This is a genomic window from Nostoc sp. (genome assembly GCF_036919895.1).
In the GTDB taxonomy this organism is placed as follows: Bacteria; Cyanobacteriota; Cyanobacteriia; order Cyanobacteriales; family Nostocaceae; genus Nostoc.
Genome location: NZ_JBALBW010000123.1, coordinates 1 through 57671, shown reverse-complemented (window position 1 = coordinate 57671; position 57671 = coordinate 1). Strand labels below are relative to the sequence as shown.

50 protein-coding genes (1 of these 50 running past the window's edge) are annotated in these 57671 nt (G+C 42.6%); 23 read left to right on the top strand and 27 right to left on the bottom strand.

Going from position 1 to position 57671, the window contains the following annotated elements:
• On the top strand, positions 1-262 hold the end of the coding sequence (locus V7K55_RS24200) for a carbonic anhydrase (RefSeq protein ID WP_334835424.1). The gene continues 440 nt to the left of window position 1, outside the view; 262 of the gene's 702 nt are visible here — the last part of the coding sequence; its start codon lies beyond the left edge, outside the window; it ends in the stop codon at positions 260-262.
• A gap of 87 nt (positions 263-349) precedes the next feature.
• Here V7K55_RS24200 and V7K55_RS24195 read toward each other — a convergent pair whose 3' ends face one another.
• Positions 350-2074: a sensor histidine kinase gene (locus V7K55_RS24195; protein ID WP_334835302.1), complete on the bottom strand. Its 1725-nt coding sequence runs from the start codon at positions 2072-2074 to the stop codon at positions 350-352.
• A gap of 1147 nt (positions 2075-3221) precedes the next feature.
• Between V7K55_RS24195 and V7K55_RS24190 the strand changes: the two genes are divergently transcribed.
• A complete protein-coding gene (locus V7K55_RS24190; protein WP_334835301.1) occupies positions 3222-3659 on the top strand; it encodes a CAAD domain-containing protein in 438 nt (145 codons plus the stop codon).
• A 139-nt stretch (positions 3660-3798) separates the two neighbouring features.
• Here the strand turns inward: V7K55_RS24190 and V7K55_RS24185 are convergent, their stop codons facing one another.
• Both V7K55_RS24185 and V7K55_RS24180 read right to left on the bottom strand, forming a co-directional pair.
• Positions 3799-4938 (bottom strand): S-layer homology domain-containing protein, encoded by a 1140-nt coding sequence (locus V7K55_RS24185; RefSeq protein WP_334835300.1) that lies wholly within the window; start codon positions 4936-4938, stop codon positions 3799-3801.
• Between the two features lie 99 nt (positions 4939-5037).
• Positions 5038-5802 carry a Uma2 family endonuclease gene (locus V7K55_RS24180; protein ID WP_334835299.1) on the bottom strand — a complete coding sequence of 255 codons (765 nt, stop codon included), beginning with the start codon at positions 5800-5802 and terminating at the stop codon, positions 5038-5040.
• 209 nt (positions 5803-6011) lie between these two features.
• On the opposite strand from V7K55_RS24180, the gene V7K55_RS24175 reads away from it, so the two are divergent.
• A complete protein-coding gene (locus V7K55_RS24175; RefSeq protein WP_334835298.1) occupies positions 6012-7370 on the top strand; it encodes a sensor histidine kinase in 1359 nt (452 codons plus the stop codon).
• A gap of 10 nt (positions 7371-7380) precedes the next feature.
• On the opposite strand, the gene V7K55_RS24170 is transcribed toward V7K55_RS24175, so the two are convergent.
• The 6 genes from V7K55_RS24170 to V7K55_RS24145 all read right to left on the bottom strand — a co-directional run bounded on the left by V7K55_RS24170 (position 7381) and on the right by V7K55_RS24145 (position 15902).
• Complete coding sequence (locus V7K55_RS24170; protein WP_334835296.1) at positions 7381-8460, bottom strand: sensor histidine kinase; 1080 nt, start codon at positions 8458-8460, stop codon at positions 7381-7383.
• 7 nt (positions 8461-8467) lie between these two features.
• Positions 8468-9628 carry an FIST signal transduction protein gene (locus V7K55_RS24165; protein WP_334835294.1) on the bottom strand — a complete coding sequence of 387 codons (1161 nt, stop codon included), beginning with the start codon at positions 9626-9628 and terminating at the stop codon, positions 8468-8470.
• A 248-nt stretch (positions 9629-9876) separates the two neighbouring features.
• On the bottom strand, positions 9877-10461 hold the full coding sequence (locus tag V7K55_RS24160; RefSeq protein ID WP_334835292.1) for a hypothetical protein: 585 nt from the start codon (positions 10459-10461) through the stop codon (positions 9877-9879).
• 279 nt (positions 10462-10740) lie between these two features.
• Entirely contained in the window at positions 10741-12237 is a 1497-nt protein-coding gene (locus tag V7K55_RS24155) for a glycosyl hydrolase family 57 (protein WP_334835290.1), read from the bottom strand.
• Positions 12238-12348: 111 nt separating this feature from the next.
• Complete coding sequence (locus V7K55_RS24150) at positions 12349-13170, bottom strand: SDR family NAD(P)-dependent oxidoreductase (RefSeq protein ID WP_334835288.1); 822 nt, start codon at positions 13168-13170, stop codon at positions 12349-12351.
• Between the two features lie 1022 nt (positions 13171-14192).
• Positions 14193-15902, bottom strand: coding sequence for an alpha/beta hydrolase (locus V7K55_RS24145; protein WP_334835286.1), 1710 nt, complete (start codon positions 15900-15902; stop codon positions 14193-14195).
• 178 nt (positions 15903-16080) lie between these two features.
• Between V7K55_RS24145 and V7K55_RS24140 the strand changes: the two genes are divergently transcribed.
• A complete protein-coding gene (locus tag V7K55_RS24140; RefSeq protein WP_094330199.1) occupies positions 16081-16281 on the top strand; it encodes a hypothetical protein in 201 nt (66 codons plus the stop codon).
• Positions 16282-16293: 12 nt separating this feature from the next.
• On the opposite strand, the gene V7K55_RS24135 is transcribed toward V7K55_RS24140, so the two are convergent.
• From V7K55_RS24135 to sat, 5 genes are all read right to left on the bottom strand, one after another.
• Positions 16294-17217 carry an ion channel gene (locus tag V7K55_RS24135; protein WP_334835283.1) on the bottom strand — a complete coding sequence of 308 codons (924 nt, stop codon included), beginning with the start codon at positions 17215-17217 and terminating at the stop codon, positions 16294-16296.
• 167 nt (positions 17218-17384) lie between these two features.
• The gene (locus V7K55_RS24130) at positions 17385-18299 is read right to left on the bottom strand and encodes a YsnF/AvaK domain-containing protein (RefSeq protein ID WP_334835280.1); all 915 of its coding nucleotides are present in this window, start codon (positions 18297-18299) and stop codon (positions 17385-17387) included.
• A gap of 259 nt (positions 18300-18558) precedes the next feature.
• On the bottom strand, positions 18559-19449 hold the full coding sequence (locus V7K55_RS24125) for a DUF2382 domain-containing protein (protein WP_334835279.1): 891 nt from the start codon (positions 19447-19449) through the stop codon (positions 18559-18561).
• A 279-nt stretch (positions 19450-19728) separates the two neighbouring features.
• Positions 19729-21846 (bottom strand): caspase family protein, encoded by a 2118-nt coding sequence (locus V7K55_RS24120; protein WP_334835277.1) that lies wholly within the window; start codon positions 21844-21846, stop codon positions 19729-19731.
• 166 nt (positions 21847-22012) lie between these two features.
• The gene (sat, locus tag V7K55_RS24115; protein WP_334835275.1) at positions 22013-23191 is read right to left on the bottom strand and encodes a sulfate adenylyltransferase; all 1179 of its coding nucleotides are present in this window, start codon (positions 23189-23191) and stop codon (positions 22013-22015) included.
• 195 nt (positions 23192-23386) lie between these two features.
• Here sat and V7K55_RS24110 point away from each other — a divergent pair, with 195 nt between their 5' ends.
• Positions 23387-24040, top strand: a complete 654-nt coding sequence (locus tag V7K55_RS24110; RefSeq protein WP_334835273.1) for a Uma2 family endonuclease — start codon at positions 23387-23389, stop codon at positions 24038-24040.
• A gap of 124 nt (positions 24041-24164) precedes the next feature.
• Positions 24165-24434, top strand: a complete 270-nt coding sequence (locus tag V7K55_RS24105) for a type II toxin-antitoxin system ParD family antitoxin (protein ID WP_334835271.1) — start codon at positions 24165-24167, stop codon at positions 24432-24434.
• A gap of 12 nt (positions 24435-24446) precedes the next feature.
• On the opposite strand, the gene V7K55_RS24100 is transcribed toward V7K55_RS24105, so the two are convergent.
• The 3 genes from V7K55_RS24100 to mnmA all read right to left on the bottom strand — a co-directional run bounded on the left by V7K55_RS24100 (position 24447) and on the right by mnmA (position 26351).
• The gene (locus V7K55_RS24100; protein WP_334835269.1) at positions 24447-24848 is read right to left on the bottom strand and encodes a hypothetical protein; all 402 of its coding nucleotides are present in this window, start codon (positions 24846-24848) and stop codon (positions 24447-24449) included.
• Positions 24838-25185 (bottom strand): hypothetical protein, encoded by a 348-nt coding sequence (locus tag V7K55_RS24095; RefSeq protein ID WP_334835267.1) that lies wholly within the window; start codon positions 25183-25185, stop codon positions 24838-24840. The genes V7K55_RS24100 and V7K55_RS24095 overlap by 11 nt, the downstream gene beginning before the upstream one ends.
• Positions 25186-25295: 110 nt before the next feature.
• Positions 25296-26351 carry a tRNA 2-thiouridine(34) synthase MnmA gene (gene mnmA, locus V7K55_RS24090; RefSeq protein ID WP_334835265.1) on the bottom strand — a complete coding sequence of 352 codons (1056 nt, stop codon included), beginning with the start codon at positions 26349-26351 and terminating at the stop codon, positions 25296-25298.
• Between the two features lie 322 nt (positions 26352-26673).
• On the opposite strand from mnmA, the gene V7K55_RS24085 reads away from it, so the two are divergent.
• The 4 genes from V7K55_RS24085 (at position 26674) to V7K55_RS24070 (ending at position 29330) form a co-directional block, all read left to right on the top strand.
• Positions 26674-27564, top strand: a complete 891-nt coding sequence (locus V7K55_RS24085; RefSeq protein WP_334835263.1) for a hypothetical protein — start codon at positions 26674-26676, stop codon at positions 27562-27564.
• 115 nt (positions 27565-27679) lie between these two features.
• Positions 27680-27859, top strand: coding sequence for a hypothetical protein (locus tag V7K55_RS24080; protein WP_334835261.1), 180 nt, complete (start codon positions 27680-27682; stop codon positions 27857-27859).
• A gap of 15 nt (positions 27860-27874) precedes the next feature.
• Positions 27875-28417: a Uma2 family endonuclease gene (locus tag V7K55_RS24075; RefSeq protein ID WP_334835259.1), complete on the top strand. Its 543-nt coding sequence runs from the start codon at positions 27875-27877 to the stop codon at positions 28415-28417.
• Positions 28418-28586: 169 nt separating this feature from the next.
• The gene (locus V7K55_RS24070) at positions 28587-29330 is read left to right on the top strand and encodes a DUF561 domain-containing protein (protein WP_334835257.1); all 744 of its coding nucleotides are present in this window, start codon (positions 28587-28589) and stop codon (positions 29328-29330) included.
• A gap of 92 nt (positions 29331-29422) precedes the next feature.
• Here V7K55_RS24070 and V7K55_RS24065 read toward each other — a convergent pair whose 3' ends face one another.
• Positions 29423-30571 (bottom strand): DegT/DnrJ/EryC1/StrS family aminotransferase, encoded by a 1149-nt coding sequence (locus V7K55_RS24065; RefSeq protein WP_334835255.1) that lies wholly within the window; start codon positions 30569-30571, stop codon positions 29423-29425.
• Positions 30572-30899: 328 nt separating this feature from the next.
• Between V7K55_RS24065 and V7K55_RS24060 the strand changes: the two genes are divergently transcribed.
• Entirely contained in the window at positions 30900-31676 is a 777-nt protein-coding gene (locus V7K55_RS24060; RefSeq protein ID WP_334835253.1) for an ABC transporter permease, read from the top strand.
• 186 nt (positions 31677-31862) lie between these two features.
• Here V7K55_RS24060 and V7K55_RS24055 read toward each other — a convergent pair whose 3' ends face one another.
• A complete protein-coding gene (locus V7K55_RS24055) occupies positions 31863-32333 on the bottom strand; it encodes an ABA4-like family protein (protein WP_334835251.1) in 471 nt (156 codons plus the stop codon).
• 117 nt (positions 32334-32450) lie between these two features.
• Positions 32451-33491, bottom strand: a complete 1041-nt coding sequence (gene cobW, locus V7K55_RS24050) for a cobalamin biosynthesis protein CobW (protein ID WP_334835249.1) — start codon at positions 33489-33491, stop codon at positions 32451-32453.
• 107 nt (positions 33492-33598) lie between these two features.
• Between cobW and V7K55_RS24045 the strand changes: the two genes are divergently transcribed.
• Positions 33599-34840, top strand: coding sequence for a tetratricopeptide repeat protein (locus V7K55_RS24045; protein WP_334835247.1), 1242 nt, complete (start codon positions 33599-33601; stop codon positions 34838-34840).
• Positions 34841-34930: 90 nt separating this feature from the next.
• On the opposite strand, the gene V7K55_RS24040 is transcribed toward V7K55_RS24045, so the two are convergent.
• Positions 34931-36115 carry an acyl-CoA dehydrogenase family protein gene (locus V7K55_RS24040; RefSeq protein WP_334835244.1) on the bottom strand — a complete coding sequence of 395 codons (1185 nt, stop codon included), beginning with the start codon at positions 36113-36115 and terminating at the stop codon, positions 34931-34933.
• Between the two features lie 561 nt (positions 36116-36676).
• Positions 36677-38002, bottom strand: a complete 1326-nt coding sequence (locus tag V7K55_RS24035) for a DEAD/DEAH box helicase (protein ID WP_334835241.1) — start codon at positions 38000-38002, stop codon at positions 36677-36679.
• A gap of 239 nt (positions 38003-38241) precedes the next feature.
• Between V7K55_RS24035 and infC the strand changes: the two genes are divergently transcribed.
• Positions 38242-38730 carry a translation initiation factor IF-3 gene (gene infC, locus V7K55_RS24030; protein WP_334835421.1) on the top strand — a complete coding sequence of 163 codons (489 nt, stop codon included), beginning with the start codon at positions 38242-38244 and terminating at the stop codon, positions 38728-38730.
• A 180-nt stretch (positions 38731-38910) separates the two neighbouring features.
• Here the strand turns inward: infC and V7K55_RS24025 are convergent, their stop codons facing one another.
• Positions 38911-39528 carry a TetR/AcrR family transcriptional regulator gene (locus V7K55_RS24025; RefSeq protein WP_334835239.1) on the bottom strand — a complete coding sequence of 206 codons (618 nt, stop codon included), beginning with the start codon at positions 39526-39528 and terminating at the stop codon, positions 38911-38913.
• 304 nt (positions 39529-39832) lie between these two features.
• Between V7K55_RS24025 and V7K55_RS24020 the strand changes: the two genes are divergently transcribed.
• From V7K55_RS24020 to V7K55_RS24005, 4 genes are all read left to right on the top strand, one after another.
• The gene (locus V7K55_RS24020; protein WP_334835237.1) at positions 39833-41140 is read left to right on the top strand and encodes an HlyD family efflux transporter periplasmic adaptor subunit; all 1308 of its coding nucleotides are present in this window, start codon (positions 39833-39835) and stop codon (positions 41138-41140) included.
• Complete coding sequence (gene devC / locus V7K55_RS24015; protein ID WP_334835235.1) at positions 41137-42312, top strand: ABC transporter permease DevC; 1176 nt, start codon at positions 41137-41139, stop codon at positions 42310-42312. Before V7K55_RS24020 ends, devC begins: the two co-directional genes overlap by 4 nt.
• Positions 42313-42392: 80 nt before the next feature.
• The gene (locus V7K55_RS24010) at positions 42393-43091 is read left to right on the top strand and encodes a DevA family ABC transporter ATP-binding protein (protein ID WP_334835233.1); all 699 of its coding nucleotides are present in this window, start codon (positions 42393-42395) and stop codon (positions 43089-43091) included.
• 121 nt (positions 43092-43212) lie between these two features.
• On the top strand, positions 43213-44742 hold the full coding sequence (locus V7K55_RS24005; protein ID WP_334835231.1) for a YifB family Mg chelatase-like AAA ATPase: 1530 nt from the start codon (positions 43213-43215) through the stop codon (positions 44740-44742).
• Positions 44743-44826: 84 nt separating this feature from the next.
• Here V7K55_RS24005 and V7K55_RS24000 read toward each other — a convergent pair whose 3' ends face one another.
• Positions 44827-45468, bottom strand: a complete 642-nt coding sequence (locus V7K55_RS24000; protein WP_334835229.1) for a type I restriction endonuclease — start codon at positions 45466-45468, stop codon at positions 44827-44829.
• Between the two features lie 210 nt (positions 45469-45678).
• On the opposite strand from V7K55_RS24000, the gene V7K55_RS23995 reads away from it, so the two are divergent.
• The 4 genes from V7K55_RS23995 (at position 45679) to V7K55_RS23980 (ending at position 49460) form a co-directional block, all read left to right on the top strand.
• The gene (locus tag V7K55_RS23995; RefSeq protein ID WP_334835228.1) at positions 45679-46695 is read left to right on the top strand and encodes a YihY/virulence factor BrkB family protein; all 1017 of its coding nucleotides are present in this window, start codon (positions 45679-45681) and stop codon (positions 46693-46695) included.
• 149 nt (positions 46696-46844) lie between these two features.
• Positions 46845-47402 carry a DUF421 domain-containing protein gene (locus tag V7K55_RS23990; protein ID WP_334835226.1) on the top strand — a complete coding sequence of 186 codons (558 nt, stop codon included), beginning with the start codon at positions 46845-46847 and terminating at the stop codon, positions 47400-47402.
• A gap of 40 nt (positions 47403-47442) precedes the next feature.
• The gene (purB, locus tag V7K55_RS23985; RefSeq protein WP_334835224.1) at positions 47443-48738 is read left to right on the top strand and encodes an adenylosuccinate lyase; all 1296 of its coding nucleotides are present in this window, start codon (positions 47443-47445) and stop codon (positions 48736-48738) included.
• A gap of 191 nt (positions 48739-48929) precedes the next feature.
• Positions 48930-49460, top strand: a complete 531-nt coding sequence (locus V7K55_RS23980) for a DUF4126 domain-containing protein (protein WP_334835419.1) — start codon at positions 48930-48932, stop codon at positions 49458-49460.
• A 168-nt stretch (positions 49461-49628) separates the two neighbouring features.
• Here V7K55_RS23980 and hemH read toward each other — a convergent pair whose 3' ends face one another.
• Complete coding sequence (gene hemH / locus V7K55_RS23975) at positions 49629-50795, bottom strand: ferrochelatase (protein ID WP_334835222.1); 1167 nt, start codon at positions 50793-50795, stop codon at positions 49629-49631.
• Between the two features lie 94 nt (positions 50796-50889).
• Between hemH and V7K55_RS23970 the strand changes: the two genes are divergently transcribed.
• Both V7K55_RS23970 and V7K55_RS23965 read left to right on the top strand, forming a co-directional pair.
• Positions 50890-51531 carry a class I SAM-dependent methyltransferase gene (locus tag V7K55_RS23970; protein WP_334835220.1) on the top strand — a complete coding sequence of 214 codons (642 nt, stop codon included), beginning with the start codon at positions 50890-50892 and terminating at the stop codon, positions 51529-51531.
• A 385-nt stretch (positions 51532-51916) separates the two neighbouring features.
• A complete protein-coding gene (locus V7K55_RS23965) occupies positions 51917-52750 on the top strand; it encodes a dienelactone hydrolase family protein (protein ID WP_334835417.1) in 834 nt (277 codons plus the stop codon).
• Between the two features lie 92 nt (positions 52751-52842).
• Here V7K55_RS23965 and V7K55_RS23960 read toward each other — a convergent pair whose 3' ends face one another.
• Positions 52843-55959: an MFS transporter gene (locus tag V7K55_RS23960; RefSeq protein ID WP_334835218.1), complete on the bottom strand. Its 3117-nt coding sequence runs from the start codon at positions 55957-55959 to the stop codon at positions 52843-52845.
• A 649-nt stretch (positions 55960-56608) separates the two neighbouring features.
• Positions 56609-57586, bottom strand: coding sequence for an NADP-dependent oxidoreductase (locus V7K55_RS23955; RefSeq protein WP_334835415.1), 978 nt, complete (start codon positions 57584-57586; stop codon positions 56609-56611).
• Positions 57587-57671: the final 85 nt, after the last annotated feature.

The window sequence follows — 57671 nt, the reverse complement described above, 5'->3', positions numbered from 1 at the left end:
TGGGGCTGTAACCGCAGCTGTAAAAAGAGAATCATTACCCGGTGATATTAGTACTTTTGTTCAGGCAATTAACCCAGCCCTGAAAAAGGTCAAGAATCAGCCCGGTGATGCGGTTGAAAATGCTGTGGTGGCAAATGTGAAATATCAAATTGAACGGTTGCAAAAATCAAAGCTTTTAACTGAGCAGGTGCAGTCTGGCAAATTGAAAATTGTAGGAGGTCGTTACGACTTGGATACAGGCAAAGTAAGTATAATTACTTGATGCAGGATTTGAGTCCTGAGTGCGAAATCTCACTTTTTTACTCAGAACTCAGAACTCAGAACTCTTTTATCCCAATTCCCAATCCCTTCAATCCTGTACAGTCATTGGCAGACGAATAGTGAAAGTAGAGCCAACTCCTGGCTGACTTTTGACAAGAATTTCACCACCCATCATCTGGCAAAAGTCGCGACTAATTGCTAACCCCAGTCCCGTACCTCCATACTTTTTCGTAGTGGAAGTATCCCCTTGTGTAAAAGGTTGAAATAACTGCTGCTGTTGATGATTAGACATACCTATACCTGTGTCGGTAACGGTAAAAGTAATCATCCCCAAAGGAGCATCCAGTTGCACGTCATCCTTTTCTCTGTTGACTGTCAGCGTTACCTTACCGTTTGTAGTGAACTTACTGGCGTTGCTCAACAAGTTTAACAACACCTGGCGCATCCTAGTTTGATCGGCATACATGGTGCCAAGTTGCTCATCAAAATGCACTTCTAAAACATTGGCATTTTTTTCTATAGCTGGTTTGATTGTGAGGACAACGTTATGAATTAGCATCGCAATCTCGAATGTCTCTGGATAGAGAGTCATTTTCCCCGCTTCAATTTTTGACCAGTCGAGGATTTCGTTAATCAAGCGTAGTAGATGCTTACCAGCAGCGTTAATTGTTTCTAAGTCTGTGATAAAGTCTGCCGATAAACCAAGATCGGTAGCGTCGTCTTCTAGAAGTTGGCTTAAGCCAATGACAGCATTTAACGGTGTGCGTAATTCGTGGCTGACATTGGCCAAAAATACGCTTTTTGCCTTGCTAGCAGCTTCGGCTAATTCTTTAGCTTGTTGTAGTTCTTTGGTTCGCTGAGATACTCGCTCAATTAGATGATTTAGAGATTTGGCGAGTAGGCCAATTTCATCTTCAGTGGTAACAGGCGCTCGCAAATCAAAATTATGTTTCCGCGCCACTTGTTCAGCTACTTGGGTGACGATGATCACTGGTTCTGCGATCGCACGACTGGTACGCCAAGCTACAATGGCTGCGATCGCCACCGAAACCAGCATACTCAAAATCACGATGAAGCGCTCAACTACTTTTGCCTCCTCAACTGCTTTTTGCCTTTCTTGCTCTTGAATTTCGGCAGTTTGCAGGATGTTAGTCAAGTTTTGCGAAAGCTGATCTAGCCGCATGGCTGTTTCACCACGCATAATTGTCAATAACTGCGATCGGGCAGAAGAAATCTGCTGAGACTGCACTTTTTGAGAGTCAATTTTCTTTAAAACGACATCAATTTGGTAAACGTAGGCTTTTAAATTATTCTTGTAATCCAGTAATAGCGTCTGTAAAGTCGAACTTGTTGCTGCTAGTCTTTTAGGTTTACTGTCGATAAATCCAGAAATTTTTGACTCTAATTGTTGGGCTTTTTCGACATTCTTCAGAAAATCGGCTTTTTTGCTTTGTAGTTGTTGTGAATTTTCTAGTACAGCAACTAAATTAGAGCTATGTAATTGTGCCCCGACTACTGCATCTTTATAATTACTCAGTAGTTGTCCTTGTTCGTAAGCTTGATTAAATTGCCTCACTTCCCTTCCCCGGTAGTAGTTGGCAATCACTAATCCAGTTAGTGAACCAAAAAAGCCAATTCCAATAGCTACAAAGTACCCATAACCAATTTTTTGATGGATACGCCAAGAACTGGCTTTTAGCTTCCCTCGTGAGGGAAATTCTATAGTAGGTAGTTCGTCTGTCGATGGCTCTTCGGCTGACACTTTTTTGCTTTCTGAACTGCTGTCGATAGGGGTTGGCTTTTGAGTTGGCATTTCCCAAACCTCCTTGCCTTCCCGCAAAAATTACCAAATCAGTTTAGCTTACACAAACAGTTTAATTGGTGATTAACATTTACATTATCTTCCATTTGAGCAATAGAAAATTATTGCTTATTAGATAACTAGCATAACCTCATATACTATGAGTTATTTTGATAGCATTGCCTGCTAAGTACAATTACTGTCTGTAAGCAGAATTCACTTGTTTCAGAAGCAACGAATAAGTTCCTACATTAAAGACCTGCCTCAGACTGTCTTCTATTTACCACAATACTTTCCTTGATATACAGTTGATAACAATGAGTTTTTGCCATCAGCTACGCCACTAGTCTACCTTACTGCTTCCTAATAAAATTAATACAATCAGGAAAAAAACAAAAGGTTTGATAATGGGGCATGGGGCATTGGTTATTTCTCCCTCATCTCCAATCCCCAGGTACAATTATCACAAAATAGGTTGAAAGTCTAGTCTATGTGAACACACAAAAATTTTTATTACGGATTAATATCAATACGAATGCGTTAATTGACGAACGCGGCTTAAGATAGCTTTAATATTGGCTAAAATCGGCTTTTAGGCTTATATAAATGAGAGGTGGGCTGATTTTTGCCTGATTTGTACTTAGATTTAGTACGATTATGAGTAAATAACACGGAATGGGATAATCACAACCAGAGGATTCCACGTTGATTCAGAAAAGAACTCAGAAGTCCGATTATAATACATCCTGCTGCCTTCTGAATTCTATTCTCGTACTGACTGACTGTCTACCTTGTAGTTGATGCAGTAGATATTAGGCGGCAATTATAGTTATAGGACACTAAAACCCTTTTGTGCCCTTTACCCAATTGTACTGATGCACTTGTGCATTACCTAATCAACAGCCTTTTGGTTGTAATTATCCAAATTATAGGAATCATATTTGATTTTTGAACAAAATTAGGTATTGTAGGGTGTGTTAGAACGAAGTTCGTAACGCACCATTATCAAGGGTTTAGTGCCGTACTCTCCGTGCTAACGCAACGCCAGGTAGCCCAAGTCGGGAAACCCGCCCACGTGACTGGCTCCCCTACGGATCTTTTCATAAATCAAATCGGAATCCTATAGAAAAACTAAACTGTCAAATTAATGGGAGTGAAAATGCCAGAACCAGAATTTACCGAAACCGCATCCAAAGAGACTACAGTGGCAGAGATAAACACCCAAACGGGAACCATTACTAAACTTCAGCCTCCCGCACAGTCTCAAGATGAATGGCTAAAATACGGGGAGCAAGTTTCTACCTTTTTAGCAACATTGCCAGACTATCTGGGAAGCTTCTTTAATCAATATAAGCAACCCCTGGTAACAGTTGGTTTAATTGTGGGATCAATTGTTGGAGTTAAAGTCCTCTTGGCAATATTAGATGCTTTGAATGATATTCCCTTAGTAGCGCCTACTTTTGAGTTGATTGGTATTGGTTACTCTGCCTGGTTTGTTTACCGCTATTTACTCAAAGCCTCAACCAGGAAAGAGTTAACTAGTGAAATCACCACTCTTAAATCACAAGTGGTTGGTAAACAAATTCCAGAAGCTTAATATCTAATTATCGCTTCTCTATGAGACATTCTTCTGTGTAAGAGTACGCTCTAATTCCAAATCACTGAAGTCTGAACGCCGGAAATCGGCGTTTAGACTTCTTTCAAAATTGCAACCTGCTGTAATTACGAATTACGAATTATTGTTGAGATGATGCTTTTGGGGATACTTTAGCCTTGGGAGTGCGCGAAATTTCTGGAGATGCGCTGGGCAATCGCACTATGTTTGTAGATGAAATTGCCTCTAGTTTGCCCCGTTTTACTAAAGCTTGATGAATCATCGCGGCTACTTCAGCCCGATTAGCTACTTTGTTGGGAGCAAGAAATTGTGGATTTGGATAGTTAACTACTAGTCCATTGATTGTAGCAGCAGCTATTTTGCTAACAGCATAAGGTGGAATATCTTTAGCATCTTTATAGACACTTAAAATCTGATTTGGGGAAGTGGGTGCTTTCAAATTTAATCCACTAACAAGGGCAACTAAAACTTGCACTCGTGAAATATTTTCTTGTGGTTTGAAAGTTTTTTTCGGGTAGCCTGTAAGAAATCCGCCACTGATGGCTCCATCAATTGCTGGAGTTGCCCAGAATTTTGTTGGTACATCTTGAAATGCGATCGCAGTCTTAGACGGTTCTTGGTCAAAAGCTTTCTGCACTATAGCAGCAAATTCAGCACGGTTTACGGGCTGATTTGGTCTAAAAGAATAATCAGGAAATCCCTTGAGAATACTACGAGAAGAAAGAACATCTATAAAACGCTTACCCCAAAAGTTAGTCGGCACATCGTTAAATGCAATTGGCGGCGGAATAATAGATTTTTGTTTTGCCGGAGTTACTAAAGGTAATGCTGATGATGGAATAGATGAGTCAAGTACTGCTGAAGGGGATATAGGTGTCTGTATTTGTGGGGGTTGAATTGGGATTACCAGAGTAGATGGTAACACTGCGCGGTCAGGAGTGGCGCTGTTAGTTGGCAATGAAGATGTAGTGGGTTCAACAACAGCTTCCGGTGGAGAATAGGGCAAAATGTTGTTGGGGACTACATTTGTTTCTACCTTGGTAGCAGGAGAAGGCAATAGTTGATTTGGTTGAACGCTAGGCGACGGAGTGGAAGAAGCCGACAGCAGCCCGTTGAAGTTCCAGCTAGAATCTCTACGGGACAATGACCAAAAAAGAATCGCTCCGATGGTGGTGAAGGCAACCAGAATGGCTATAAACTCATCAAAGCCAAGAGCAGTTCTTTGGGATGACTCCGGTTCGGAAGGAGGTCTATTTGTCATTGCGATTACCCTGATAGCTGTAAAATGTATCTAAACAAATTAAGCCATAGATGAATCTTTTACACCAGCCCTTTTTAATTCGTAATTCGTAGTCAGATATCAGATTTCTGGTTCAATGCCGAGCGATCGCAATTGGGCAGTTAAGCGATCGGCTCTTTGGCGTTCCTGATCGGCTCTTTGGCGTTCCTGTTCGGCCCTTTGGGATTCCTGTTCGGCTCTTTCATCGCCACTCAACAACAAATTACCTTGTAAATCCCACCAACGCAGCCAGGGTAATTCCACATTCTGATAAACTCCCTGCCATAAGCCTAATTCGACACCCAAAGGAACGATGGGATAATGTCCTCGTTCATTTGCTGGTAAAATCTGATACTGTCCTTCAATCAGATGATAAACTTCTATACTGGCTTTGCTCACTTCATAAATGCCGTAGAAGGGAGGACGAATTACCTGCTCATAAACCCAAAATTTACCCTTCCAAGGAGTTTTATCTCGCTCTTCACTACCGTCTCCAGAGACAAATTCTAAGACAATCAACGGGGCAATAGACTCTTGCCACAATACATAAGAACGTCGCGTTTGCCCATTCAGCAAAAACGGTACATTCGGTGCATAAAACCAATCTGGTGCTTCTGCACCTTTTTCAGGGGGATCGGTTAACCGCCAGTAAATGCCTAAGTCCTGGCCAATACAATATTGGTCTTCAGGATTTAATTGCTTGAGGATGGGTGTAATCGAGTCAGTTAGTAGGAGGCTTTGGGGATGCTCTTGCCAGTTTTTCACAAATGTGCCGTCAGAGTCAGGAAGCTGGGTATGGTCTGGGAAAGGGGTGAGAGCGGTGGGTGGATTGGTTACAGAGGTCATAACACTACCTTTGCACTCTTTGTAAAGGTTATTTTAAGTTTAGCTTGCGCCAGTTTATAAATCGCACGCAAATTACTTGCAAACGATTTTCACCCTGACAGACCACTAGTTTGATTAGATACTTAAACCGAAACCAGATTTCTATGGTGGCAGAATGTAAAATATTAACTTATTGTTTACCCAATTCTTTGTAAAAATCAGGGTGTCTAGTGTCAGAAGAATTCAGTAGCCAAATCTCACCACCATTTTTGTCTCTTGGTAGCGATCGCGAACTCGATTTAGATTCAACCCTCCAAGAACTACCAATGTATAACTTCCCTGTGGAAATTAATCACACTGGGATGGAAGTGGCTATTTTTTTAGAAAAATACCCCCTACTACCAGGAGTAATTTTGGTGGAACAGGGAAAGTTCATTGGGATGATTTCGCGGCGGCGACTGCTGGAGTTTTTGATTCGCCCATTCGGACAAGAGTTATTTGTCCAGCAACCATTAAGCGTTCTCTACAGCTATGCGCGAATACCGATGTTGCTGCTTGCTGATACAACAGCGATTTCAACTGCGATGCAACTTAGTTTAAAGCGATCGCCTGAATTATTAGCCGAACCAATTGTAGTAGAAACAGAATCTGGTGCTTATAGATTGTTAGATGTCCAAGAATTGAATATTATTTCTTGGCAAATTCGAGGAATGGACAATTTGGTGCGGTATGAACGCAGCCAAGCCCAAATGATCCAAAATGATAAAATGGCAAATTTGGGACGTTTGGTAGACGGCGTAGCGCACGAAATTTTAGACCCAGTCGGTTTTATTTGGGGTAACATAACTTATGTTTCAAACTACAGCCAAGATTTACTCAAGCTGATAGCAGCTTACGAGGAAGAGTTACCATCAACTTCTCAGGCAATTAATCAGGTTAAAGAAGAGATTGAATTTGATTTTTTAGAACAAGATTTGTCGCGCTCGCTCGCTAGTATCCGCACGGGAGCAGAAAGATTAAAAAAGCTTGTCACTAGTTTACAAAACTTCTGTCATATCGATGAGCTTTATCCTAAACCAGTAGATTTACACGCTTGTATAGATAATATTATTTTATTAATTAATAGTCGTCTTCAAGGAGAAATTGAAATCGTCAAATACTATGGTCAATTGCCTCCAGTGTATTGCTTTATGGGGCAGTTAAACCAGGTCTTGATGAATATTTTCAGTGAAGTTGTAGATACTTTACTCAATGAAGCCGTGCGACAGCAGTTACATATAGAAGATACAAAAACTGTTCAAAAACCTCGAATTGAGATTACTACAGAAGTTATTTCACAAGAAGCAAACAACCCAAATGCACCAGATTCTCGCTGGGTCTTAATTCGCATTGCTGACAATGGCCCTGGAATGTCTCAAGAATTGCAACAGCAAATTATGGAGTCTTTTTCTCTGGAAACAAAGAATAGTAAAAATACTAGTTTAGCAGTAAGTTATCGAATTATCACTGTGAAACATGGTGGTAAATTAAATTTCCATTCCCAGATTGGTATAGGGACAAAATTTGAAATTTTATTACCTTTAGTTTGATAATATTACATTAGATTATTTGCTGAAGTTGGTGCTGAATAGGAATTTGAACTACAAACTCCGTTCCTTTTTCCGGTGTCGAAAAAAATTCTAACTTGCCACCATGTTTTTCAGTGATAATTTGATAGCTGATAGCCATTCCCATCCCTGTACCTTTACCGACAGGTTTTGTTGTAAAGAAGGGATTGAAAATCTGTTTTTGAATCGATTCAGTAATTCCAGAGCCATTGTCTGCGATCGCAATTTTTACCCACTGCGAATTAACTACAGAGGTGCGAATCGTGATGCAACTGGGATTATCCCGGATTTCTTGATAAGTTCGTTTGGTATTGAATTCTTCTAGAGCATCGAGCGCATTTACGAGAATATTCATAAACACCTGGTTGATTTGTCCGGCGCAGCATTCTACATGAGATAAATTACCGTAGTCTCTGATTATCTGAATTGCTGGGCTTTTGTCAGTAGCTTTGAGGCGGTGCTGCAAAATCATCAAAGTATTGTCGATGCCTTCATGAATATCCACCGCTTTAAACTCACTTTCATCCAGGCGCGAGAAGTTACGTAGTGACAGCACAATCTCTCGAATCCGCTCCGTCCCGATATTCATTGAGTTCAATACCATAATTGCGTCTTTTTCTAGAAATTCTAAATCGATGGTTTTGCGTTCGGTTTGAATTTCAGCAGGTGGGTGAGGGAAATGACGGTGATAAAGCTCGACGAGTCGTAGTAAGTCATTGGTATATTGGCTAATATGGCTGAGATTTCCGTAAATAAAGCTAACAGGATTGTTGATTTCATGAGCAATACCTGCCACCATTTGACCCAGAGCAGACATCTTTTCACTTTGGATCATTTGAGTTTGCATTTTATGCAAACTATCTAAGGTATTTTCTAATTCTTGACCTCTGTGCTGCAAATCTGTCTGAGAATCTTCTAACTCACAAATGACTTTCTTGAGTAAAAATTCCTTTGTGCAAATGTCAGTTTCTAGCTGGCGGCGTTCAGATTGGCAGCGTTCCAGCTTTTTCTGCAAAATACGGTTTGTCTTTTCCAATTCTTGGATTTCTATGGAATTGTCTTGGTTATCCATGCACTACTTATTTTGTCCCCATTAGTAATGTGACAAAGGTTTTGTTATGAAATTGCGTTTGGCCTCCCTTCACCAAAGGAGTAATTTCACCGTAAGCGTAGAAACCACAACAAGGCAATCCCTCAGGTAAATGAGTTTTGACAAACTGATACTCCTCTGTTGTCAGAGTTCCCAGAATTCGCCGACGGGCTGCACAGGAAATAAGTAATGCTGCTGTTGGCTCCACACCAGGATAATCAGCTAGAGCATTCTTCAAGGATGTCTCTGAAGCTAACAGAATATTGTCACGAGTTGCATCGGTGATTTGGACAACTGCATTTTCAGGAATATCAGAGAAGAATGTAACGCTACCAGACTGTTGATCGTATCCATTGGGTGCCCGCAAATAGAAATAATCTCGATCCTCAAAAACTGCTAGGGCGTGGATGGCATAGTTGGACGCAAATCTTTCTTCACCAAGATAGTACTTATAGAAATCCAAGGCACGCTGTCCATCAATTTCATAGACTACGTTGCCATCCACTTTAGTTACAACACGCCGACGTTGACTCATGGGAGTCCAACCACTAGCAACTCCGTGAGAAAATAATAGTTGTCCAGAGAACAGTAGCACTGGCACTGAATCACTTAACACTTCACCTTGGAAGAATTGGTAGGTTTTGTCAAAGGTATAGTCATCAGCAGTCATTCCCCCAATGATGGGAATATGCTCACCCAGGCTTTGTTTTAAACCCTCTAAAATTAAGACCCCGTTGCTCGTCAGGCTATCAGGAAAGGTGAGACACAATTGTGGTAGTGATGCACTCTTGGCCTTTGCTTGAGCGATCGCTTCTTGGGCTGCAAGGGCTGGATTTTTGGATGCTCCTCGTCCAATACCCGCACAAATTTCCACTTCATCGCTAGCAAACAGCATTAAGGTCACAGAATCTTGCTGAAACTCCAGAATTGAAGAGATTTCTCCATTTGTAGTTCCACCAATCAACTCAAGTTCGGGGAAAGCATCCTGGATGCGTTGCAAAATTAATGCATGGTCAAAGCCTATAGCAGTAAATAAAATTCCAGCTTGAGGAATTGACCCGCTAAGTGAACGGCTACATTCTTGAAGAACTTCTGCGATCGCATTTTGAGAATCAGGATCGTCGCTATGACCAACAACAACTCGAAACACAACCACCTCATTGTAAGTTTTAATACCAGATAGCTAATCCAATTCGGATATTAGCTCCTAGCAACCTACACTTAGACTTCCCACTTACTTGAACTAAATCTCAATTCATCTGACTTTTTATCGAAACAGAATTCACATTCACCAAGAGGCGGTAGCCCCAACGACGGGCATTCCCACTCGGAGACTGGTAACGAGGTAAAATCAGCATGAAATTGTGTTGAAGTTATTCTTTTATAAGTTTAAGATACTTAGATAGTATTTAAGTTTTCCCACTCATCTAAAGAAACTTCAAACTCTCTCTTAACTTCTTCCATCACTAAATTTTCTGTTTCAAAATAGCCAATTTCTGTAATTTCTCCAGCTTGGGATACATCGAAACGGTAAAAGCCTGAATCTGTTGTATATTGCACAATTCTAATTTCTTTAGGTGGATCTAAGTCTTTGTATATCCCATCTATACATATACGTCGATATATAGCTCCAGTAGATTTATGGTTTGGATTTAAGAAAACACGATACTTAAGTACAAGAAACCTTTGCTTAAATAATTCAAGTAGTTCAAAGAATACATCACATGCTTTTGCTTCGTCTCCAACTTCTCGGAGAATAATATTTTTCCATCCTGCTGTTGATTCGTACCATTTATAATATCGAGCTACCCAGTCGTGGAACTGACTAAAGGGAGGATTCTCTTCTTCAATTAAGATCCCATTTTCCTCCATAGCAAAAAAATAGCCACTAATAAAGCCACGTAATGCAGTTAAGGAACGCTGTCCTAAAAACATTTGTGGTCTTGGTCTCATCATTTCTAAAATCTCATAAATATTTTTCATTTATATTGCCTATTTATAAACTATAGGATTACTATTTGATTTTTGAACGAAATTAGGTATTGTAGAGTGTGTTAGAACGGAGTTCGTAACGCACTATTATCATGGGTTTGATGCCGTACTCTCCGCACTCACATCCTACGTATATTTTCAGAAATCAAACCGGATTCCTATAGTATTCAATGTATTAATGACACAAACCCCCTTAAAAAAGGGGGTTGAATTTTCTAATTTTTAAGGACGATTAAGCTTTAAGAATCGATATGCGTTCCAGCCTCCAATTCAATTCATCTGCAATAAACTTTCGCCACGTTGGTAAATTTCCCGTGCGTAATCAGTCCAAGAACCTTGTCCCCAATAACGAAAACAACTGGTTTGCAGCAAAAGATTATTTAGAAGAACGTTGCGGTAGTGAGATTGTCTGGTAATAGGTTCTGCTGAATCAGTTTGCTGTAATGGATCGAATTTTTGATGGAATAAACTACTTAATTGATACATGGGAGACAAGACATTTTCATATCCTTTTACCCAACTGATATGATTTGTCCACGAAGCTCCATCCAGATGAAAATTAGAGTTGATTTGCTTCAATTCTTGAATTGCATTTTCTACAGCTTCCGGTTGGGTATTATGTGGTAAAACTCTTTCCCAAATCTGATGTTGTCCCACTGGTTGACAAGTTGGATAATCTTCGGGTTTGCATCCAGCAGCTTCGATTAATTCTAAATATTCTGTACCGCACATCCCAACAACACCTGATTTTCCTCCGCCGTTATTGAGCATATCCCACCAAGCTTGTTTAAAAGCGCTAGGAAATTCATTCATCATCACACCGCCATTTTCACCATCTCCAATTTGGCTAACTATTGGGGGTACAAATACACTGCCAATTTGTTGTTTGGATAATGTTTTGGCTTCATAATAAGGCTGCATTTGTGCAACTAATTTAGTATCCGAACCTTGGGTTTTAATTAAGGCTGTGATACTAATAGTTTCGCCTTGAGAATTACGGGCAATCAGACGATGTGGTAAATGTTTGTGGGTAAGAGATTGACCACTAATTGTTTCTACAGAATGTTCTTGAACGAGTAACCAGCGATATCCACATTCTTTCAGCGCTTTCACAAATTCAAAGAGAGCGTCGGGGTGATTTGGGAGGTGCATTTCTGGGGGCGAAAATCCTTTGACTCGCGCTAGTGCTTCCCAACCAAAAATTGCCGCAAAGTGATGTTGCCATGCAATGATATGCAATTTAATATCTGCTATGGGTGTGGAAGGAATAACTGCATGACCCCACATTGTACCCAGCCATTCTACATAAGGTTGGTAGGTGCGATCGCAAGTAATCCGTTTCAGACTATCGAGAACATCACTGCGTCCCATCTGCCGCAGTCCCCACAAAAGATTACCTGAGTAATCCAACATTACACGGGGATTGCAACCTTGACTGACGAGTTCGGGGATCAAGTCTCCCATGCGGCTGTAACAATGGGCAAAAGGATCTGCATTGTGATTATCCCCTTCATGAGGATGTTCAAACATATATTGCAGATTGCTGATGAGTGTACCACCATTTCCAGCAGGTATAGTTGGCTGGTGCATGTGTAAAGCGATCGCAAATACAGCATTTACATCTTCTAAGCGAATATTCGTTGTTGATAAAAATACTGGTCGATCGTGGTTAACTACAGAGAGAACCTCTGTTTCCCAACCAGAAATATTCGGTAAGCCATCAATGATTTCGGGCAAAGGAGCCAAGGTTGTAGGGAAGGAAAGCATTTCTGATTGCTCCGAAACAAGGTATGTCTAATTATGCGATCCCACAGCAATTTCCGATCTGCAACTTTATGTATTGATGCAAACTGCGATCGCTCTCGGCGTTTCCCTTCTCTATGAGACGCTACGCGAAGGGATAAGTTTTTGAATAGGCCGTTGTCTGCTTGGTGCTGGCGGAGTGGCGATTCGCAAAATTAGCTCTAATAACCAAGGGGCAAGGCGTTGACACAACACCGCTAAATGACTTTGCCATCCGACTAAAATTTCCGGCGAATCATTTTGCATTCCAGTGACAAGTGCTTTAGCCACTTCCTGGGGAGTCATGGGGATCACCCAGCGAAATAATTTTAAGTCGCGCACCATGTCTGTGTCTGTGAGGGAAGGCAGTAATGCAATGACTCGGATATTGTGTTCAGCGAGTTCTTGGCGCAAAGCTTGGGTAAACCCTAAAATGGCAAACTTAGTTGCTGAGTATGTCGCCATCGTTGGTGCTGCAACTTTCCCCATCAGGCTCGATACATTGACAATTGTCCCTTGTCTTTGGCTGGCCATGCGTCGAGCAATCAGACTAGTAAGGTTGTACATCCCTAACAAGTTCACAGAGAGTTCTTCTTGAACTTGGGGCATTTTAGATTGCAAAAATGAGCTTTGGTATGCGACTCCTGCACAATTAACCAGCAAGTGAATCTGTCCAAAATTGCGCCACAGTTGGGCGACAGCGATATTTACTTCTATTGTCTGCGTTAAATCTAATGCCACGATCGCAGTTTCTGTTCCCATCGCCTCGATTTCGTTAGCTACCTCAACTAACTTTTGGCGATCGCGTGCTATCAATATCAGTCCCTTGATGCCTTGTTGCGCTAGTTCGAGAGCGATCGCTCGTCCAATCCCACGCGAAGCCCCTGTAATTAGGGCAACTTTACCTTGAATCTTCATTGGTTTTATTCTCCAAAATCTAAGCCTTACCAACCTCTTCGTTATTGCCTATACACACAATCGAGAGCTACTCGCTTGTCGGCACAAAGTAAGACAAATAATCAATTGCAATTAAAATCAAACTGAAACTAATAGCAACGAGATATATTCTTGGTTAATCTGCAATCCCTCATAATTGTCTATACGAGGCAGAATTTTCTCGTTTTTAACCCGTCAAAGCCTAACACACTTGGCTGAATCGGTATAGCTCATAGATTTTATTTCTCCTAGATCAGAGCGTTCATCAGCATCGTTGTCATACACACGTTAGCAATTAAATCAAGGTATTGCAATATTCTTTAATAAGAATTTCTTAATACTTCTTAACGACAAGCATATATATATAAAAGATTTTATTAAATAAGTTTTTATAAATCCCTCAGTACAAATATCTCACTTTCCTGACAAATAGCCATGTTTTAGGCAATTGTTATATCTAATTCATCTATTAGAAACAAAAAAGACATATAGCCTTTTAGTTTATGGTTGCAATAGCTAGAGCTACTAAATAACTGACAGATTTTTATCAGCATATTTACTGATTTCTTTAAAACAGAGGTTTCTGACCTCTTATTTTTTTAAATAATAAAAGGGGGCTATCGGATCATCTGTAATGCAAATTACAACAACGCTTAATCTGCTTAAACTTTAGTGTAAATAGTAATTTGTTTGGGTTTAGCTTTGAGTCTATCAAAGGAATGTTTGAGACTTGTCCATCGCAAAATTAAATCATTCCTGAATAGCAAGATCCCCAACTTATTAGAGAAGTTGGGGATCTTGCTGTAAGTTCTAATAATTTCTAATATTCTGCCTTCTGCCGCACTGCGTATATTTACGCAATTTATAACGATCGCTCCACAGTTAACATGAGTTGGATGAACTTCTCTACGACTTGAACTAAAGTTCAAATTCCTCTCCGACTCGAAGGGGGAAGATTTTGCGTAGTAAAGCCAGGGAGAAGTATTTTGATGTTGGGCTGATAACTAACGTGGAGTAGGAGTAGAGATAGGTTGAGGATTTGGTAGTTTGACTGACTGGGGAATTGATTCACTCCAGATTTGATTAAATTGAGCTACCGATAACGACTGTAAAAGACTGAGATTAAGCGGCTCCTTGCTGATAAATTTGGCATAAGATGGCTGCAAATAAGAACGGTATTCCGAGCGGTTGAGGAGATGGGTTTCCATAAAAGCGACGCTGAGGGCGTTGAGATAGGAATAAACAGGAGCGCGATCTGGGCCCAGCAAAGCAGGTGGCACAGGTAAGACATCATTTTCAGGAGTAGGTTCGGCGATCGCTGAAAAGTGGGTGGCGTTTTCAATCAAAGCCAGGTACTTATTGGATTCAGGAAGCCAGGTGAAGGGGCGAATTTGCTCAAATACAGGCGGGGCGAAAATATCTTGACTACCAGCTACCAGCATTACAGGCATTTTAATTTGACTCAGGCTGCTCTGACCCAAAACTGAACTGTCAATCGGATTAATCGCTATGATTGCCTTGATGCGATCGTCTTTGAGTTCATAATTTTTTTGAGGTAGCTTAATTGCTTCACACTGCAATAAGAGCGACAAATTAAAGGATGAATAATTGGGATTACAATCTTGGCGCAGTTGCTCAAAGTTAATCTTTGCTCCTGCTATAGTCAAAACAGTATAACCGCCAAAAGATTGACCAATCGCCCCAATTTGCTGAAAATTGAGTTTTCTCTGGAGGCTGGGATCAGATTTGTCTAGACGCTGGAGTTCGTCGAGTAGATACTTGATATCCAAAGATCGGTTGATAAATTCTGCTGGTTCTGGTGGTCTTGCTAAACCCGCAAAGTATTCCTGAAAGCGTTTGGCATTACTACCAGGATGTTCTAGTACAGCAACAGCAAAACCATAGGATGCTAGATGTTCAGCCAGGTAGACAAAGGTAGAGCGATCTGAGGCGAGGCCATGAGAAATGACAATTAGAGGAAAGGGAGGAGACAGAGAATTTTTATCTGTTGGTTCTGAGTTTTGAGTTGTAGGTAAATAAATATCCACTGGTAGACGGCGATTGCGAGAAATGTCATTTAGATCCAGGCTTTTTTTCTGCCAACGGAATTTTCCTGGCGATCGCAAATCTGCTTGTTTTGAGAAGTCAACGGTTGAATTGGCTGCTTCGGCGATCGCTTCTTTTTGAAGAGAGGCAAAAACTTCATCCTTTTTCTTGATCAACTGTGACAATTCATCAACTATCCTTAACCCCTCTGTAAAATTCACCCGAATATTATTGCTGGGAAATTTCCGCAGCAAATTTACAACCGTTAAACCCTCTTTATCAGCAGCAGCCAAAATCAAAGAGGCACGGATGGCATAGAAGCCATTTTTTCGAGACTCAGTGAGGAGTAATTTCCCTAGTTGTTCCACCAGATGCTCGCCTGCGGGTGAGTAAGTCACCTGAGACACCAAAGTAGGAGAGACATTGAACCGTTGCTGGAGTAGATCCCGCAGTTGAGCGAGTTGTTCGGGGGTAGCACGGCTAGCATAAAATGAAAAATCTCGATCGATTTTGCCAACTTTCGCAAAAGTTTCCAGCGAGTCCACAGACAAGGAGAATTCGCCGAAGGGAGGGTAATAAAAACTAATGCGTTCAGCTCCCAATCCGGGAGTAGCAGTCAAAAACGTAGATAGCAAACCTAAACCCAGATATCTCAAAAATTTTTTCATTAGAAAAAACCACTGTCCAATAACCGGCACTGAACTAAATTTCGGGATGCTAGGGGCACACAGAAGCGATCCTCTACTTTGCTTATTGTCCTAAATTATCAAAACATATCAGTAGCAAATTTTTCAGCCAAATAGCATCAGTAGAGCGATAATAGATATAGAGATCAATATATGTTATATGTCCTTAGCCTCCTCTGCCTGTTGTGTTGTCGTCCTCAACCAACAACAAGAGCAAAATCAAAATATCTGCTACCAAAACCATTGCCAGGATGTCCCAGTTAACCACTGTAAGACGATGGTTAAAAGTTGCACTGTAGTTGAAAATGGTCGGGTTGTGGTTAAACCCTTACAATCACCACTCAATCAGACTTCCGAGTAACTTTCAGGCATTTCAACTCTTTTCATCCAAAGGGAAAACATCGTGGAAGCGGTTGTAATCAATGTATCGATGTCCATCGGGTGTGTGGTGGAAGATATCGGCAAATTGATTGTTCCACAAAATATCATTAGCACCATAAGTATGACGGGCATGGACAAGCTGTGCAACCGTTTCATCAAGGCCACTCAAAGAGATGATCAGAATAGTATTTGTCTGGGTTAAAGATTCTGGTGTCATCCCATATAGAGGACTAAACTCATCAATGACATGCATCACTGACCAGCTTAACGTGAAGCTAGGTGTTTGGTTCGTTAGCAGTTTGAGATCGTGGAACCGACGGATGAACTGCCCTTCTAGGGTTATTTCGTCGCGCATTAAGTAGACTCGCATCTGCGCCTCCAGAATTATATTGCGACGCTTATTAGCGCTGCGAAATATGAGAGTCGGCATCCCATTATGAGGTGTAATTACTGCAACACGGCTAAAAACCACACGGGCTGTGGGTCGGGAGAATCGAGCAAACGCTAGTCCTGTCATCACAGCAATTCCCATCAAACCGATCATTGCTTCAATGGTGACAATAATGTTGGCGTAAGTTGTTTTAGGATACATTGCCCCATAGCCGATGGATGCTAGGGTTTGCACGCTAAAGAAAAAGACATCTAAAAAAGAGCCGGGTCGGGCGTTGGCAATACAATCTCCTCCGATTAAGTAAGCTAGGGCAAATAGAGCATTAATAGTTAGATAGGAAGTACAAATCAGGAACAGAAAGCCAATCCAGGGAATCGTTAACAGCAAATGGTAGGGATCGCGCCAGTAGGAATGCCATACACCCATACCCGTAATCTCAAATTTTCCATCTCGAACTTGAATCTGAATAGGTGGGATCGGGCGCTGTCGTTTCTTCGGTGAAAGTCTCTTCAGTCGAAATTTCATTGCAAGTAGCCAAAAAAAACGGCAACTGCTTAGTATTGTAAATTAAGTTGCTTTGGAGACATTCGCCCGCAAGAGAACGGAAATTTTAAGAATGATTTGCTGAAATCTGAAATCAGCAAAAAAAATAGGGCAGGCAATGCCCCCCTACTAATTTATCTGCTAGAAACTTATTTTTCAGACTTTGGTGATTGACCTTGAGAACAACGGTCAAACCACTCCTGGTATTTTTTCTGATGTGATTCATTTTCAACTACAATAGTTACTCGTACCTGATTGCAGCCGTGATTTCGCTCTAGTGCGATCGCATTCAACAACAAACTAGCCGTTTTCGGTGAGCTAAATTCGCCACTCACCGTTAAACCACTATCAAAATGTGTAACTTCAAGTCTTTCTACTCCGGTCAAGTCAACGCCAGTAATTTCCCCTTGACCCAAATCGATTTCTGCTAGTTGTTTGTGTTCTGGGCTAATTTGTTCCACAATCAACTTTTCACGCCGGACAGGAACTTGGATCATCCGGGTTTCGATCACTTTCCGAACAATTACCTCACCAACTTTCCGCTTGCTACTTTCAACAACTAGTCGTTCTTCTAGTAGACGAATAATCTGTTCTTCGCTGACTTCTGCTAAATTTTCTGGCTCAACTGGGCTATTTATCGTTTGATTATTGGCCAATTGCTCAGTTGAGTTGCTTAGGCGTAGCCCGTCGGAGACATCGCCTGGTTTTTCTGTTTCTGAATATTCAGGCATATATTCGATTTCTGATTTGTTGAAGTCTATGAAAACAGATTTAGTCGGCTTGTCGATTTTTTTTATTCTCTGGCTCTGCAATCGAAATAAAGAAGGATTTTTATCAGCTAATTGCCGGTCATATTCTAGAGTTTGCTGATTCGCTCGGTTCGATATAACTAGGTTTAGTCGGCGATTAGCATCCACAATTAAATCATGAACTACTCCTACTAGCTGACCTTGCCGATCAAATACAGCAAAGTTATTAACCTTCTTCTTCAAATCCGCTATTGAGGTGTTAGTACCATTAGCGTTTGCCTGTCCAATGTTTTTTGTCATCGGTTGGCTAGTCATAATATGCAAAGTTTATCAACTGTTATCTACTTATACTAAGTATCTGAGAGGCTGCACAAACATCAGGCTTGATAAAATAAGAAGTAAAAATCTTCTTTTTCTATACCACCTCACAAGTAATTTGTATTAACTAAATTAAATGTATTGCCCATTATCAGCTATTACAAGCACAGGTAAAGCTAATTTAACAGCCTCACCTGTACTGTGTCGAATTAATTATTAGTCATTAGTTACTCTACTACCTAATGACTATGTTTAGTTAGCGTTCTTCAATGGGAAGATTAGCAGAATTAACTTCTAACTCTTCACGACGTACAGTTTCTTGAGTTTCAACTGTTTCTTGATCCACTACTTTTCTAACTCTGACTTCTTCACGCAAAAATGCTTCTTTACGAACATCAGCAGTTTCTTCGTGAATTTCTATCCGAGCAACTTCGCCTTCACGGAAATCTGCTTCGCGTCCAGAAACGGCAGTACCTGCATCTGCTGGAGTGACACGCTCAATCACAACGCGCTCTCTTTCTACTGGTACTACAACCCGTGCAGTATCAGTTTCAACACGCTTGCCAATGGATACTTCTCCAGTTTTTTGGCGGCGTTTGCTGGCAATCAGCCGTTCTTCATACAATTTTAGAGTTTGATGATCTTGCTCATTTAACCCAAATAATGAAGGCTCACCTTCGTAATTATAATTATCACGAGCGGAAGCAGGTGTTGCATCCAACGGTGCTGCTATCGGTGCTGCTAAAGGAGCTAATGGCGCTGAAGCATCTAGAGGAAGGGTGTAGTCTGTTGGTTGGCGATATATCCCACGCACCCGTTCTTCGTAGTCGTAATCAAGGGTTTGGCGTTCGTTGAACTCAGGTAATTGTTCTGCTTGCTCTCTAGTCAAGCCAAGTGTGTAGACGCGATCGGTGTTGTAGTCGATACGGGCCCGACCAATTGGAAGTAATACTTTTTTACCAAAAATCCAGAAGCCTAAGTCAACAACTAGATAGCGAAAATGACCTTCTTCATCAACTAAAATATCGCTAACAGTACCAACCTTTTCGTCATTCCCCTGTGTATAAACTCCAAGCCCATTAATATCTTGACCTTCAATGGTATCACGATAGTTAGGCTCAAAATCTTCTAATTTGTAGAGTACCATTATTAATTATTTAACCTCAAAAAAATTATTTTCATTTCCTAACAACCAGGATAAAATTTTATTTATTTGCTTACCTCCTTCTGCCGAATGAATTATTGCAATAGGTAAATAATCATAAGTTATAGATATTCCTTATTTCTGGCATATATAGCAATCCTAAATCATTCCTGAAAAGTTAGAACCCCGACTTCTCAAAGAAGTTGGGGTTTTAGATACCACAAAGTGTCACAAATGATTTAGGACAAGCCTTGATTCTCCCTAAACTAAGGGTATTTTGGATTATCTTGTTGTTTCCACTACTTGAAAACTAAAGCTCAGACTTGCCCAATGATTCACATCCCAGATATATGAGTCGGCTGCTGTACTGTTCATCTCCGTTTTGAGGGTGCTGGCGTTATGCAAGTCTTGCAGCAAGGCTTGTGCAACATCTAAGGAATTCAACAATGGGCCAATCGGCCGTTGTTCAGATGCGGAATATTTAGCGGTGTTCAAGGCGGTGAGAGTTCCGCTAAAAGAGACAGGACTAAAAATCAGTTGTTGTTCGCACTCAGAAACTGGCTCTGAAATCACCCATTGGGAAGCAGCATTAACTTGGGGTAGGGTGAGGGTTTCACCTGGGGCGATGACGACTTCTTTCAAAATGGGCTTAGTGTCCGCAGTGTTTGATTCCTGGGGGGTTTCCCAAGAGTAGAAGGTAACTGCTGTATGATTATTGTTTAATCCCAGCAAGATTAAATATACTGGGCGATCGCTCTGGTTTTCCACTCGATATTGCATTCGACTACCGATAGGCACAATGGGAGTGGAGAGTGATTTTTTAATCGAAGTTTCAGTTTTTAAACCTCGGACTGTTTCGCGTTGCATAACGACGCGAGGCGATATACCACTAATTATTTCTAAAGTTGCCTTGAGAGCCAAGCGGGAAGAGCCTTGATTTTCTGTGAGTCGCCATAACTTGGCTGCCAGCAAGGTTGATAATTTTGGCGCTAACCTTTGCACTGTTGATTTTACTGCTTCTCCTACTTCTCCCGTGGTATTGGGAATTAGCTCACCACCAAGAGAAAATAGACCATAACGAGTGGGAGTTTCTTGTAGCTTGGCAAATACATAATCAGCTGGTTTTTCTCCTGCGACTACGGTGGATACATGGGAAAATCCAGCAAAGGCACTTGTAGCGTCTACCCGCTCAATTCTTTCTAATCCAGCATCCAAAGCTATTATTAAATTAATATTCCGGGGTAAAACTCGGACTGCTTCTTGGACGAGTTGCCCAACTTGTAAGGGATTTGCACCTTCAGTTTTGGCAATTTGCGCTTTTGCTGTTAACCCAGTGCGCGATCGCAATATTAATTGCTCTGTTGTTTCTAGGGTGAATCGAGAATTAACTCCATAGTATAGCAGCACTTGTGGAGGTAAACCGGCTAACCACAGATTGACTGTTTTGCCGTCTTCTTGAATATCACTCACCGCACCTTCTGCACCAATCGTCCCCTCTGGCAGTAGAGACGTTACATCTGAATTTTTCTCACTACTTAATAATGCTGGTTGCTGTTTACTACCCAATTTGGATAGAGAATTTTCTACGTGGGAGAGAGCAACTTGAATTTTGGTGGCTGGGGTGAATTCCCACAAATACTGCGTCAAGGCGTAGGTAAATAATCCCGCACTAAATCCAGAAAATAGCCCTTCCCTTGCTGGCTGCTTTGGTTGTGAGGTAGCTGCTAAAACAATCGGAGTGCTGGATAACTTCTGAGTTTTAAGTTGTTGGAGAAAGTCGAGTTCCCCTGCTGCTAGCTTTGCTCCCGAATCCTGAAGGGCGCGAATTTTTAATCCTATTACTCTGCTAGGAGCATCATAGCTAGTATCCAATACTGCTGTTACTTGGTCTGTGGGGAGCGATCGCAATAATAGCAGTAGAGTTTCTTCTAATATATAGTTGACTATTTTCTCGTCTTGTGATTCCTGACTCACATTAGCTGTCACCAGAGCATTTGGGATTATATCTGGCGATGTTTCCAATTTAACACGACTGCCATAACCGCTAAAGTGAAAAACGACTAGATCGCCAGATTTAGCTTGTTTGCCCAGATGATCTAAAAAAGCCGCCTCAATGAATTCCCTACTAGCTTGTTCCTCAGTTAAGGTTAAAATATCTGACCCTTGAAAACCAAAGCGGTGAATCAAAAGCTCTTTTTGCAGTTCCACATCCGTTAGACAACCACTGAGGGCTGGAATTTTTGGGTATTGGTTAATACCTATCAATAACGCCAACTTGCGCGGACTCGGTTGTGCCAAAGCTTGATAATAGCGATTTCCTAAAGTCAACCACTCAGTTTCAGTTACCCCCAATACCGCGAGTATTGAGCCAATTCTGTGTAAAAATCTGCGCCTTTTCATAGTTAGCTATCAGCCCTAAGCCCATTAGCTAGCAGCTTACAGGGCTGAACTCTGTATTGTAAAGTTACAGTAGATACTGTTTGTTTGTCGATCAAATAATTGTTAATTCATAATTCATAATTTCTGGTAGCTAGTGGGATCTTAATTACGAATTACGAATTACGAATTATGCGGGTACTTCTATCTGCATTGCCCGCGCCAACTCAGCCGCCACCTCTGGACGGGAAAATTCTGGGGGAGGTAACTCACCGCGCCGCAGCATTTCCCGGACTTTTGTTCCCGACAGGTGGATGCGTTCTTCTGGCCTGCTGGGACTGGTTTTAGATGTTGCCATCTGCTTAGTACGCATACAGTAGAAAGCGTGTTCAAATTTCATTGGCACAATGCCCAATTCACTTGGCGCAAATTCATCAAAGATATACTGAGCATCGTAAGTGCCGTAATAGTCACCAACGCCAGCATGATCCCGTCCGACGATAAAGTGAGTACAGCCATAGTTTTTGCGGACTAAAGCATGGAATATAGCCTCACGAGGCCCAGCATAACGCATTGCGGCGGGATTGATTGCCAAACTTACCCGGTCTAAGGGGTAGTAGTGTTCCAGCAAAATTTCATAGCAACGCATCCGCACATCGGCGGCGATATCATCTTCTTTTGTCGCCCCGACTAATGGGTGCAAAAATAGACCATCAACAATTTCTAAAGCGCACTTTTGAATATATTCATGGGCGCGATGGATGGGGTTGCGAGTTTGAAAACCAACTATGGTTTTCCAACCCTTGTCTTTAAATAGTTGCCGCGAGGCAGCCGGATCGATTTGATAAGTGGGAAACTGGGGATGAGGTTCGCGCCGTAGCAGCCAAATATCACCCGCCAGATGTACAATACCTTGGTTATAGAGTACCTGTACGCCTGGATGTTTGACATCATCAGTGCGGTAGACTTTTATGGCTTCGCGGGTTTTGTCGTAGTTATATTTTTGGGTGAGTTGCAAAACTGCAATAAATTCACCTCTGGAGTTATCCAGACGGATTAAGCTACCTTCTTGCAAGGGCGAAGCTACTTCTTCGCTGACCGATAGTGTAATCGGGATTGACCACACAAGACCATTAGCTAGTCGCATTTCGGTAACAGTGCGATCGTAGTCTTCTTGGTTCATAAAACCCGTCAGCGGACTAAAAGCACCGATCGCAATCATTTCTAGATCGGAAACGGCGCGATCGTCAAGCTGCACTCGCGGCAAAAAGTCAGCTTTTGAGAGAAACTCTGCTCTTTGTTCTGGTGTGGCGATACGGTTAACCAACTGTCCACCGTGCGGGGCTATGGCATCTGGATTGTGACTCAACGTAATCCCCTCTTTGTATTAACTGTTATTGTTTCAGATTATGTACTAACTTATCAAAATGCTGGTACTGAGAAAAAAAAGAGTTTAAGGAATGGAGGAAAATTTTGCAACTAGCCTGTAAGCAATCTGATTAGGTTAGGCTAAAGCTAATCCAGGCTCAAGTTTCAGAATAGTTCCTTTATAAGGAAAATGCTTATGACTGCTGTATCCCCCGTTGTGAAACCTGTTAGCCAAATGCGGTTAACACCTGGTAGTACAGTGAATATCCAGGATATCAGTTGGGAGGAATTTGAGTCTATTTTGCAAGAACTGGGGGAAAAGCGATCGCTACGAGTTGCTTACAGCAAGTCTACGTTAGAAATTATGGTTCCTTTACCCGAACACGAAAAATCAAAGGACTTAATTTCGGATATTGTCAAAATCTTGCTGAAGATCGCCGGGAAAAGTTATGAACCCTTCGGTTCAACCACCTTCAAGCGGGAAAATATAGCGGGGGTAGAACCAGATGCTTGCTTCTACATTCAAAACTACCAAAGAATGATTGGTCGTCGCAAACTCGAACCAAACGATCCGCCTCCCGATTTGGCAATTGAAACAGATGTGACATCAAAAACAACTCTTGATGCATACGTTGCGATCGCAGTTCCAGAACTATGGATTTACGATAGTAAAAAGCTGAGGATTTATTTACTCAGAGATGGACATTACATCGAATCCGATCGCAGTCCTAACTTTCCAAATATCCCTCTAACTCAAATTATTGCTGCTACAGTTGAACAAGCTTGGCAAGTAGGAACCGTACAAGCTTTGAAAGAGTTTGAAGAGGCATTAGATAGAAGTAGTTTTTGATAGAAAGTACGTAAATTTAGCCCACCGCAGGTATCGCTTTCGCTAGTTGAGCTTAATATGGCAATAAATGGCATAAATTGCCATAAAATAGTATTATGAAGCAAAAATTAGGGAAGTAGTGCCAGTGAAAAGTATAAATATATCTCTCCCTGACGCAATGCGGACTTATATAGAAGAGAAAGTGGCGACTGGTGGCTATAGTAGTGTCAGTGAATATTTCCGCGAGTTAGTACGCCAAGACCAAAAGCGTCAAGCTGCTGAACGTTTGGAAGCGATGCTTTTAGAAGGTCTAAATTCTGGAAATGCAACCGAGATGACTCCTGACGATTGGCAAGACATCCGCCAAGCTGTGCGGCAAAGAATCGCCAAGCATAAAGGGTCAAACGAAGGTTAATAAGTAATGACTTTAGTCACTCTGAAACTGCAAATATTCCAACAGCAGTAACCGTAAGTAATCTAGCGTTCTAATATAACTCTTTATCTGTTCATAACTGTTATTACTGCCAAAATAAAAACTCGCAATTTGAGGTACATTTAAAACTCGCATAGCTTGTAATTGCTCAATTACGTGGTCTTTATTTACAATTCGACCTGTGGAGTGAAATTGACTAGCATAACCTCTAAGATTTACTGTTAAAAGTTCAAGTTCTTCTAACAAAGAAAACTCTTCATTTTCTGGGGGAAATTGTATAGCAATTTCTTGTCGTTCAGTTCGAGTAGTTTGATATACGTTAGTCAACTGTCCTAACAATTGAACAATGTTTTTCTTCGTCAATTCTTGGTCATTTAAAATTGCTTCAGTCATCATTGACTCCATAAGTAATTATCTTTTCAGTGCCATATTGATCGGGTCTGACAATCAGATATTCATTGCCTTTACGATAGACAGCTGAACTATCGCCACGATATCCAGTTTTCGGAACTCTAATCGCTCCTTTTTTATTAAAGTTATGAGCTTTGCGTAGATACTTTAAGACTTCAATTCCTTTTCTAGCAGCATGATCTAAGATACTCTGAGCAACACTGGTATAGGTAGCAGCATCCCATTGCTTCATGTAGCGTTGAATCTCTGCCGCCTCTGTTGAAGTATAGCCTTCTAATAGCTCTATTAAAAACGAATCGGTGATTGGCTCTTCTTCTGGCATTATTATCTAATTTAAGCATAAAAATACCCCTCCAAAACTCAGGGTGGCTTTTGCTTATCTGAAGTTAAAAGGAGGGGGAGTTTTGTCTTACACCAAAATCGGAGTGACATTCAACTAAATTGTTCAATAATTCCGCCACCTAACACTTTCTCGCCGTCGTACCACACCGCTGCTTGTCCGGGGGTGATGCTGATTTGGGGTTCATCAAACACCAAACGCACACGAGAATTTTCCAACGGAATCACCGTCACTGGTGTAGCCGTTGAACGATAGCGAATTTGCACTTCGGCATGAATTGGGGTGGAAGGTTCGGCAATAGAAACCCAATTTACCCGATTTACAGTGCATTCTGGCTGAGTTACCTTAGTGCGATCGCCTACTACTACTTTATTATTTTCCGCATCTAATTCAATCACATACAATGGTTCGGCAGCCGCAATCCCCAAACCCTTGCGCTGACCAATGGTGTAGTGATGGACACCATCATGCTGTCCTAAAACTTTGCCTGTGACATCGACAATATCGCCTGTTTTGGGAGCTAAATATTTATCTAAAAATGCCCGCATGGAACCGTTGCTTTCCACTAAGCACAAGTCTTGACTTTCTGGCTTATCAGCAGTTTTCAGCCCGTACTCAGCCGCAATCCGGCGCGTATCAGTTTTTTCTAATTCGCCCAAAGGGAATATAGTTGCTGCAAGTAAATCTTGAGACAAATCATAGAGAAAGTATGACTGGTCTTTGTTGCGGTCAACAGCCCTTAATAATTGGTAACGTCCAGTTGCTTCGTCATAGCTAATGCGGGCATAATGACCGGTGGCAATGCGATCGCACCCCAATTCTTCATGGGCATATTGTACCATTGGCCCAAACTTCACCGTTTTATTGCACTGGGAGCAAGGCAAAGGTGTAATTCCAGCACTGTAACCTGTCACCAAGTAATCGACAATATGCGTCTGAAAGAGATCGCGAATATCTACAATTTGATGAGGAACACCCAATTGTTCACAGAGATCAGCCGCGTCGATCATACCTTCAGAGCAACATTGACCTTTGCCTTTCATTAGCCAAAGAGTCAAACCAATCACTTCATAGCCCTGATGGTGCAGGATAGCTGCGGCGGTGGAACTGTCAACGCCACCAGAAAGACCAACGACGACTTTTTTCATACAAAGCACGACAAGCTGCGTGGTTGTCCAATTGTAGCACACACTCTTTCATTGCCTTGCTAGCAAAGCACTTCGGTTTTTAATCGACTGAAGTAGCGTAGGAGTAGCCCGTCGTAGACATCGCTGTTTACTCCCCTATAACCCTTATCTAAGATTAGTTGCAGATGTATTTTTTGCCACGCAGATGAGCTAACTTTACGTTAACGCTATATAGTTGCTACAACGGTAAACTAAATAGTTTCTGATGGAAATTACCTAAAAATACTTTGACTATCTAATTACTATGTCGAGAGGAATACCAAGTCAATTTATCCCATTTAAGATGCTACGCCGAAGTTCTGATGGTTGGAAGCTCACTATCAGGCTTCTCCCTTTATTAGTGGGAGGATGGTTAGTGCTGATTACTGACTCTACCCCAGCACAAGCACAAATCCACAACAACGTGCTACTGGCTCAAGCAGGTGAAGCCTTACCGCCACCGCCAATTCCCTTTGGTCAACAGCCATCACCGCAGTTACAACCAGTTCAAGAGAATCAATTGGAGCAGAACTTTCAGCCCCCCCAATCATTACCAAACAATCAGGTTGAGCAGAATTTTCAGCCCCCCCAACAATTACCAAACAATCAGTTTGAACAGAACTTTCAGCCCCCCCAACCTACACAGTTTAGTCAATATAATCAGAATTTTGAGCGCTACTTAGTTTACGTAGATAGTAGTGATTCCCAGACGCTACAAGCGATCCGTCAGATTGAACCAAGTGCTTACATTCGCCAGTACCAAGGAAGGAATGTAATTCAGTCAGGTGTTTTTAACAGAGTATCTAACGCTCAACAACGGGTGAATGAGTTGCAGTCACGAGGTATATATAGCGCTCGGATTATCAGCTTCGGTAACGGACAAGAAATAGATGTAGGTAATAGAGGCTTTGTAGGCGATCGCAGTAATATAAATCCTCCTAAGCAAGTCTCTAGATATTATGTCGCCATTCCCACCACTCAAGAACAGTTATCTGCGATCGGCTCACAAGTTAGGCAGAATCTAGCCCGATTTAGTCAAGATTTAGGACAATCTGGCGGAGTTCTCGAAAGGACGCAACCACGAGGGCCACACGTAGCAGTCGGGCCTTTCTCTAATCGATTCCAAGCTGAGGAATGGAATAAATATCTGCGAAATATAGGCTATCGGAATGCTAGGGTTTACTACGGTAAATAAGGGACTTCCAGTTAAAAAATATCCCATTGTAGGGGCGCAAGACCTTGCGCCCCTACAAATATGCAAATAATTTGGGATAATTTATTTTCTGCAAGTCCCTAAAGAAGCTTTAGCGATGACTGGCGAATTAATGGAGCGATCGCACCTGAAGAGGTCTGTTGTCTCCATAATATATATAGCGGTTCCCATTCAGATGCGGTACAACATTACATCACCAGGTGTAGGGGCACGGCAGTGCCGTGCCCCTACGGGTGTACCTCACATAAACGAGAACCGCTATATACAGGGCGTGTGATAATTAGAGGTTTTTATGTCCCTAACGCTTGAAGACTTTGAAAAAATGCAGCAACAGCACCCTGACTATCGGATGGAACTAGTTAAGGGTAATATTATTGTCATGAGTCCATCAGGATACGAGTCAGATGAAGTTGCAGCCGCAATGATTGCCCAGTTACATAGCTGGGTTAGACCGCGCAAACTAGGACGAACGGCAGCTTCTAGCGCTGGTTTCAGATTGCCAAATTCAGATTTACGCGCACCCGATGCTTCATTTGTTTTAGCCGAACGCTTGCGTCGCAGTCCTAAGTCTTTTGCTCAATTGGCTCCCGATTTAACTGTAGAGGTAAAGTCCCCTAGTGATAATTTAGAGGATTTGAGAGCCAAAATTCAAGAATTTTTGAGTTTGGGAACGAAAGTAGGAATTTTGCTCAATCCAGATGAGCGGATTGTTGAAGTTTACAACCTTGGACAAGAAGCAATAATACTTCGTGATGGCGATATTTTAACAGTTCCCGATTTACTCCCAGGATGGGAAGTACCAATTGCAGATTTGTGGCCTCTAGAGTTTGATTAGGATAGTGGTAAATTTTTAATGGAGGTTCAGGCTAAGTTTATGCGATCGCTCTGGGTACGGCTTGCAGAAATCAAAATTTGGCAACTGCCATAGTGATTTAGTTCCTCATCAACTGAGTGACGGTAGAATATACCTAATTTATAATTCTCATAGCTTCAAAAGCCTAACCATGACGATGCATCCTCCACTCCAACGGGCATTTACTAACCGCCGCGTTCTGAAAGTAATTAGCGGCTTGAATAACTTTGACGCTGCTAGCGTTGCTGCTACTGTCAAAGCTGCTGAATTTGGCGGTGCGACTTTTGTCGATATTGCCGCCGATCGCGCTTTGGTACAATTAGCTAAAAGTTTGACAAAATTGCCAGTTTGCGTATCAGCCGTAGACCCAGAAAAATTTGTGCAAGCTGTGGCAGCTGGTGCTGATTTAATTGAAATCGGGAATTTTGATTCCTTTTATGCTCAAGGTCGCCGCTTTGAGGCTCTAGAAGTGCTAGCACTGACAAAGCAAACCCGCGCCCTTTTCCCAGAAATCACCTTATCTGTCACCGTTCCCCACATTTTGGAACTAGATCAACAGGTACAGTTAGCCGAAGAACTGGTGAAAGCTGGAGCAGATATTATCCAAACCGAAGGCGGTACTAGCAGTAACCCAGTTCATCCTGGAACTTTAGGATTAATTGAAAAAGCTGCTCCCACCTTGGCGGCAGCTTTTGAAATATCCCGTGTGGTGTCAGTACCAGTATTGTGTGCTTCCGGCATTTCTAACGTTACTGCACCATTAGCGATCGCAGCTGGTGCGGCTGGTGTTGGTGTTGGTTCCGCCATCAACCAACTTAATAGTGAAATAGCAATGATTGCGGCTGTGCGTGGCTTGGTGGAAGCCTTGGCAGCTGCGAATGTAGTAGTGAAATAAGTTAGGAGTTAGGAGGGATGAGTGATGAGTTGAAGAAACTTATTCATTCAAAACTCCTAACAGTAGAGACGCAATTAATCGCGTCTCTACTCCTAACTCATAACTTCTTTCAACGCATAAATCACTTGGTCTTGCTGGTGTTGTGTCAATTCTGGGAACATAGGCAAAGCTATGACTTCATGGCAAGCTTGCTCTGCTATTGGTAAGTCCCCAATTTGATAACCTAGATTTTGATAAACTGGCTGCAAATGTAAAGGGTGGGGGTAGTAAATCATTGAACTCACACCCTTTTCTTGTAATTGACTACGTACCCAATCTCGATATTTGGCGGAAGAACCATTTCGCCCTTCGCCGGAAATGCGAATAGTGTATTGATTCCATACCCCAATACCCCCAGGTAATTCTTGAGGCGGGACGATTCCCGGAATTTGGCTCAGGAACTGATAGTAATAATTGGCGATATCTCGGCGGCGATCGTTCCAAATATCTAAATAACGCAGCTTAATCTGCAAGATGGCTGCTTGGAGAGCATCCAAGCGGCTATTTACACCGATTTTCTCGTGTAAATATCGAACTTTACTACCATGATCTCGGAGGATTCGCAGTTTAGTAGCGATCGCAGGATCTTTAGTCGTTATTGCTCCGCCATCACCGCAACCACCAAGATTTTTGGTAGGGTAGAAACTAAAGCAACCAATATGTCCAATGCTTCCTAGTTTTGCATCAGCCCACCTTCCGCCTGTAGACTGAGCGCAATCTTCAATTATTGACAAATTGTGAGATTGAGCGATCGCCATTAATGATGTCATATCCACAGGTTGTCCAAATAGGTGAACCGGGATAATCGCTTTAGTTTTGGGTGTAATCGCCGCCGCTACTTGCTCCACATCCAAATTAAACGTAGTAGCATCAATATCAACGAAAACAGGCTTTGCACCAACGGCGCTAATTACTTCAGAGGTAGCAATAAAGGTGAAAGGCGTTGTAATCACTTCATCGCCTGCACCAATTTCCAAGACTCGTAACGCTAAGTAGAGCGCATCAGTACCAGAATTACAAGCCACACATTCAGTAACAGTATTATAAGCAGCAAACTGTTGCTCAAAGCCTTCTACTAGAGGGCCGCCAATATAGCGCCCAGAAGCCAGAACTTCTAAGACGGCTGCACTTACTTCTGCTTGGATGGTGGTGTATTGCTGCTTAATATCAAAGGCAGGGATGGGATTTACACTTTGGATCATGAGTTCTCATTTTATCGGAAGATACAAAGGATGCACTTCGAGAGTCAATTTTTGCTGATTGAATTATTAATCAAAAAGAAGCAACTAAAAGACTATCGCCCAAGATACGCATCTATTAGGGTTTTTACTTAAATTTTGGCGAGCTAGACTGCCGCACATTTTATTTACAGATAGTAGACATACTAGGAGTTTGTCATGTTAAGGTTGTAGCATTTTTGAAATTTGAATTGATGAAGGTGATATATATCAACCAAGATCCAACACATCGGATCAAAGTTCCAGGTGTGTGGGCTGCTTTGAAAAGAAAATACTAGGATATAAAGAACCCATGCAGGATCTGATCGAGTTGAATTTCGTGGATTTAGCTATTGCTGTGGGATTGATGGCGATCGCCATTGGTTTATCTGCCTGGGAAAAATTAGGATTAGAGTTGAACCTAGCCCTTGCGACTGGGAGAACCATCTTACAACTTCTTGTATTGGGATACATTTTAGATTTCATCTTGGCTTTAGATAATGCTTGGGCAGTTTTGGCGCTATTAGCAATAATGCTGACAATTACGGCGATTGTCGCACGAAATCGCATCAGCCAAAAAATTCCTCATCTGTTGCCTTTGGTGTGGGGTTCAATTTTAATTAGTACCGCCCTGACAGTGTTTTACATCAATTTCTTGATTATTCAACCAGACAGATGGTACGAACCACAGTATATAATCCCTCTAGCAGGGGTAGTCTTAGGTAACGCTACTAATGCAGCTGCGATCGCAGGTGAACGTCTTGTCAGCACCATTAATTCCAGCCATCTCGAAATAGAAACCCACTTGAGTTTAGGTGCAACGCCCCAGCAAGCAGTTAGCCAGTATCGCAAAGACGCTATCAGAGCCGGATTAATTCCGACTCTGAATCAAATGATACTTATAGGGATGGTGGCAATACCAGGCATTACCACCGGACAGTTACTAGCTGGCGTAAAACCTCTCGATGCAGTATCTTACGAAATTTTAATTATGTTCATGGTGGCTTTCGCTAACTTGTTGACAACAGTTTTAGTCACAAAAGGATTGTGTCGCCAATTTTTCAATTCCGCCGCGCAGTTAGTCAGGTGAAGCGGTTAAGGGACTTCCAAGAACCTCTTATACATGTCCGCTTAATTACTTATGATTCCCATATCTCGTGCAAAAATCGGAAAACCCTCTTTCCCCCTGCCCCCTGCCTCTTCGTTAACAAGCTTTTTAAGGGGGGTTGAGGGGATCTTCTGGGGTCAAATAATTAATGTATGGCTACGTGCCAGATTATGAGGCAGCTTTTTCTTCTCCCGTCACTGTTTCATCATGCTGAAATTTTGGGAAAAATGTCTTAACAATCCAGGAAGTCAAGACGTGAGAGAGTAATCCCATAGGGCCAGCAAACAAACACAGTGCAAGAGAGTGAATTGTCCAAACACCTGTTTTTTGCCCTTCCCAATAAATCCAGCGCCCGACGAATAAATCCATTACTAGAAAATGAATCCAACCTGTCGCAGCAGCCGTCTCATCTCCGAAAAATCGGGCAATATCAGCTAATTGAGGATTCGCTAAAGCTTGGGCATTTTCTGGCGTAATGCTGTTGATAAATAAATACAAATATGCCCCAGCTAACAGCACAAAGGGTAAATATGATGACATTATCTGCCGTGTAACTTTCCAGTTTGGCAATAAAATCATTAACGCCCAAAAGGGTAACACAAAAAGATTGGTGACGTTAAAAAGTTGAGAGATCGTCATATTGTTGTCAAGTGAAGAACTTTGAGTTATTGTCTTGAATTAACTAATTATTCATAACTAGTAACTATCAGGATATAGATCCCCTACTTCTCTAATCAGTTGGGGATCTGGGTATACTTACAAAGCTACAAGTTGTGATTCGATTTCTGAAGACTTTAAATCACGTCCGATGAAAACTAAGCGGGTTTGCCGCGCCTCTTCGGGTTTCCAGGGGCGATCGTAAAATTTATCAAATCGGGTTCCTACGCCTTGCATCACCAAACGCATAGATTTATTTGGCACTGCGACAAAACCTTTAATCCGGTAAATTTCTTGTTCTTGCGCTAATTTCTCTAACTGCTGTTGCAGCTTTTCTGGATCAAATGTACGATCTAAAATTAAATTAGTTGAGGTAATTTCTTCGTCGTGATTATGGTCTTCTTCGGTATCGTGATGACTGGGACGACTATCTAAATTATCTTCAACTGCGGCTTGAAATCCTAATAATATAGATGCGTCTAGTTGAGAACGATCGCTCTCGACAATCTTCACTACTCTGGGCAACTCTTGCTTAATCAATTCCTCAACTCTGGCTTTTGTCTCGGCATCTACCAAGTCAATTTTATTTAACACTACCAAGTCTGCACAAGCAAGTTGGTCTTCAAACAGTTCTTGCAAAGGTGTTTCGTGTTCTAGATTATCATCTGCTTGGCGCTGGGCTGCGATCGCATCTGGATCGCTAGCAAATGTCCCTGCTGCTACCGCCGCACAATCTACCACGGTAATTACAGCATCCACAGTGGCAGCGTTGCGAATTTCTTGCCAGCGAAAAGCTTTCACCAATGGTTTTGGCAAGGCTAAACCAGAGGTTTCAATCAAAATGCAGTCAATACTATCTCGCCGCTTGATTAACTCTTGCATCATTGGGTAAAATTCTTCCTGCACGGTGCAACATAAGCAGCCGTTGGTTAATTCAAAGATATTAGTGTCACCCTCACCATCTTCCGGGCAAATTTGACAAGATTTTAACAATTCGCCATCAATACCGAGTTCGCCAAATTCATTGACTATAACGGCAATACGCCGTCCTTCGTTGTTTTGTAGCAGGTGGCGAATTAGGCTGGTTTTTCCACTACCTAAGAAGCCTGTAATCACTGTGACAGGAATTTTCGTAGCCATATTTTTGCCTGATTTACCCAGTATGGTAAGTTTTAAGGGTTACAAACTTCAATACTGAGATTAAGCTTGGTTTGAAGATTGACTTAGTTATTTTAAGCTGAAAGTCTATGGTTAGCCGGAAAATATTGCCGTTTTTGTTGAGTTTAGGTTTGGTTTTGATTCCTCAAATTAGTGTGGCACAAACGGTAGAGGAGTTGGAACAAAAAGCGGCATCTGCCGAAGAAGTAAAAAATTATGAAGAAGCTGCTAATATTTGGCGGAGTTTCATTAAGCGCGATCCCAAAAACAGTTATGCTTACGTCAAGCTGGCAGATGTCTTATCTAACCAAGGCAAGATTGCAGAGACGATCGCTACTTATCGCCAAGCATTGCAATTAACCCCCAATGGCGCAATTTACATCAAATTAGGGAATTTCCTAGCACAAAAGGGACAAAGCCAAGAAGCGATCGCCTCTTACCGTCAAGCTGTCAAACTCGATCCGAAAACTGATAGTAACTACATTGCTTTAGGCAATAAGTTGCAGGAAGTTGGCAGCATGGAGGAAGCATTAATGGCTTACCGTCAAGCAGTTAAACTCAGTCCTGATTCCAATAATTACTATTATTTAGCCGAGATCCTCCTCAAAGTAGGTAAAGGACAAGAAGCGATCGCAGCTTACCGCGAAGCCATTAAACTTGATGCTGATGGTTATCTTTCATCTGACAACGCTTATGATAAGCTCGGTGAAATCCTGGAATATTCAGAAGCAGTCACTATCTATCGTCAATTAAATGACACCAACAGCAAGGTTTTTTATAAAAAGTTAGCTGAACTCTCATTAAAGCGCGGTTTTGTGAACGAAGCGATCGCAGCCTACCGCCAACTAATTAAAATTGAGCCTGACGCTTCAACATATATCGATCTGGCCGATGTCTTAATGACACAAAAAAAACCAGAAGAAGCGATCGTAGCCTACCGCCAAGCCGTTGCCAAAGAATCTACGGATTATTATTACAGTAAATTAAATGAAGCATTGGCTAAACAGGAAAATCTAGATGAAGGTTTAACAATTTGCCAGAAGGTAATCAAAACTGGTGAAGGCAGTTATAGCACCTGCTCCAACATAAATTTACTACTTTATAAGCAAAAAGGGTTTGCAGGCGTAATGGAATTTTATCGGCCATTGGCAAATCTAATACCACGTCGCCAAATGGCAGAACTTTACATCAAACTTGGCAGAGAGATTTCCTATGGTGAATCTGGCGATGGCTCAAAACAAGAGGCAGCAGCAGTTTTTCGGGAAGTGCTGCAAATAGATCCAGGAAATACTGATGCTCAAGATGCTCTCAAGAATTTAATCGCTTCTTAAAAGATTTTCAAAGAATTTTCGGCGAACCCATAACGCATCCTACGAAACAACTAGCAGAGTTTAAACCTATGCTTGTTGATGAAAGGATCGTTATGAATAAAAGTTGGGTTTTGGCAGTTCATCATTTAATGCCCACTTTCCTATATCTTGGATTTTATAATCTACTGGATCGTGCAAAGTGAACGTGCGGAGATTACGCCAATAACGATCAAAGCCATATTTTGCACTAGTAGCGCGTGCGCCCATAACTTCAAAGATGCGGTTGGTAATGTCTAAACCGACTTTAGTGGCGAAAACTTTGGCAGTAGCAACCAAAAGCGCACATTCTCCCCGTTGTTCGGCGGTAAGTGACCATTCTTGCTCCCAAGCTGCTTGGAGTAATTCTCCCGCCTGTTCAGTTAGATACACGGCGGCTTGGAGATCGACCCATATTTTGCCATAGTGCTGAAGAATGTATGGATCTTGGGTTGCACTCTCTACACCTGATGTCAGCCAAGGTTTGGTATTAGTGGAAGTATATGTTTTAGCAGCTTCAAATGCTCCCTGTGCAATTCCCAGGTAAATATTAGCAAGATTTAATTGAGTTAAACAGGCGCGAATAGTGCTAAAGGGTTTACCAGATTTGTCTCTACTACCAAGAATTTCTTCAGGATATACCAATACATTTTCAAAAGTCACACTACCACTGTCTGTTTGGCGTTGCCCCATATTATCCCAATCATCATGAACTGTAACACCTTGCCGTTGGGTGGGAATTGCCAGAATATTCAATTCAGCAGTTTCTTGATGAATCGCAGCGATCGGTAATATATCCGAGTCTTGAGAGCCAGAGCAAAAGCTTTTAATGCCGTTCAGACGGAAATAATCATTTTCCGGTATGAGAGTAGTTCTTTTATCTAAAGGGTTGAGAGCATTGCACCAAAACCAGTTATTGTCAATAGTTTCTGAGTAATATCGTTGTTTTTGCTCTGCCGAACCAAAGATATGAGGAATAACTACACCTAGATGGTGGTAAGAAAAGACGTGAGCAATAGAACTATCAACCTTGGCAAACTCGCGGGTAATTTGCAGAACGGTAATCCAGCTTTGCCCTAAGCCACCGTACTCTGTGGGTATAATTAGTTTTAATAAGTTGCTTTGACGCAAGCGATCGCGTTCATGCTTTGGCGTTCCCCCTTGGGCATCCCTCTCTACAGCAGTTTGAGCAAATTCTTTTGCTAAAGACTTAGCTAGATCGAGATAATGTTGAGACTCTTTCGTTTCGATTAATTGCATACTTTACCACTTCTCCTCTAACCTTATTGTGAGAAGTAACTATAAATTTGGCTGGAAAAATTTTAATCTACAGTGTTTTGATTCAGCAATGTTCAAAATTTTGGCGTTGTTGAATTGTTCTAGAATTTACACACAAGCTACTGAAAAATTAAACATCGCATATATCAACTTACAGCAGAATTCAAGTATTTGAACCACATCTGTCGTAAGGGCACAGCATTGCTGTGCCCCTACCGCGTGGTCTATTTACCTGAAAATAGCTTTCAAACAGGATTTGTCAAGATGGTTAGCGAGAAAATTGTAAGTGAGGGTGGCGAGAAGATAAACTTTTAAGCACTTGAACAACAGTAAGATTGTTCATTTTCTTGGCACGCTAGTAACAAAATAATCAATTTAAAATCGCTAGAACCATTGATATTTAGCGCTCTTTAGGGAATGAAACAGGACAGCTATAGCGGTTCTCAGTTGAGTAGGTACTGAACCCCACCCCCAACCCCCTCCCCGCAAGCGAGGAGGGGACTATGATGTACCTTGTATGATTAGTAAACGCTATAACAAAGATTAGCGATCGCGTTTAGCAGAACGGCGCGATCCCTCGCCATTGGTTGCGGGTGGTGCTGCTTTACGTTTAGCCGATGTCCGTGGTAACGGTTTAGGAGTCCGAGCCGGACGCTGATCGCGTTCTGGTTTGGGTCTGTGTTGCCGTTGCCGTCCATTGGGAATTGCTTCGGGCTGAACATCAGGGTTGGGGCCAAAGCCAGCCACTACTTCCCTTGGCAAACGCTGCTGAATCAGTTTTTCGATATCTGTTAATAAAGGATATTCATCAACGGACACCAGCGATACCGCTTCACCTGACGCACCAGCCCGACCAGTGCGCCCAATGCGATGAACATAATCTTCTGGTACATTGGGCAAATCGAAGTTGACTACATGGGGCAGTTCGCTGATGTCAAGACCCCTAGCAGCAATGTCTGTGGCCACCAATACCTGTAAACTGCCATTTTTGAATTTTGCTAGAGCATTAGTACGCACCGGCTGGCTCTTATTCCCGTGGATTGCCAGTGCTTGTATGCGGTCTTCGCCCAACTGCTTAACCAAACGGTCTGCGCCATACTTAGTACGAGTAAACACTAGCACTTGATACCAATTATCTCGCCGAATTAAGTGAGCAAGTAATTGGCGTTTCTTATCGCGGTCTACTTGGTAAACTTTCTGGGCGATCGTCTCGGCAGTAACGTTGCGGCGTGCTACCTCAATCATTTTCGGGTTATTGAGCAGTCCGGCGGCGAGTGCCTTAATTTTGTCTGAGAAGGTAGCGAAGAATAACAAATTTTGTCGCTGTTTGGGCAAAAGTGCAAGGATGCGGCGGATATCATGAATAAAGCCCATATCCAGCATCCGATCTGCTTCATCTAGCACCAAAACTTCAATATGCGAGAGGTTAAGCGTGCCTTGCTGTACGTGGTCTAGCAGTCGCCCTGGAGTAGCCACCAAGATATCGACTCGATTCTTCAAACGCTGTTTTTGCAGATTAATACCGACTCCGCCAAACATTACCATTGAGTTTAGCTGTAAGTATTTGCCGTACTCGCGCACACTTTCTTCCACTTGGGCAGCGAGTTCACGAGTTGGGGTAAGAATCAGCGCCCGGATCGGTCGGTATCCATTAGATGTACTTTTGCTCTTTTCAGACGACAACCGATGCAGAAGCGGCAGGGTAAAACTAGCAGTCTTTCCAGTGCCGGTTTGGGCCCCAGCTAGCAAATCGCTACCCGACAAGACGGCAGGAATCGACTGGATCTGAATTGGCGTAGGTTCGGTGTACCCTCGCTCTGTAACCGCACGGATAATTTCATTGGACAAGCCGAGAGTAGAAAAATCCATAAAACTCCAAAAATAACATCGGCCTGTCACCAATGGCGGTGTCAGTCTTAGGCGGACGGATAAAAAAGCATTGAAAAGCTGGATGGGCAATAGCGCAAAGACTGAAGAGCGAGTGCCGCAGTTCCACATTCTAACAGATTGTAGTCTATTGTGTGGTTAAAGTTGCTCTGATTCAGTGTTGTGTTAAATTAGCATTACTTGGAATCTTTAAAGTGTTGAACAACTAGGAGAAATTCGTTATCGCAATCCAAAAGCAACTGATTAATTCACAAATCAAGTCACCTCATGTCTTCTTGATTGACCATGAGAATAACAATCGTGGTCTGATCGACACCAATGAGGCACTACAGTTAGCCGAGAGCTTAGAGCTTGACTTGGTTGTAGTCTCCCAAGGCAAAGATGCTCCCATCGCCAAAATTCTCAATTATGGCAAGCTTCAGTATCAAAAGAAAAAACGTCAGAGCCAGAGTGCTAGACCGACGGTAAAAGAAGTTAGATTTGGTCTAAATGTGGGTATCGCTGATTACAATTTACGGATTGAAAAAGCAGTCGGTTGGTTGAGTAAAGGCGATTCAGTGAAGTTTGCCATTCGTTTACGAGGCCGAGAACATCAATATCGTGACCAAGCAGGAGAACTGCTAGACAGAATTGCAAAAGACCTCAGTCAAGTAGGTAAAATCCAGTCACTGGATAAACGCTCACTAATTGTTCAAGTCATTCCTGCCTAGTTAATCTTGCGATCGCTGGAGGATGCATTTGTGCCAGCTTTTAAAACTCCCACGGCTGTGAAAACATTGCTATTGCTTGTTTTCAGATCAAGCCGTGGGATTTTAGCTCAATGCTAAGAAAGGAAAAAAGCTGGAGGATAGGCCACAGCACTCCATAAGCTAAGAATGGGACATAGCCAATCAATCGGCGCATTTAGCGATCAGGTGTGTCAACGCATCAATCAGGCGATCGCTTTCCATTGGTATAATGTCCCTTCCATGCATCACATCTTGAGTAACATGAAAATTAACTAATGTACCTAAAAAAATCCTCGCTGTTGCCTCTGGGTCAGTAATATTCAGTTCAGGGTGAGCAGCAAAATATTGATTGAGCGTTTCCAACATTGGTTTAATCATCGCCCGGACACAAATCTGAGTTAATTCAGGAAAACGACCAGATTCCCCAATTAGCACTCGCATAAATGCACAGTGTTCCTGATCGTTATTCATTTGTTCCAATAATTTGGTTCCTAATTGGCGCAGGACGATTTTTGGTTCTCCTTCCATAGGTTCCGCGCCAAAGAGAGAGTTAAACTTCTGATTTGCCAAGGACTCTATCAGGACTTTAAAAAGTCCCTCTTTATCTTGAAAGTGGCTGTAGACTGTCGCTTTAGAAACACTTGCCGCTACTGCTACCCGATCCATACTTGTACCGGCATAGCCATTTTGCAGGAATTCCCGCATTGCCCCTTGCAGAATTTGCTCTACTTTATCAACGGAATGATCTCGATCTACTTCGTCAGTTTTAATGCGTACCATTTATTAATCATCCTCTCTTATAAACAATTTTAATAGATGCGGCAATTTACCCTACGCCATTAATCTCAGTTGTGATAAGCATTCTGATGCATAACTGAAGGCGAAGTTATTACAGCGTATTGCAGGTAAATGAAGTACATGGGTAGGGGCGTGCCCCTACAATGATCTGTACCTCACGCCTGTTGCAATCTGCGGTAAATTGAGAATTTCAGCTTTCTGCTCTTGACTAAACTACTCAGTTTAGTTTAGCATTGATTGAACTGAACAGTTTAGTACAAGTTGCTAGTGATAAAAGGTGGATAGTATGGTGCAGAACTGGAAATTAGAAGATTTAAAGTCTTCCGCAAATCTTTTGCGATCGCCGATTACACTAGCGATAATTACATCTTTGCTCGTAGGTGGAGCTAGTGTTTATACGGTGCTAAAGTTCCAGGCTACAGCGAATGAAAAGCCAGTAGCACCCGTAGCTGTTCAACCAGCGATCAAAACAGTCACAGCATTAGGACGTTTAGAACCAAATGGAGAAGTCATAAAACTGTCTGCAACTTCTTCCACCGAGGGAAGTCTGCTTCAGAAACTATTGGTGAGAGAAGGCGATCGCGTCAAGGGTGGACAGGTAATTGCAATTATGGACAGTCGCGATCGCTTGCAAGCAAGTTTAGTTGAGGCGCAGAAACAAGTCCAAGTTGCCAAATCTAACGTTGACAAGGTAAAAGCCGGAGCAAAACAGGGAGAAATTGGGGCAAAGCAAGCTGCTGTCAGCCGTCTGCAAGTCGAACTAGAGGGAAATATCAAAACTCAGCAAGCTACAATCGATCGCCTAGAAGCAGACTTGCAAGGACAAAGACAAAGCTTACAAGCAACAGTAGATCGCGTCGCAGCCGAAAAACGGAACGCTCAAGTAGATGTGCAACGCTACGAAGCTTTATACAAAGCAGGGGCAATTTCTAGTCAAGAAGCCGATCAAAAACGCTTGAGTGCAGAAACTTCAACTCAGCAGGTAATTGAAAACCAAGCCAACAAAACAAGAACTGTTGCTACTTTAGAACAGCAGATTAAAGAAGCCAAAGCTAACCGCAACCAAACTCTCGCCAGCTTGCAACAGCAAATTAACGAAGCCAAAGCCACCTTAAACCAAACGGCTGAAGTTCGTCCGACAGATATTGCTAACGCCCAAGCAGAGGTAGACAGCGCTCAAGCGACGGTGGCAAAAATGCAAGCGCAACTAGATCAGGCTTATGTCCGCGCACCCGAAGCAGGGCAAATCATGAAGATTAATACACGAGCCGGAGAAACCGTTTCTAATGACGGGATTGTAGAACTAGGTCGAACGGATCAGATGTATGCAGTGGCAGAAGTTTACCAAAGTGATATTAACAAAGTGCGATCGGGGCAACAGGTAAAGGTACTTAGCGATTCCCTTCCCGGAGAATTACAGGGAACCGTCGATTGGATGGGGATGCAGGTACAGCGACAGAATCTGGTTAACAGCGATCCCTCTAGCAATATTGATGCCAGAGTAGTGGAAGTTCATATCCGACTAGATAAAGCATCTAGCGCCAAAGCTGCCAAGTTTACCAATTTGCAAGTAAAGGCGGTAATAGAACTATGATTGGATTTATTCAACAACTGCGCCACCGAACCCCTCTAGGATGGTTGCAACTGAGTCATGAAAAAAGCCGTCTCTTGGTGGCATTGGGAGGCATTGCTTTCGCTGATGTTCTCATGTTTATGCAGCTAGGATTTCAGACTGCCTTGTTTGAAAGTAATACTAAACTGCACAACAGTATACAAGCTGACATTTTCTTGGTTAGTCCTCAAGCCCGTAACGTCTTAAATGCGTCCACCTTTGCGCGGCGGCGACTGTATCAGGCAATGGATATACAGGGGGTAAAATCAGCAGAACCAATGTATATCAGCATTGTCGATTGGAAGAATCCGAAAACCCGCCAAAAGACATCTGTGCTAGTTATTGGGATTAATCCTGAAAAGCCAGCTTTTAACTTACCAGATGTGAATAGCCAGATAGATCGGGTGAAGCTACCAGATACTCTTTTGTTCGATCGCGCCTCTAGAGGAGATTATAAAGAAGCGATCGCTCAAGTTGAACAAGGCTTGCCTGTAACCACTGAAATTGACCGCCGCACGATTACCATTAGCGGATTATTTTCAATCGGGGCTTCCTTTGCGGCTGATGGAAACCTCATTACCAGCGACCAAAATTTCTTGCGGCTATTTCCTAAGCGAGAAGCAAGTAGCGTCAGTTTAGGTTTGGTTCAACTACAACCAGGCTATGATGTCAAACAGGTGAAAGCAGCTTTAGAATCTCATTTAGATAATGATGTTAAAGTTTTAACCAAAGCCGAATTTATCGAATTTGAAACAGATTATTGGAAAAAAAATACCGCCATCGGGTTTATCTTCAGTCTGGGTGTAGCAATGGGGTTTATGGTAGGCGTGATTATCGTCTATCAAGTTCTTTCTACAGATGTGAATTCTCATATCAAAGAATACGCCACCTTCAAAGCAATGGGATATAACAATCTCTACTTATTGGGTGTGGTGTTTGAAGAGGCGATAATTTTGGCAATCTTGGGCTTTATTCCCGGAGCGATCGCACCTTTAGGACTTTACCATTTAACTCGGAATGCGACTAATTTACCACTTTACATGACCGTAGCACGAGCCACCACAGTGCTAATGTTAACTATGGCCATGTGTATTATTTCTGGTGCGATCGCTACTCGGAAATTACAGTCTGCTGACCCCGCAGATATGTTTTAAAAGATGGGAATGGGAAATAGGGAATTGGGCATGATGATGATTAATAATTCCCAATCTAAAATCTAAAATTTAAAATTGCTATGCCTCCTGTTATCTCTGTTAAAAATCTCGACCATTATTTTGGTTCTGGTCAACTCCGCAAGCAAGTTCTCTTTGATATCAACCTGGATATTAACGCTGGCGAAATTATTATTATGACTGGGCCTTCTGGTTCTGGAAAAACTACACTTCTCACCTTATCAGGTGGGTTGCGTTCTGCTCAATCGGGCAGTTTGCAGATATTGGGACAAGAACTTTGTGGTGCAAGTACAGCACAGCTTACCCAAGTGCGACGCAATAACGGCTATATTTTCCAAGCGCACAACTTGCACGGTAGCCTGACAGTACTCCAGAACGTCAGAATGGGCTTGGAAGTGCATAATAATATTTCGCCAGCAGAGATGAAAAGTCGTTCAGCCGAAATGTTAGAGGAGGTAGGATTAGGGCATCGCCTGAATTATTATCCTGATGATTTGTCTGGGGGACAAAAACAAAGAGTTGCGATCGCTCGTGCGTTGGTCGGTCGTCCTAAAATTGTCTTAGCGGATGAACCCACCGCCGCCCTTGATAGTAAATCTGGACGAGATGTGGTCAACCTCATGCAAAAACTAGCTAAAGAACAGGATTGCACCATTCTTTTGGTGACTCATGACAATCGCATTCTAGATATTGCCGATCGCATAGTGTATATGGAAGATGGCAAGTTAGTAAACGATCGTGCTGTTGTTACAGCCAGTTAGCTGATTCTCCCCAAACGGTTGCAAAAAAGATTTTGAGCGGAAAATCGTCCCTGTAATTTCACTAATGCCAATCTACCCAGACATCTGCTAGAGATTTGAAAGGTTTACTGTTATATAAGAAATGCTTGCTAGAGTCTGGAGTGCATCAATTGTGGGCATCGATGCCGTCAAAGTAGGCGTAGAAGTCGATGTGTCGGGGGGATTGCCGGGAATTGTTGTCTTGGGACTGCCAGATTCAGCGATTCAAGAATCAAGAGAAAGAGTTAAAGCAACGCTGAAAAATGCAGGTTTCGCTTTTCCCATGCGGAAAATTGTGATCAATTTAACTCCGGCAGATTTACGCAAAGAAGGCCCCTGTTTCGATTTGCCCATTAGCGTCGGAATTTTGGCGGCTTCTGAGCAAGTTAGCGCTGATTTGTTGGGGGATTATCTATTCTTAGGTGAAGTGTCTCTAGATGGCAGCTTGCGTCCGGTGGCTGGTGTTTTACCGATCGCAGCCGCAGCCCAAAAAATGGGAATTGCAGGTTTAGTTATCCCTGCTGATAATGCCCAAGAAGCCGCAGTGGTTCAAGGCTTGGCTGTTTATGGCTGCAAACATCTGTCTGATGTGGTGGATCTTTTAAATAATCCAGGACGTTACAAACCTGTGCAGATGGATACTACAGTGGACACAACAACAGTATCTTACCCTAGTCCAGATTTGCATGATGTGAAAGGACAAGCTCATGCGCGTCGGGCTTTAGAAATTGCTGCTGCTGGTGGACACAATTTAATCTTTGTCGGGCCACCTGGTAGTGGAAAAACCATGTTAGCAAGGCGCTTACCAGGAATTTTACCGCCTCTGAGTTTTGCTGAATCTTTAGAAGTGACTCGCATCCATTCGGTGGCTGGGTTATTAAAAAATCGCGGTTCGTTGGTACGCGATCGCCCTTTTCGCAGTCCCCACCACTCGGCATCCGGGCCTTCTCTCGTTGGTGGTGGTAGCTTTCCTCGTCCTGGCGAAATTTCATTGTCTCACAATGGCATATTATTTTTAGATGAATTAACAGAATTTAAACGTGATGTTTTAGAATTTCTGCGTCAACCTTTAGAAGATGGCTACGTCACAATTTCTCGTACCAAACTATCGGTAACGTTTCCCGCGCAGTTTACTTTGGTAGCGAGTACTAATCCCTGCCCTTGCGGTTACTATGGCGATACCATCCAACAATGTACTTGTTCTCCCCGCCAACGCGAGCAATATTGGGCAAAACTTTCTGGGCCGTTGATGGATCGAATTGATTTACAAGTTGCGGTAAATCGCTTGAAACCAGAAGAAATTACCCAACAACCGACTGGAGAAACATCAATATCAGTCCTACAACGAGTTAAACAAGCAAGCGATCGCGCCATTACCCGTTTCCAAGGTGAACCAAATCTGCGTTGCAATGCCCAGATGCAAAGTCGTCATCTCCAGAAATGGTGCAAGCTAGATGATGCTAGTCGCAATTTATTAGAAGTAGCCATTAGAAAATTAGGTTTATCAGCCAGAGCTAGCGATCGCGTTCTCAAAGTAGCACGAACTATTGCAGATTTAGCGGGAGATGATGAGCTAAAAACTAGTCATCTGGCGGAAGCAATTCAATATCGCACGATAGATAGAATGCAGTAAAAATCTTCTGATGATGGCTTAAGTCTGTTAAGGGTTTACGCAGATAGTTCGATAGTTCGTGCTACCAGCAGCTAGAACAGCCACTTAAGACGCAGGAGAAATTAACTGACCAATACGCTTGAGAATTTGTAAAACGGTGTACAGTTCTCTCGCGGATGCAAAGGGAGTGAAGACTCTTGACAAATCGTACTGCGGTGTATTTGTTTGCGTCACTTTGACAAATAAAATATCGTCTCCATTCGTCACCATCCCAAATACAGGTTTACTGGGGTTGGGGTTAGCCATCATATAAGCTAAGGCTTGCGGTACAGCCGCCCAAACTGACAGCGTGGTTTTTTTCGACTCTAACACCATCAACCACAACTGATCTTGTAACACTAAAACGTCAATTCGTCCGCGCAGTATTTCCTCGCCATCATCCAGCACTAATTCCACAGATGATTCAGCCTTAATTCTGAAAGGAGGATCGTAAAATCCAGAGAGTGCAAGTATTGGTGACACCAATAACAATATGACTGTCCCTTCTAGTAAATCACCTGCGGTACGGTGGTAAAGATACCTACGCCGCACGACATCCACAGAGGCTTTTTCAGCTTCTGTAATTTCAGACAATTCCTGATACCACTCTGGGAAAAATTGCTCGTCTTCAACACGGACAAAACCGAATCGATTTTCTGCATCCTGAAGAGTGGTAATCGCTTCTGTAATTGCTGCCGTTTGTGTCATTGCTTTTAGGTAACTGTAGCACATTTCTATTATCCCCAATTGGCACGTAGGCGTAGCCCGTCGTAGACATCGCTAACTCATACAGTATTCTGATTAAATTCCTCCTCAAGAACGCTTTACAAACTCCCTTGGGAGGATGTCGCCACTCAGAGAATAAGTATCAAATATATCAGGAAGTAAGCGATATCCTCTTAGAAGGAGACTGGTTGGATGAATTTGCAGGCGATTTGGAAGTTATTCCAAGAGACATTCAAAGAATGGAGTGAGGATAAAGCGTCACGGTTAGCGGCGGCGTTAGCTTATTACACGATTTTTTCGATCGCACCGTTGTTAATTATTGTAATTGCGATCGCGGGCGCAGTATTTGGAGAAGAGGCCGCAAGGGGTCAAATCGTCGGACAAATTCAAGGTTTAGTCGGGGTAGATGGCGCAAAGTTTCTCGAAACAGCTATCAAAAATGCTAACCAACCAAAGACAGGAGCGATCGCATCTATCATTAGTATCGTAGTTCTGCTAGTGGGTGCTACTGGTTTATTTACCGAGTTGCAAGATGCTATGAACACGATTTGGGAAGTTAAACCCAAACCCGGACGCGGCGTAACTAATATCATTCGTCTACGTGTTTTGTCCTTTGCAATGGTCATAGGTATTGGCTTTTTACTATTAGTTTCTCTGGTAATTAGTACAGCTTTGACAACATTAGTAACATACTTTAGTAACTTGTTACCAGGTGTCGATTTTATCTGGCAATTTGTCAATTTTCTTCTCTCTTTTGCTATAACTACAGTCCTATTCGGACTAATTTTTAAAGTTTTACCAGATGTTGAAATTGCTTGGAGTGATGTTTTAGTTGGAGCTTCTCTCACCTCAGTTTTGTTCTCGATTGGGAGGTTTTTATTAGGACAATATTTAGGTAATGGAAGTTTTGGATCGGCTTATGGGGCTGCTGGTTCGCTGGTGGTAATTTTGGCTTGGGTTAACTATGCAGCACAGATTCTTTTTTTCGGGGCTGAATTTACCCAAGTTTATGCCAGAAGGTATGGAAGCGGCATAACCCCAACTAAACATGCCATCCCTTTATCTGATAACAGCGAATATAATGGCAAGGCTCCAACGAGGCAATCGTCTACTAATAAAAAATCATCTTCTAACTTGATTAATCGCTTATTCAAGTCTTTTAAGAAGCCCAAGCGCTTAAAACAGAAAAGAAGAAATCCGCGATTTTAATCCTTCGATAGTGAGATTTTATATTTGTAAATCTGATAAATATTAAAGTATTTAACCTCTAATAAAATCAGTTTTATGAAATAAGAATGTAGATAAATAACCTGATACTGGATTTTTTCCAGAAGTCTATTGAAAAAGGAAGAAAATCAGTGCTAACGGAAAAATGGTTTTTTATCGATTGGCAGGCAATCTTTGTTCCTAGTATCAGCGTCTTTGAGTTGATTATTCGAGGCTCATTGGTCTATTTAGCGCTGTTCACGGTGTTACGTTTCCTTCCTAGCCGACAACTAGGAACATTAGGAATTACTGATTTACTCGTAGTTGTATTATTTGCTGAAGCTGCCCAAAATGCTATGGCAAGTAATTATACATCGATTACCGAAGGCGGTATCTTAGTAGGAACTGTGATTTTTTGGAGTTATTTGTTGAACTGGTTAGGCTACAAAATACCCCAATTGCAACGTTTTTTGAATCAGTCACCGCTACTACTGGTAAAAAATGGTCGGATGATTCAGCGTCATTTGCAACGAGAGTTAATTACAGACGATGAGTTAATGAGCAAGTTACGTCAGCAAGGTGTGGAATTTTTAGCCGATGTGAAGTTTGCATATATGGAAGCTGACGGTAGAATTAGCATCATCACCTTTGACTCAAAAACTAATTCCGTCTCTGAGCCAAAAACAGCATTAAAAATCGATCTACATTAATTAGACTGTAAAATATGACGGTTGTATTCTGTGCCGAATTGTGATTGAGCGTTATACTTTGCCCGAAATGGCTAATCTATGGAGTGAAGCCTATAAACTAAAAACTTGGCTGCAAGTCGAAATTGCTGTCTGTGAGGCTCAAGCTGAACTAGGTTACATTCCATCTCAGGCGGTTGAAGAAATTAAGGCTAAGGCAGATTTTGACCCCAAACGGGTGCTAGAAATTGAGGCTGTAGTCCGCCACGATGTCATTGCTTTCTTGACAAATGTCAATGAATATGTTGGTGATGCCGGACGCTACATTCACCTGGGTTTAACTAGTTCGGATGTTTTGGATACAGCTTTAGCACTGCAATTGGTTGCCAGCCTGGATCTATTATTGCAAGGTCTGGAAGATTTAATTGAGGTAATTCGCGAAAAAGCACGCGAACATCGTCATACTGTGATGGCTGGCCGATCGCATGGTATTCACGCTGAACCGATTACTTTTGGTTTTAAACTAGCTGGCTGGTTAGCAGAAGTATTGCGACACCAAGAACGCTTGAGAATACTCCGTCAAACCATTGCCGTGGGTAAGATTTCTGGTGCAGTGGGAACTTATGCCAATGTTGAACCCCGTATAGAAGCGATCGCTTGCGAAAAACTCGGACTCCAACCCGATACGGCTTCAACACAAGTTATTTCCCGCGATCGCCACGCCGATTACGTGCAACAATTAGCTTTGGTTGCGGCATCCATCGAACGTTTTGCTGTAGAAATTCGCAATCTGCAAAAAACAGACGTTCTGGAAGTTGAAGAATTTTTCGCCAAAGGTCAAAAAGGCTCCTCAGCCATGCCACACAAGCGTAACCCCATCCGTTCGGAACGGCTAACGGGAATGGCACGACTGGTAAGAAGTCATGCCGGTGCAGCCTTAGAAAACGTTGCTCTTTGGCATGAGAGGGATATTTCCCACAGTTCTGTAGAACGGGTAATTTTACCAGATGCTTGTACTTTGACGCATTTTATGTTGTCAGAAATAACCGACTTGGTGAAAAACCTGTTGGTTTATCCTGAAAACATGGCACGAAATCTCAACTGCTACGGCGGCGTTGTGTTCAGTCAAAAAGTGCTACTTGCCTTAATAGACAAGGGAAGCAACCGCGAAGAAGCTTATGCGATCGTTCAAGAAAGCGCTCACGTCGCTTGGAACAAACCAGGAGGTAATTTTCAGGACTTAATTAGCAAAGATCCTCGCGTTACCGAAAAGTTGTCCCCAACAGAACTAGAAGTCTGTTTCGATCCCCAGCAGCATCTCCAGCATTTAGAAGAAGTTTACCAACGATTGGGAATTTAGGATTAATTGGCCTGTGCTGTAGGGGCAATTCATTAATTGCCCCTACAGAGGATAGTAAAGAATATAAAAATACCAAAAATCTCTAGTATTACTTCCTGAAGACTGTCTGCTTGATGCTGGAATTATCGCCAGCACTGGGTAATATAAATAAACAGATTATTTACTTATTTATTAGTGCCACCAGTGCTTTAATGATTGAAATCCTAGCCACACTTTCTGCCTCTGCCGCAGCAGGAATGAGAATAGGCATACCTTTGCTAATTATTGGACTATTGCAAGGTAGTAACTTATGGTCACAAGTCCCAATTTTATCTCACATTTCCCCACCAATATTGTTAGGCTGCCTCACCTTTTGGTCTTTATTTGAATTATTAGCCTCAAAAAAACTATGGGGGCAAAGATTGCTACAACTGGTTCAGTTATTCATGTCTCCCATCGTCGGGGCAATCATGGGGTTAGCAGTAGCTAACGCTACAGCAACACCAAACTGGTTGATTGCCTGTATTGGTGGTTCGTTAGCTTTAGTACTCCAGCTAGTTCAAGTTGGTTGGTTTTATCGGTTACGTGGCTTACCCTTGTGGGCAGTTTTTCTTCAAGATACGTTGTGTATTGCTCTAGTACTTTTTGCTTTTGATGCTCCGTGGCAAGGAGGATTAATTGCTTTAATACTGCTCTGGTTTGCAGTTCGTAGCGCTAAACAGTGGTATGACTGGTATCACTAAGCCCCAAGGACACTAAGAATTGCAAGTTATTTAATCATGGTAAAATGTTGTTCATATAGTATAGCAATCTGATTTGATTCTTGATAAAATCTAAGTGATTTAGGGTGTGTTATGGCGTAGCCTAACGCACCCTAAGTATTTTTCAAAAATCAAATAGTAGTCCTATATTTACTGCAAAAGTCCAATCATGTGCAAGAAGCCGTGACCGGTAATTAGCTCGATGATTAAAGCGATAAAGCCCAACATAGCAATCCGGCCATTCCAGACTTCAGCGCTAGTGGTTAGACCCCATTCCCAACGTTCTTGGGGGTACATTTTAACCATTTTTTTCATTTGGGCAGCTTGCGAAAGCTTGAAGCCGGGGTTTTTCAGCGCATCAATCACTAAGTCTGCAAGTGCATTAATAAATACAGGATGGGTATTAGGAGCAGGAACGCGGCGGAAGTTGTGAATTCCTGATTCTTCTGCTACTTCGCGATACTCAATATCAATTTCTTGCAGTGTCTCAATATGCTCTGAGACAAAACTGATTGGCACGACAACCAAATCTTTAATACCTTGTGCGCCTAGTTCTTTGAGCGCATCTTCAGTATAGGGTTGAAGCCATTCTACTGGGCCAACACGACTTTGGTAAGCTAGGGTGTGGGCATTGGGACGATTGAGGGTCTGCATAATCAGAGCAGTACATTCTTCAATTTCTTGCTGATAAGGGTCGCCAGCTTCTTCAACGTAGCTTTTAGGAACACCGTGAGCGCTGAAGAATATATGAACCTCATCCGGGTTAGGATACTGCTCAAGTTCCTGGGCTATGAGTTCCGCCATTGCTTGGAGGTAGCCTGGTTGTTTGTACCAAGAAGGAATAACTGTGTATTCAATGGGCTGAAGTTTTGGGTCTTCTTGCCAAAGTTTATCTAAAAGCCGGAAGCTGGAACCACTAGTACTGATAGAAAACTGGGGATATAATGGTAATATCACCAGGTGTTCTATATTATCTTGGGTAATCTGTGCGATCGCTTCTTCTGTATAGGGGTGCCAATAACGCATTCCCACATAAATATCGGCTTCTTGCCCTAAATAAGCCAACTGTTCTTTTAAAGCTTCCCCTTGCGCTTCTGTGATCCGTCGTAGTGGGGAACCGCCACCGATTTGCTTATAATTCTCTTGAGATGTTCTGGTTCGCCGCGAGGCAATAAACCAGGCTAGGGGCTTTTGCAACCAGCGAAACGGTAGGCGAATAATTTCCGGATCGGAAAATAGGTTATACAAAAACGGCCCGACATCTTCTAGCTTATCGGGGCCACCGAGATTGAGTAATAAGACGCCTACACGACCCATAGCTGTTACTTTCCCCCAATCTTTTCAGATTTTTTACTAATGTTAACAATATATCTTTATTAAATAATAAAGCTTAATAGCAAGGAAATATGCAATGGCAACAATTTTAAGGGATTGGAGTTACCGCTATCAGTGGTTGTATGATGGTATCTCTCGTTTAACAGCCTTAAGTGTAGGTGGTGAAGCGCGTTTTCGGCAACTTGCTTTGCAAGGCTTAACAATTCACTCAGATACTCATGTTTTAGATTTATGTTGCGGTAGTGGTCAAACAACGCATTTTTTGGTGAAAAGTTCACAAAATGTAACAGGGTTGGATGCTTCACCTAAGTCTTTGCAACGCGCACGGTTAAATGTCCCTGAAGCTTCTTATGTGGAAGCTTTTGCCGAGGAGATGCCATTTGCAGATAATCTGTTTGATGTGGTGCATACCAGTGTTGCATTGCACGAGATGCAGCCTCAGCAGTTGCGAAAAATTATTAGTGAAGTTTATCGGGTGCTGAAGCCAAGAGGGGTATTTACGCTGATAGATTTTCACGCTCCGACAAATCCGATATTTTGGCCTGGGATATCAGTGTTTTTGTTGTTGTTTGAGACGGAAACAGCTTGGCAATTGTTGAAAACTGATTTGGCTAGATTATTAACTGAGGTTGGATTTGATGAGAGTGAGCCAACTTTATATTCTGGTGGTAGTTTGCAAGTGATACAGGCGAAGAAGTCAAGTATAACGCCTAAATAATAGCAGGTATCTTAACCTGCTTTATAGGAATCGGGTTTGATTTGGAGAAAAGATACGTAGGGGAGCCAGTCGTGTGGGCTGGTTTACCAACTTGGGCGTTAGCGTAGCGACAGCATAAGTACCAAACCCTCGAGAATGGTGCGTTACGAACTGCGTTCTAACACACCCTACAATACCTAATTTTGTTCAAAAATCAAATATTCCTATATCAATATTTTCCAATACATCGGCTTTCGCCTGATAACAGCCACAGAGCAAAGAAAGCTTGGACAGCAAAGGAAGCTAAATATTACGGTAAACTGATTCATAAATTGTAATATCTAGTTGTCGTACTACTGTACTGACTAATCAACAATAAAGTTTTTGCCAATTTAAGGTAGAGATGATGAAAGAAATAACACGCCGCAAATTTATCGCAACAACCACCTTGGCGACGGGTTTTGCCTTGGCAGTGCAACCAATTTCTGCCCAAGTCATCACCACCGAGGCTAAGGGGTTGGTAGCTGGTGCAGTGAAAATTCCTGTCAAAGATGGCACAATTCCCGCCTATAGAGCAGTACCTGCTACTGGTGAAAATTTCCCAATTGTCCTGGTAATCCAAGAAATATTTGGTGTACACGAGCATATTCAGGATATCACCCGACGTTTTGCTAAATTGGGGTATTTAGCGATCGCACCCGAATTATTCTTCCGTGAAGGCGATGTCACGAAGTTAAGCAATATAGACGAAATTCGCCCAATTGTTGCCAAAGTACCAGATGCCGAAGTTTTATCCGATCTTGATGCCACGGTAAAATGGGCTGTGAAATCAGCTAAGGGTAATGCTGATAAATTAGCGATTACAGGCTTCTGCTGGGGTGGCCGCATTACCTGGTTGTATGCAGCACACAATCCCAAGGTGAAGGCAGGTGTAGCGTGGTACGGGCGACTCGTGGGCGATGCTACCGAACTTCAGCCCAAATATCCCATTGATATTGTATCAAAACTAACAGTCCCCATTCTCGGACTCTATGGTGGCAAAGATACGGGTATTCCTCTTGATACAGTAGAACAGATGCGCGTTCGCTTAAAGTCTAGCAGCAGCAAATCTGAAATCATTGTCTACCCCGATGCGCCCCACGCATTTTTTGCTGATTATCGCTCCTCCTACCGTGAGAAAGAAGCTAAAGACGGTTGGAAACATCTTTTGGAATGGTTTAAGAAGCATTGCGTGTCATAGTCGAGGATCGGGAAGCAATATTTTTCTCACTCCCTCATAGAAAAGCCTCCCATATCGGGAGGCTTAAAAGTGAGCGGAGACAACTTGTTAAACTACGGTCTTGCAGCCATCGCTCCTCCTAATGCAGCGAAAACGCCAGAGACGGATGCTGTGGCAAACAACCACCAAGCTGCTGTAGCTGCGGCTTTGCGGGTTTCTTCTGCTTGTCGCTGTGCTTGATGCTTCACCTGTTCTAGGCGGCGTTGGGCTTCTTGCTGGATGCGTTCTGCACGTTGCAATACTGTGTTGCGGGCCCGTTCAATTTGGTCAACGATCCGGTTGGCATCTTCCTCAGAGATGTCCTCACGAGAACTCATAATTGCCACTAGGGTATCACGATCAAAAGAAGATAGGCGATCGCGCAGGGCATCAAACCCGGCTTGAGGATCGTCGAAAAATGTGCGGACATCGTGCTTGATACTATCGTAATTTAGTTCCGGGCGATCCAGGGAGTTAAGATAGTTGCGGATGCGGGCAAAAACCCCATCAATTGCATCTTGAATTCCTCGTTGGATATTCCGCACTTGTTCTACAAATTGATCCCTAACGGAGACAATGCTATCGGCAATCTGCGCCGCTTCTTCATCAGACATATCTTCCCGAATTTTCAGGAGAGCGATGATGGTAGAGCGGTCAAACTGCGAAAGGCGATCGCTAAAACTTTCTACCCCAACTCGCGGATCGTGCAAGAGGAGTTGTAAGTCGCGTTTGATACCTTCAGGATTAAGTTCTTCTTTCCCAGTTTGGCGTAGATACTCTTCTAGATAAGCTTTGAATGTTTCGGCCCTTTGCTGGGTGCGGGTAGCTAAACGACGAGGCGCACGCACAAAGTTACGAATCGAAGTTTGGGTGGAATTAATGATTTCATTGACTTGTTCTTCACTCAAATCTTGCCGTTGACTGAGCAATTTCACCAGTGTATCTCGGTCTACCTGCGATAACCGCCGACGTAGTGCGACGGCTCCCTCTTTGGGATTCTCAAACAATCTGGTCAAATCTCGCTGAATGCCTTCAGGATTCAGTTCTTGTTTACCAGTATTGCGGAGGTAATCTGCGATCGTTGTAGTAACAGAGTCGTATTGCTCTTTGGCTTTATCCACTACAGCTTGGGGTGTGTGGCGAATGTTATGCCACGACTCTTCAGCCGAATTGATGATTTGATTGACTTGATCTTCACTCAAATCTTGGCGTTGACTCAACAATTGCACCAAGGTATCGCGGTCAAAGCGAGACAACCGCGCCCGAATTGAGGTAATTCCAGCTTGGGGATCTTCTAGTAGCTTTTTGAACTCCGCACGGATGGCATCAGGATTCAGTTCTGATTTCCCTGTATTACGCAGATATGATTCTACATTCAGCCACAGGGTTTCTGCCTGATATTGTGCTTGTTCAGCTAATCCTTTAGATTCTACCAAGACGCGATCGCGTTGTTTTTCCAACTCGTCCAGAATGCTATCTACTTCATATAGCTGGACATCATTCCGTTGGAGCAATATCTCCCGAATTTCTTGCCGTTCAACGTGCGCCAGTCGCAATGTCAGGGTTTCATAATCTGCATCTGGGTCTTGCAACAGTGGTTTGAAATTCTGTTCAATGCCAACAGGAGTCAAATCTGCTTTCGAGGTAACGAGCAGATAGCTTTCCACTGCGCGTTGCAGGTCTTGGACTATATCTCTTTCTTCAATACCTGTAACTATCACCAGCACATCTTTGCGGACAAATTCTAGCCGATCTGCAATGCGCTGAATTTGGGTTTGGGTAAGCAATCCCCGTTGTTGGAGAATTTTGACGAAATCGTTACGGGATAGCCGTTCTAGTTCTCTGCGGACTATTCCAGGGTCGGCTGCTGGGTCATAAATGACATCACGAAATTCTTGGGCAATTTTTTCTGGGCTTAGTTGCCAAGCATAAGTGTTGTAGAGGTAGTTTTCGACATCAGAGCGAATTGGACTATAGGGTTGTGATGGTGTTGGCAAACCTAGCTTATCTGCTTGTTGGGTGACTTTATCTTTGGCGGTGGTGAGACTACCCAAGATTTTTTCCACATCTAAATCAGATAAATCTGCCCGTCCCAATACAATGCCAGTTAAGGCGGATAGTCCTTGCTGGAGTGTACTTTGAATTGGCCCAGTAGATGCCTTTTGGTCAGTTTCTTTGGAACCACGTGTTTCTGCAACTAATCGATCCAGCTTGGCGTTAAGTTCATCTGTCTTGCTTTGTCCTGCTGGAAGTGATTTCAGATAGTCCATTAATTCACCCATCCGGTCTTCGGTGGGTGAATGCTGACTCACTACCTGTTGCCAAACTTTATACAAAGTATCAGCAATGCGGCTAACGTCTTTTTTGGAAAGGTCGGTGCGGCTGCTGACTAACTCGATAAATTTTTGGCGGTCGATGTTGCGAATATCTTGAGTCCCGGCGATCGCTTTTAATTGCGGATCGTTGAGTAAATTTTCAAAATCACTCCGAATTTTCGACACATCCAACTCTGGTGGACGCAGCTTTTCTAAATAATCTTCTATATTCTCCCGAATACTTCCAGGGTCAATGCCGCTTCCTAGCTCTCGACGGATGGCGGCGGCGGCGGCTTCAGCTGTCGCTACAACTTGGTTATTGACAGCTTTCGCGCCCAGTGCGGCGGTGGCTGTACCCATAATCGCCTGAAAACCAGAAGTTGCCGTATTCACGACTGAGCCAATTAAGGAACCCACGGTAGTGGAACTGACCCAAACCAGGAGTAAAAAGTAAGCACCCCAAATCACCAAACCGAGGATTGCTCCTAATCCTGGATCTAAGATTACAAGGCTTAATTTGACTGCCAGGAAACAGGCAATTAATAAAGCGATCGTCACCGTGACTAACGTCCAAATCCCGACTGCGGTACCGATTTTGCGAATGCTGCCGCCCAAACTTCCAACTTCCTCAGAATCAGAATCCGAGTCAGATGAGTGTCCCAGGTAGGAAATACCGGCTGCAAGGGAGAGATTAGTTAGAACTAATTGGAAAGCAAAGGCTAGAATCACGCCGGAGATTAAAGCCACAAAAAAGCGCGGCCCCGAAGTGAGGACTGATGCCTGTGCTGGCGTAACATTTGAGGGATCTACTGGAACCTGTGCCATCCACAATAGTGGTTTGTAGAGTCCCGCCATGATTTCCGAACTTTGGAACATTGTATTTCCTTCTACTAAGTTTAAATTTGGGGAATTAAGATTTTCTTGAGAAGCAACTCTTAGTATTTTCGTCTGTATCTATGGCAATACCTAACTATTTAGTTCAGAATCGTAGAATTTAGCTGTTTAAAGCATCTCTCCAAAGGCTGAAAACTCTATCGAGCGAAAGATATAACTTTTAATATCTCTTGGTGAAAACTTAATCAAAATGGCAAATTACTATTAAGTAATTACTGTTTATATTTAATTTTTAATGATATAAAAAAATCATCTTAATTTTTTAGTTAAAACTAACCCAAGAATCTAGCAAACGTTGAGCTTGTAAATAAATCTACAGCTTCGAGAATATGAGCGTTGATGAAGTGTCTTTGCAACAGTCCGGTATCAGGTGTTGCTAACTGAGCATTTAGAGGACTCCAAGTAAAAAAATGCCCAATTGTCTCAAGTTTGCTGTAGGCGATCGCTGTTTTGTTGATGTGAGCTACGATTGGGCTGTAGTTGTGGTGAAAGGCGATCGCTAATCTTACCCATCAGGCAACAGCAAACCCTGTATATTATTAGATTTTAGGATGACGATATCCAAGAACTATATCACTTTTAGTTATCTTTCTGGATCTTTCAATCTTTCGTACAGAAAGATATTGATGGTTCATTTCTTAGTTGGATCGTCACCAACCTGAACGATTAACTTGCCAAAGTTTTCCCCTTGCAGTAACCCAATAAAAGCATTAGGTGCATTTTCCAGCCCTTTCACTACGTCTTCTTTGTACTTGAGCTTACCTGCTTGTAACCATTGAGATACATCATGGATAAATTCGGCATGACGCTGTTGGTAATCGCCCACCAGAAACCCTTTGATCAGCGCCCGTTTCACTAGTAGCGGCATCAAATTAGGTCCGGGAGGTGGATTTTCGGCATTGTACTGGGAGATTAAACCCACCAAAGGAATTCTGGCTCCCAGATTGATCTGTTGCAACACTGTTTCTAGAATTGGCCCTGCCGTATGATCGACATAGATATCAATTCCATTTGGGCAAGCAGCTTTCAAGGCTGAACTCAGGTCTTGAGTTTTGCGATTAATACAGGCATCAAACCCTAATTCATCCACAACGTAATTACATTTCTCCTCACTACCAACTATGCCCACTGCCCGACAGCCCTTGATTTTGGCAATTTGACCCACAACTGCACCCACCGCGCCAGAAGCCGCAGAAACCACAACGGTTTCGCCTGCTTTGGGCTTGCCAATATCTAGCAGAGCAAAATAAGCAGTCATTCCAGGCATCCCGGTAATGCCCAAGGCATAGGAGATCGGTAATTGCTTGGGGTCAAGTTTTCTCAAGGTTTCAGCTTTGGCGATCGCATAAGTCTGCCAACCGTCATACCCCACAACAAACTCTCCATCAGAAAATTGGGGGTGGTTTGATTTCACCACTTGGCTGACAGTACCACCCATCATGACCTTGCCTAATTCTGCTGGAGTTGCATAAGAAGCGCGATCGCTCATGCGCCCTCGCATATAGGGGTCAAGGGACAAGTAAATCGTGCGGGTGAGTATTTCTGACTCTCCCAGTTCTGGAATTTCCGTTTCGACAAGGGAAAAATTGCTCTCTTTGGGCAGGGCTATTTCATTCTAAATCTGTCCAGTATATGGTAAGATGAGCGCGCAAATTTTGCATAACGCATCGACTACCGTGTGTCAAATCGCAATT

What these genes read in the sequence shown, in the direction of transcription:
- V7K55_RS24110 (WP_334835273.1), top strand. Translation starts at nt 23,387, where the DNA reads ATGACTGCTGTATCCCCCGTTGTGAAACCTGTTAGCCAAATGCGGTTA.
- V7K55_RS24190 (WP_334835301.1), top strand. Translation starts at nt 3,222, where the DNA reads ATGCCAGAACCAGAATTTACCGAAACCGCATCCAAAGAGACTACAGTG.
- V7K55_RS24060 (WP_334835253.1), top strand. Translation starts at nt 30,900, where the DNA reads ATGCAGGATCTGATCGAGTTGAATTTCGTGGATTTAGCTATTGCTGTG.
- V7K55_RS24005 (WP_334835231.1), top strand. Translation starts at nt 43,213, where the DNA reads ATGCTTGCTAGAGTCTGGAGTGCATCAATTGTGGGCATCGATGCCGTC.
- V7K55_RS24120 (WP_334835277.1), bottom strand. Translation starts at nt 21,846, where the DNA reads ATGAAAAGGCGCAGATTTTTACACAGAATTGGCTCAATACTCGCGGTA.
- V7K55_RS24170 (WP_334835296.1), bottom strand. Translation starts at nt 8,460, where the DNA reads ATGGATAACCAAGACAATTCCATAGAAATCCAAGAATTGGAAAAGACA.
- V7K55_RS24075 (WP_334835259.1), top strand. Translation starts at nt 27,875, where the DNA reads ATGTCCCTAACGCTTGAAGACTTTGAAAAAATGCAGCAACAGCACCCT.
- V7K55_RS23960 (WP_334835218.1), bottom strand. Translation starts at nt 55,959, where the DNA reads ATGTTCCAAAGTTCGGAAATCATGGCGGGACTCTACAAACCACTATTG.
- mnmA (WP_334835265.1), bottom strand. Translation starts at nt 26,351, where the DNA reads ATGAAAAAAGTCGTCGTTGGTCTTTCTGGTGGCGTTGACAGTTCCACC.
- devC (WP_334835235.1), top strand. Translation starts at nt 41,137, where the DNA reads ATGATTGGATTTATTCAACAACTGCGCCACCGAACCCCTCTAGGATGG.
- V7K55_RS24145 (WP_334835286.1), bottom strand. Translation starts at nt 15,902, where the DNA reads ATGAAAAAATTTTTGAGATATCTGGGTTTAGGTTTGCTATCTACGTTT.
- V7K55_RS24125 (WP_334835279.1), bottom strand. Translation starts at nt 19,449, where the DNA reads ATGGTACTCTACAAATTAGAAGATTTTGAGCCTAACTATCGTGATACC.
- V7K55_RS24100 (WP_334835269.1), bottom strand. Translation starts at nt 24,848, where the DNA reads ATGATGACTGAAGCAATTTTAAATGACCAAGAATTGACGAAGAAAAAC.
- V7K55_RS24130 (WP_334835280.1), bottom strand. Translation starts at nt 18,299, where the DNA reads ATGACTAGCCAACCGATGACAAAAAACATTGGACAGGCAAACGCTAAT.
- V7K55_RS24070 (WP_334835257.1), top strand. Translation starts at nt 28,587, where the DNA reads ATGACGATGCATCCTCCACTCCAACGGGCATTTACTAACCGCCGCGTT.
- V7K55_RS24020 (WP_334835237.1), top strand. Translation starts at nt 39,833, where the DNA reads ATGGTGCAGAACTGGAAATTAGAAGATTTAAAGTCTTCCGCAAATCTT.
- V7K55_RS24010 (WP_334835233.1), top strand. Translation starts at nt 42,393, where the DNA reads ATGCCTCCTGTTATCTCTGTTAAAAATCTCGACCATTATTTTGGTTCT.
- V7K55_RS24035 (WP_334835241.1), bottom strand. Translation starts at nt 38,002, where the DNA reads ATGGATTTTTCTACTCTCGGCTTGTCCAATGAAATTATCCGTGCGGTT.
- V7K55_RS24185 (WP_334835300.1), bottom strand. Translation starts at nt 4,938, where the DNA reads ATGACAAATAGACCTCCTTCCGAACCGGAGTCATCCCAAAGAACTGCT.
- V7K55_RS24155 (WP_334835290.1), bottom strand. Translation starts at nt 12,237, where the DNA reads ATGCTTTCCTTCCCTACAACCTTGGCTCCTTTGCCCGAAATCATTGAT.
- V7K55_RS24045 (WP_334835247.1), top strand. Translation starts at nt 33,599, where the DNA reads ATGGTTAGCCGGAAAATATTGCCGTTTTTGTTGAGTTTAGGTTTGGTT.
- cobW (WP_334835249.1), bottom strand. Translation starts at nt 33,491, where the DNA reads ATGGCTACGAAAATTCCTGTCACAGTGATTACAGGCTTCTTAGGTAGT.
- V7K55_RS24085 (WP_334835263.1), top strand. Translation starts at nt 26,674, where the DNA reads ATGCTACGCCGAAGTTCTGATGGTTGGAAGCTCACTATCAGGCTTCTC.
- V7K55_RS23995 (WP_334835228.1), top strand. Translation starts at nt 45,679, where the DNA reads ATGAATTTGCAGGCGATTTGGAAGTTATTCCAAGAGACATTCAAAGAA.
- V7K55_RS23965 (WP_334835417.1), top strand. Translation starts at nt 51,917, where the DNA reads ATGAAAGAAATAACACGCCGCAAATTTATCGCAACAACCACCTTGGCG.
- V7K55_RS24095 (WP_334835267.1), bottom strand. Translation starts at nt 25,185, where the DNA reads ATGCCAGAAGAAGAGCCAATCACCGATTCGTTTTTAATAGAGCTATTA.
- V7K55_RS23970 (WP_334835220.1), top strand. Translation starts at nt 50,890, where the DNA reads ATGGCAACAATTTTAAGGGATTGGAGTTACCGCTATCAGTGGTTGTAT.
- V7K55_RS24135 (WP_334835283.1), bottom strand. Translation starts at nt 17,217, where the DNA reads ATGAAATTTCGACTGAAGAGACTTTCACCGAAGAAACGACAGCGCCCG.
- V7K55_RS24055 (WP_334835251.1), bottom strand. Translation starts at nt 32,333, where the DNA reads ATGACGATCTCTCAACTTTTTAACGTCACCAATCTTTTTGTGTTACCC.
- V7K55_RS24065 (WP_334835255.1), bottom strand. Translation starts at nt 30,571, where the DNA reads ATGATCCAAAGTGTAAATCCCATCCCTGCCTTTGATATTAAGCAGCAA.
- V7K55_RS24000 (WP_334835229.1), bottom strand. Translation starts at nt 45,468, where the DNA reads ATGACACAAACGGCAGCAATTACAGAAGCGATTACCACTCTTCAGGAT.
- V7K55_RS24040 (WP_334835244.1), bottom strand. Translation starts at nt 36,115, where the DNA reads ATGCAATTAATCGAAACGAAAGAGTCTCAACATTATCTCGATCTAGCT.
- V7K55_RS24180 (WP_334835299.1), bottom strand. Translation starts at nt 5,802, where the DNA reads ATGACCTCTGTAACCAATCCACCCACCGCTCTCACCCCTTTCCCAGAC.
- V7K55_RS24160 (WP_334835292.1), bottom strand. Translation starts at nt 10,461, where the DNA reads ATGAAAAATATTTATGAGATTTTAGAAATGATGAGACCAAGACCACAA.
- V7K55_RS24140 (WP_094330199.1), top strand. Translation starts at nt 16,081, where the DNA reads ATGTCCTTAGCCTCCTCTGCCTGTTGTGTTGTCGTCCTCAACCAACAA.
- V7K55_RS24025 (WP_334835239.1), bottom strand. Translation starts at nt 39,528, where the DNA reads ATGGTACGCATTAAAACTGACGAAGTAGATCGAGATCATTCCGTTGAT.
- V7K55_RS24080 (WP_334835261.1), top strand. Translation starts at nt 27,680, where the DNA reads ATGACTGGCGAATTAATGGAGCGATCGCACCTGAAGAGGTCTGTTGTC.
- V7K55_RS24150 (WP_334835288.1), bottom strand. Translation starts at nt 13,170, where the DNA reads ATGAAGATTCAAGGTAAAGTTGCCCTAATTACAGGGGCTTCGCGTGGG.
- hemH (WP_334835222.1), bottom strand. Translation starts at nt 50,795, where the DNA reads ATGGGTCGTGTAGGCGTCTTATTACTCAATCTCGGTGGCCCCGATAAG.
- V7K55_RS24195 (WP_334835302.1), bottom strand. Translation starts at nt 2,074, where the DNA reads ATGCCAACTCAAAAGCCAACCCCTATCGACAGCAGTTCAGAAAGCAAA.
- V7K55_RS23980 (WP_334835419.1), top strand. Translation starts at nt 48,930, where the DNA reads ATGATTGAAATCCTAGCCACACTTTCTGCCTCTGCCGCAGCAGGAATG.